Raw genomic sequence first — 55700 nt, forward strand, 5'->3', positions numbered from 1 at the left:
TGGGTGGGACATCAAATCACCTGCGACGCAGCGTGCTTGATGATATTGGCGCTTGGGATCCGTTCAACGTCACGGAGGACGCTGACCTCGGGGTACGAATCGCTGAAAGCGGCTACCGCACTGCCGTCCTCAACTCGACAACACTCGAAGAGGCGAACAGCGACACCATAAACTGGATCCGCCAGCGATCCCGCTGGTACAAGGGCTACTTGCAGACTTGGCTGGTTCACATGCGCCAGCCGGTGAAGCTGTGGCGCGGGATCGGGACCGTCGGGTTCTTGCGATTTACCATCCTGATGGCGGGAACGCCGGTGGTTGCCGCACTGAACACGATCTTCTGGCTTCTGAGCCTGGGCTGGATTCTCGGTCAACCCGCGATAATCCAACAGATTTTCCCCAGCTACGTGTACTTCCCGGCCCTCGCGTCGCTCGTCTTTGGAAACGCCGCTGTGATGTACATGAATCTTGTTGCGTGTCGCGAGACGCGGAATGCCGCCCTGTTGATTGCGTGCCTGACAGCGCCACTGTATTGGGTACTGATGAGCATCGCCGCGATCAAGGGCACCTACCAATTGATTATGAACCCGTCATACTGGGAGAAGACGTTTCATGGTCTGAGCAACTGATTCTTCCGACCGCACGCACACAAACAACTCCGCCCGGGACGATGTCCCGGGCGGAGTTGTTTATCTCAGTAGGTAAGTTGCGGGTCTGGTTGGCGAAGACGCTCCTCCAGCCAGATTCGCAATTCCGGGCCGTATTCTTCGCGCCCCAGTGCATGGTCAAGTGAGGCTCGTAGGAATCCGCCCGGGTTTCCGAGATCGTGACGCGATCCCCGGTGCACCACGACGTGGACGGGATGCCCCTCACTGATCATCAAGGCAATCGCGTCGGTCAACTGCAACTCACCGCCCTTACCCGGTTTGATGGAGCGCAGGGCGTCAAAGATCCTGCGATCCAATAGATACCGGCCAACAGCAGCTAAAGTTGAGGGCGCACTGTGCGTATCCGGCTTCTCCACCATGCCAACGACCTTGAGAACGTCAGGGTTGTCGGAGTCTGGCTCCACGTCAAAAATTCCGTATGCACTGACTTCATGTCGCGGCACGTCGAATGCGCAGAGAACAGATCCTCCGCGCTCATCCCTGACCCTCGACATGGCCTCGAGCACCCCACCGGGATGCACTAGATCGTCCGGAAGCAGAACCGCGATGGCGTCCTCGTCGGCGCCGAGAACCGATTCCGCCAGGCCGACGGCGTGCCCCAAACCGAGAGGAGACTCCTGAACAACAGGTTCCACCGAGATCAACCCCGGCGCCTTTCGGACCCGCTCCAGGAGATGATATTTTCCCGCATCCTGCAATCTGTTTTCGAGCACAACATCTTCCAGGAAATGCGCCATGACACCCGCTTTTCCGGGCGCCGTGACGATAACCAAACGTTCCACTCCCGCAGCAGCAGCCTCACTGGCGACCAATTCAATCCCCGGTGTATCTACCACCGGCAGAAGCTCTTTGGGAACCGTTTTGGTGGCCGGCAAGAAACGAGTGCCAAGCCCAGCTGCCGGCACCACCGCAGTCTTGATCGAGGATGATCGCGCTGTAGTCATCATTTACCTTTCCTGATGCAGACTCATTCATCTACACGCCGCCGATGTTTCATCTACACGCCACTGATGCCGCGCGGATCTCTTCGATGAGTGTCTATCGGATTCTGAGCTGCACGCTGCGAACTACTGCGAAACATACGTCAGTTTTGCAATACATTACACCGACTCCACATCACGAAGGAAGCTACGCAATTCCCCAAAAAACCGCCGAAAGAACTAGTGCCCCTGGGACCTTGGTCCCAGGGGCACTAATAGAATTCAGGACCTATCAGCCCCATTCGCCTTCAGCTGCGACAACTCCATATAGCGGATCGTCGTAGCCGATATCCATGGTGCATTCAGTCGGACGAGGATCCGGCACAAAGGCCCACAACAACGCACCGGCGGTGCCGGCTGATTTCTGACCCGCGATCTTGTCACCGATATGCGTCGCCCGGGTTGCGAGAGGTTCACAACTGCCGGCCAGTTCACCGATTTCGGCTACCAGCAGCGGTTTTCCGGCCGCAGTGGCCTGGGTTATGCGACGCGCCAATCCATTCCACTGATCACCGGGAAGAGCAACACCATCCGCGCCGTAATCGTGGTATTGAACAACGTCGACATAGGGCGACTCGCTGACGTACTGGTAATCGTCACCGCCCGTACCACATTGGCCACCGCCAAGTAACCCAGCCGTGATCAAAGTCTTGGGATCGAGCGCCCGTACTTCTGCACCGGCCGCGTCGTAGAACGAGCGCAGAATCTGCGCTGTGTCGGACGGGCACGTCCTGGTCCACCAATTACATGCGGTGTCGGTGCATAAGCTCGGTTCGGGTTCTCCCACCAATTCCCACGCCGCCAGCGACGGAGAGTCTTTCCACCTGGCAACTGCTATATGCATCCAGTCTTGAAAGCTGATCAGCGACTTCGCTGCGTTGGCGTCGAAGTCTTTCCAACCATCGACGTACCAGCTACGTTCCTTGAAATTCTCGTCTTCGCACGCTCCGTCCTGCGGCGAGAGGACGGGCAGGATCATCTGGTTGTGATCCTCGGCTGCGGCGAACACCGCGTCCATGGGTCCAAAATCCAACTCACCCGTGAATTTGTTGATCGCCAAGGCCTGAAACAGATTGAAACGCGTCAAAGACTTGGCCGGCAGCGATCCAAAATAGTCGTCGAGATCGACCATCGCACCGCAACCCCAGTTCACCCCCCAATCTGTGGCGAGCTGATAGGCATTGAATCCTGTTGGCCACCAATCTTGTCCGTCGAGTTTCAATCCATCGACGGAAGCGGTGACGCGGGCTCCCGGTTGCGGGGCCGCATCCACCGTGCGCGCCGCCACGCCACTCACGGTGAGAACAGTAGCGGCACTGACAAGAACTGCGGCCACTCGACGCCAAACAGACGTTGGAGGTTTCATTTTTTCACTCTCGGAGACATATTTACCCATCGCTCGAACGCAGCATCCCCCCGCGTCCAAAGTGTCCCATAAATCCGGAGTTTTAGCCTCCCTCTTGCTTATTGCCCGTCAGCCGATACAGCCTCCAGTTTGGCGGTACCGTGCCCCCGTCGTTCTCCACTTCGATGACCAACGCACCAATTCCACCGGAGCCTGTTTCGTACATGGTCGGATACCGTCGATTAATCGCGTCAGCCACTCCGCGCTCCTCGTTGGGAACGGTCAATATGTACTCAACTCCGGACTCCGACGGGTTGTTCAATATCTTCACAAAATCGGTGTCGGAGGTAATCACAAACTGTTTCGGATTATCAGACGCAGTGATGACACCGAAGGCCAAGACCGTATCGGTCAGCACCGATCCATCAGGCAGATCGAGGTCATCGAGATAGTCGGCTATCCTGCGTTCTGCTCCGAAGGTCCGCAGAATCGCTTGTTCGGCGGCATCCTGGCGGCCTGGAATGACCACACTCGCAAACGAGTGTTCCAACGACGCCAGTCGCGCACTTCCCATTGCAACAAAGGTGACCGCAGTTGAACCGAGCAGTAGTACCAGCGCAACAACGAGCATGATCGACGGACCGGAGTACCTCGGCTGATCCCGGACCAACTCGGAACTGGCCGCGCGCCCAGGCCTACGCGACACAACGGGCCGCTCGCGCGGTGAGATCAACACTGCCAACACAAAACACAGCGGGACGACAGCAAGATAGAAGCGCAGAAACGGAAACGTCGAGCCCATCATGTAAAGCAAGGTCTGTGCGCCGAGCACTGAGCCGAACAGCACAATCGGAACGATTACTTCGGGATCGCGCCGCCGCCACGCCAAGACAATTGCCGCGGCGGCTAGCACCGGGAACGCCGGCCCGAGTACCGCTATCTCCGTCAGCGAGAACATCATCCGGGTCAGCGGTGTATCGGCAGCCCCACCGGCCTGCTCGATAATCGCACTGTTGCCGTACACCGACGAAAACTGTTGAAACGCTTGCCCTGTGATCAACCAGCTGGAGGCAGACCAGGCAAGAAATGCGATGAGCCCCGGAAGCAACACAACGGTCGCGTCAATCGCGGCTGCCCACGACCGATGAAACTTGTCGTCGGTGTCAGTCTTCGGAAATCTCAACCAACTGACCACGAACACGAGCACCACCGCAACGAACATAGGTGCAAGGGCGTCGTACCGGGTCAGATAGGCCAGTGCGAGCGCCAAACCGGCTGCGATCAGCTCATGTGCATCGTCGTTGCGCATCCATCTGATGAGGCGGCGAACAGCCCAGATGACGAAGAAGAGATACAGCGCCTCACTCATGCCGTTGGCCGCGTACATGAGAATCATGGGATTGAGAGCAAACAACACAGTGACGATGATCGTCACCCATCGAGCGCACCCACGATCACGTGCAATACCTCGAATCTGCATGACCGCTCCGGCCATGAAAAGCGCCGACGTCACAGATGCAGTGATGTTCCAGCGCAACAACTCCGGAAACCAGTTCCCCAACAGACCCAGCGGAATCTGTGCAACTGCGGTTAATGGAGTGAAGACGAAACCGATTGCCGCAAAGTGCGGATCGCGACTCCACAACATTGCAGATACTGCAGCAACCCGACTCATTGCATCGGTGAAGATGAATTTGATCTCCGCGTTCAGCCACACGCCAAGGGCGATATACCCCACGGCCACCGCGGTGTAGACCCCCCAGGGCAGTCGTTGACGTTCTTCCTCAATGGGACCAGCTGAGTCCAACGTTCGTGATTCCGCTGGTGCGGCGACAATCATTGTGAACGGCGCCTGAAGAACAGCACGCCACCCACAGAAATAACTACCAGTGCTGCGGTGCCTGCTGCGATCAAAGCGATTGTGGTGGAGCTGATGCCGCTATCGTCGTCACTGGTTTTCGCCCCACTTGCCGGTGCAAGTTTGACGCTGATATCGAATGGATCGACATCGCGAGGAGCAACAAGAACGTCGCCTGCCAGCCTTCCGAACCGTGCCGGATCACCTTCCAGCCAGTTCAGCATGTTGTCGACATCGGCTGCGTCACCGTTAGAGGTAACAACAACGATTTCGTGGTTGGGAACCACAGCAACCTGCATGCTGCCGTATGGCGCATTGAACTGAAGACCGCGCAACCGCAGCAAGCCTTGATCGGCGGTTTCCATCGGCAGGTCAAGATCCACGCCGTCCGGGAGCTTTCCGTCTGCAGCGACCAGCACCGCCGGCAACGGACTGGAAGCCGCATCGACAAACGACTGAACTCGCGGCTGCAACGGCAAGTAGCTCAGCCGCTGCATCTGAACCAGAACACGTTGAGCCCGAACAGTATCGGCAAAATCTCCGCGCGTGGTCCCCACTTCTACGATCGGCAGCATCGACTGCGGCAATGACTGGAAGCCCCCGGGATTTGCCGGTTCAGCGACGTTTGAGCTGATCGTGCTTTCCGGATCAATCGTCAGCGTCGATCCGTTGCTGCTCCCACATTGAAAATCGCCGGAAACATCCAGCGCAGCCGTCACGTTCATCTCCCGCGTCACCAACTCGTCGGGGATCGTGAATTCGATGTCGAAGCGACCACTGTTATCCACTGCCCGACTGTCGAGACGCTGATCCCCCACGCTGAACGACAACTGAGCGCTTCGTGTGCTCGGCATCGGAACATAGGTTCCAATCATGCGCACGGTCACGTTCTTCATTGCTCGGCCCAATTGGGACTGGGTGAACGGCACCTCAACCTGGACGTGCTCGAGCCCTGACGACGTCAAAGATCCGAGCCGTAAGTCGCCGACAGGAACAACGTCGCGAGAGATTTCCGCGACGGCCTTCGCCGATTCCGTCAGCGCTTGGCTTGCGGCCCAGAAACCATTGAAGTTTGCCGCGAGCAGATTAACCTGCGGGACAAGTGATCTGTCGTCACCGGCCAAACGCAGGACAGGATATCCACTGGGTCCGGCGACGAGGTCGATTCCGCCTTCCCCCTCGGCACCAACCAGAATGTTCCGCTCGAATAGACCGGGCACGGAGTCTGGGAGCGACTGCCCGGACGGCAACTCGGCCAGAACCACAGCGTCAGGTTGACTGCCATATCGATTCACTATCGATGTGCTGAGCAGCAGCGCAGCACTCTGCTGTGAGAGCGACGTACTGTCCGCAAGGTAGATCGTTGCCTTACGCAAAATTGGAGGGAAGAAGTTCGACACCGTCGACGGCTGCGCCTCGGTGCCGTCGTACACGATCGAAGTGTTTCGCAGCGCGAGTGGTTGGTAGTTGCTTCTGTCATAGCAACGATCATCAACGGGGACGAGGTGCCCGATCATCGAAACGGCGATGCTCCGGTCGATAACAGTCAGACCGGCAAGCGGTATCGAAATCGGTAGTCCTTGGCCAACTTGAGCAGCATCAAATTCCACCCGCGAGACCGGGCGGCCATCAGCACTCACTTCGATCCATCCTCGACTGAAATCGATAGGTGCCGTGACTGTCCCGATCAGAGCCGTCGCAGTGAGTCCGTCCGGCACCGGTAGTGAAACAGTCAGCGGCTCATCATTCGCCGAGAACACCACATCAGTTCCCCGGCCAAGTTCCTTAAGAGAGATCGCGCCAACGTTGGCACCAGCGACATTGGTCTCAGTAGCCTTATCGACCACCTGCGCCACGGCAATTGTGTTGAACGCAAAGACCATGCAAAACACAACTGCCAGCGTCATCATCAAATTGCGACGCAGCCCGATAAAACTGGGGACCATCTACAAACTCTCCTCGGGATCGATCTCACGAAACATGAACGATGCTTCAAGGGCAGAAGAGTTACGGCCGTCCCACCCCCACGATCACATGATCGGATTGATTTCAACAAACAGACCATAACCGCCAGTTAGTACGGTGGCTAATTATCCCGAGCAATGAGATTTTGAATCTCCGCATTGATAGGAGTTAGGTCCCGAGAAGTTGCGCTGAACGTCACACCATCTGGACGTATGTATAATTCACAGTGAGTTCGCTGGTGCCGCAAAGGAACTGCACTATTGCTATCTTTTCGCAATCCGCGACCCCGATCCCGCCGGTACCAGGTGCCACAATCGTTACCTTGGCCCGAGCACACCTCCGCCCCGAATTCACGACCGCGATTAGCCGGCCAGAGTTACCATCAAGCAGTTTGCCGATACCTCGTTTGTGCGTCGGTTCCGATTCGAGCGCACGACGCATCGCACCAGTCTCGCAATCGAAATGCCGTCGTCGCGCGACCCCGCCGACGGAACCTAGGAAACCACTAAAATGTTCGCGTACAGCACTATTCGCGATCCATAAACAAACGAAGTGGCAGCGCCCCGGAGTCACAATGCCCTCTTCACATTCGAGGCGTCACCCGCCGCGACGTCAGTTGACAATTCCGCCCTAAACCTTGCCGAGTTTGCGAATTCGACAATCTTGAACACAATCACTCGTACAAGTGTCCAAGTAGCGAGAGCTACGCACACGCGAAAGGCTTGTGGCTCAATCAGTTCCATATGGCCGATAACCGTTGCATTGCCTTGAAGCGCGCGAATCTGCCGCCTTCGCGTTTGGTCTCATCCTCAGTTACCCTGCAGCCAGAGCGGATTCACTACTTTCCATCCCGTACCGACTGCGGCAAGATTAATCATGTTCGCGATTCACGTGACGCAATCGACCTTCGCCCGCCTACCTAAACCCTAACCACCACACGATGCGTAGTGTGGGACTACTCGCCGTTCAATGCGCTCGGCCAGGTTGCGCGGCCCATCGGCGGTCCAACTAGTGCGCCTAACTACGCTGATCAGACTCACTCAGCGCGAGGCCGGTGTGGTCTGCCAACTCTGCGTGATTGATGGCACGACCTAGCCAAACTGCTAAGAACGCGCCAACTGTGATCCATCCGACCACAACTTCGGTAATCCACCACATGCTCGCAAGCATGACATGGGTAGGACAGAAGCAACGGTATTTGATCACATGACATCAGAGAGGAAAGTCCCCGATGATCACGTGAACATCTGTCCGAGGTGCACACATTCTCGATTCAGTGTCACACTTGCTCGATTAGAGGTGCGGCTCAGAACGTCTACTACTGTCGCGGTGGCTGCTCCAAGAGGTTGAAGATCGTTGCATCTGGCCCACTTCTGATCGGGTATGTCGATAAAGCGGAAGTTGCTCGCGTCACCAATGCGGCTTCAACCTGTCAGCTACGGGCGCCGGATTTATGTCGGCGACCGGGGGCGTCAACCATCGCTGGGGCAACTTCGCTAATGCCGCCTGATTTCCCTTGGTGCTTCTCGGTCAATCCCAGGCCGAGAAGCACCATTGCGAAGTAGGTGATCGGAAGCATGTCGATTGACGAGATGGTGAGCCCCATTCCGATGACAACCATTACGGACACAACGCCTAGGCGGGCTTGGTCCGATGTGCGGTCGATGCGACGAACAGCGGCAGCAACGAGTCCAGCAATGAGAAGTAGTCCGATGAGGCCACCCTCGACAGCGAACTTGAGGAGCATGTTGTGCGGGGTCACGTGGACGCCCGTGCGGAATGCTTCGCCCATCGTGTCGCCGGCAGATCCCGCACCCCACCCGTAGAAGATTGAGTCATTGAAGAGCATGAATGCTTCTTCCCATTGCGGGATGCGGTCGAGGAATCGGTTATCTGTGGAGAAGTCGCTGATGGAACCCACCGTGCCGAGTACTGCATCGTCGCCGCTCCATACGAGTGTGACGTACCCGACGAGTGCGATCATGCCGGCCCAGGCGAATCGCCTTGTGACTACCTTCAAGTGCGGTGCCATGAGCAGAGCAACGAGGATCATCAGTCCCAGCGTGACGTAAGCACTGCGGACGTAGGTGAAGTACATGCAAACTATGCCGAGAGTGCCCACGATGATCGCGGTTCGGCGGTGCAGGTTCCAACGAACAATCGCCCAACCGACTAACAGTAGACCGGCGGCCGCTGCGTGGAACGGTCCCGCGTAGATCCCCTGCAGTCGGTCCTGGCCCTCATAGACAGCGGTGTAGCGTCCAGCAGCTCGGAGGATCGAAGACGAGAGTGCAGGGAAGAAGAAGTTTGATGCGATGGAGACCGCGACGGCGGCAGCCGTAAAACGGATGATGAGAATTTCCAGCTTCGGAATCCACTTAGGGCGCATCGCACAGCCGAGTGCGAGACCAGCGAAAGCCAGCACAGTCTTACGGAAACCCAGCAGCGCAGTGTTGAAGTCGGGGACGTTCGGATGGAACATCAACAGCGCCCAGAATCCGATCACTGCGGCTGCCCAACCAACGACGGCACCGCCACGGCGCAACGCTTTGGGAGTGGCGATCCATTCAGCGAATGCGCCGACGAGCGCGAGGATCTGGATGATCAAGCCGAAGTTTGTGCCGATAAGCGAGCCGAAGGTGAACGCCCCGACGAAGAGAACGATGCGACGAGGGAGTTCGTCCGCTTTGCGTGGCAGGGTGAACCACACAAGTAGTGCAGCGGCGGCGATCATCAATATCGCGCCGCGTGTACTGCTCAGCAGCTCAAGTGTTTCCTTACCCATGAGGGCTCCTATTTCTGGCAGTCAGAGCCAACTACATGATTGAGTGTTCTTTGTCCGTGACCGCACGCTCCACCGAGCAGAAGCACATGCCGTCTTCGCGGTACCCCTGATTCGGCGGGAACATGATGAGGCAGCCCTCTGCTGGCTGGTCATACTTACACTGATACTCACCATCGACGGGGATTCCGTACACCGCATTGGCCGAGTCGCCCACCAGGCGTTCGAATGCAGCGCCTGTCCGTTTCCACATTCTCAGAATCATCTCATGCGGTCCGGTTTGTTCGCGCAGTACGCAGCCGAGACTAAGGTCTCCGGTCTCAGTGACCATCCGCCCAGAATTGCACAGCATGCCCCGGGTATTGAGGATCGGGCTTCCACTCAACCAGGAATTTACTTGCGCCGACACCTACCACTCCGACGAAGCCCGAGCCGCCACCTACCAAGATGGGGCCCGTAAATACAATCACCACCGACACCACACAGGCATCGACGGAAATCACCCATCTAACGCGTCACTGTGAACGCCTCCCTTGGAGAACAGCCAGTTCAGCACGGTGATAGTTCCACGCCTGCCATTGTTCCGCTGCGATTCGGTGTTACGGTTCATACAAACGAACGCGGGTATCCAGGCGAAATGACATCTGATTGCACGTTTTGAAACTGGCCGGATACGCGATCGGCACGGAAAAGTCGAGACAAGTCCAGATCGATACTGCGCGACGAATCTAGACGAATCTATCGGAGCCGCGGTTTGCCGGCTGAGAACTCCTCACCAACTATGGGTCCGTACGTGAGTCATGTGATCTCAACCGGCAGCGAAATAGTGCCCAAACCAATAGGCCCGGCCATGCGACCTTGATCGTAGACAACTCCCCAGATGGCGACAAACACGCTGAAGATGCACAGGGCGATGTCCAGCCGCGTCTTCAGCCGATCTACAGGATTACACGTCTAACGCCGCGCTTACCCCTGTGTCTCTGATGTTTTACATTGACAGATCGTTTCATACGCCACTTCTTTGATCCGCGAGGCATAGGCCTTTGATCCCGACTAAGGCCATTCTGCCCGTTCGAGCTCGGCCCCAACGACTTTGGTCGTAGAGAAGTCCGCAAGCAACCGCCCCTGCGGCAAGCATGCACAATCCGCTCACAAGCAGCGATCCCAACCGGTCAGTGGGATCGGTGCACAAGAACATTCGTCTAGATCGAGTGCTTTTCGTCACCCAGGAATCGTGTCACTCCGACGGACTCACGGGGTGACGCAAAGGGCTTGAAACCCCACGACCAACCGCTCCAAAACTACTCACTTTGTACCGCGCACTGCTCCACAAACGCGCGACGCGTTCTGACTCCATGATCGTCAAAATCGAACCGGACGGGGCAGCCTGGCAACTGCAGCTTTCCCCGATACAGCACCATTCATGCCGCGAGGCATGAGCCCCGCCGCAATGTCTCCGGGCTCGCATTTTGTAACTATCCGAATGCGCAGTTGGCATGGAAAAGTTGCCGAACGGTCGCGCAACCGACAATGTCACACAAGCAATCGCAGCAGCCACTGGTGCACGAACCCACACTCAGGCAATATGTCCGTTATGAGCGGTTTCTCTCGATGGGTCGAGCGTCAACTAGAACTTCGCCCAGACCAAGACATCTCCGATGCTGCGCGTGCGCTACAGATCCGACCGTCCGAGTTGAAACGCTGGCTCGGGTCGAAGCGTCCGCCCACTCAGGAGACGATGCGTTTGGCTAGTCGTGTCTTCAATGCCCCCATCCGGGAGATCCTGATCGCTGCGGAGTACTTGACAGTCGAGGAGGCCTCACCCGACGGACTTCCGACATCGGAGCTCAGCACACAGGAACTGTTGGCAGCGCTCTCCCGACGCGAAGACTCCACACTAAAAATACTTAGCCGAACGGCCGACACTGCAAGTAATGACTGGTGAGATAACTCGAAACGGGTGTCGATCCTGCGAACACTTGCGCCGGTCCACCATCTATCGCCATCCTCGTGACCGAATCACCCGCCCGCAACCACACGGGCTTACCAACTGAGATTCCATTTGGTGATCGCCCGCCTGGACCTCCACCCTTCTCCACACTCGCGCACTACGTCCACCAGACACACGGACCAAAGTCCTACCCACCACGCTGAAAATTCCTACGCCGCAAGGATATCGATCAACAAAATCCTGCGATCAACAAAATTCGAGATCCTCGACTACATGCTCGGCATACCGCGCAACGGTCATCCCCCGGGCTTGTGCCCGGACAGCCAAAGTCTTCATGGCAGAGCCGATGTCGACCTGATCGAGTTCGGCAATCACTCCAGCGGCCTGCTCTACCACGGTACTGGAGGCCAAAATATGTTGTGCTGCAAGGGTTGCCGCTTCAGACCGTCCGTCGACGTCGGACGCCGACAGTGCAATTGCAGCCAGATCAGCCGGCGATTGGGCGGATGCGTTATCCCCGGGGGCGAGAATTCCACGGATCGGTCGTGAACACAGCAAGTGCACCGAGAGGCCGCTCGGCAAGCCTCAGCGGAAATACGCGGCAGGCACCGACCCTGCCAACGCGCTCAGCACCACCGGGTTACGGTGCACTAGATCACGGTGCGGTTCAAAGCTCTCCTCGACGGATTCACCCACGATCTCGACACGGATCGAATCCGTGGCCCGCAACTCTTGAAACCCCCAAGCGGATTCCTCAATCGCTGCCGCCTCCCCGTCCGAGAGTCGGAGTCGGCGATGAACGACGCCACCTGCCACCTCCCAAATCGACTGCAGTAACACTTGCCGAACAATCACCCGTCGGTTCGCTCAGTCCTTACTCCAGATCTTCGAAAGCTCGGTACGTGACCGCGACCTGGCGATAGTGCCGGCCGCCTATCTGAGCAATGCTCTCGAAGTTGCAGCTCATGATGACAAGCGCGGCCGAGCCGCTAGAGCTCTGCGCGACGCAATCGGGGCGCGAGTCGACATCGAACGTGCGGTGGCGTCGTTATGAACCAAAACGATTGTGACGCTTCGGTTGCATTTCGTGAATTAGAAACCCGATCCGCCACAAATTCGGACAATATACTGATGTAGTCCGTCAGACACTCGCGTCCATCGATGACGGGCCGGCCTGAGTAACCAGTTGAGCGGGGTAGGCATGAAGGAGCGCTCTGAAGACAGCGTCCTCGACAGAGCACTGGGCGAGGACATTGATCCAGGCGAGCTCATCGAGAAACTCGACGCGCTCGTCACCGCATTGTCCGATGTCGCCGCACGCGTAGGTCCAGGCAACGCAACCGACGCCCTTTTGAAGCAGGTATGCGTACGCACTGTGGAGACTATTTCCGGAGCCGACATGGCCGGGGTGACTCTTCTCTCCGAATCCGGGGTCCCCAGGACCGCAGCGAGCACTAACAAAGCCGTCCTGGATGTCGACTTCGAACAGTACGTATCCGGGGAAGGCCCATGTCTCGAGGCCGCGCGGACGCGATCGGTCGTGCGCGCTACCGTCGCGGATTCCGAACTGCGATGGCCGACCTTCACAGCAAATCTTCGCGGAGCGGGAGTACAGAGTTTCCTGTCCGCCCCCATCTGGATCTACGACCGGCACGCTGGAGCACTCAACATCTACAGCCGTGGCGCCCACGGATTCAGCGAAGTAGACGCGTTGATCCTGCGTGTGTACACAACCTCGATCGAGGGTTTACTACGCGTGTCGAGGGAAATCGAGTTCGCGAAACACGAAATCGCGGGTCTCAACACAGCGATGAAGTCCCGGGCAACCATAGAACAGGCCAAAGGAATCCTGATGGCAATACACGGGTTCGGTTCCGAAGCGGCGTTCGACGTCCTGGTCAAGGAGTCGCAACGAAAGCAGCAGAAGCTGCATGTCATTGCCGAAGAGATAGTGAAGCGCGCCAAAGCGTCAGAGTAATTTTGGGCAAAACAAACCAAGGGTACGACGTACGTCACTTTTCGCAACCATCGGTTTATAACGAATTACACCGGGGTATGTCTCTGTCTGTGGAGCGAAGTAACTATAACCTCGCTTACCCGATTTCAGACCCTACGACACGACCCAGGAGCATAGCCAGTGACAACCTTGCCGACTGATCTGCACGCGGGATCGACAATCCCTACACTCGCCTGTATTCGAGTGCGCGCCGCAGCCGACCAACTCAGCACCCTACGTGGAATGACCTGCAACATCGCCTACAACCACGGTTTCGACGTCGACGGCGTCGCCGACCTCGAACTGGCCATCGACGAAACAGCGAGCATGCTGATTGCGCTGGCAGCACCAGGTACCGACATCACCTGCACTTTCACAGCCCCGGAGAACGCACTCCGCATCGCCGTGTCGGCAACCTCGACCGCGGGGCAGCCCGCCGGCAAAAGCTCGTTCAGCTGGTTTGTGCTCGAGTCGCTTACAGACAGCGTCGAACTCGACGTTGTGCGCCAAGGCGCAATTGCGTACATAGGGACCGACGACGCTTCCCGGCGTGATGCAAATAACGCCGCTACCGTGACGGTAACCCTGCAAAAGAACCTTCTTCGCCGCCCCGAGTAACACGTATCGGATGGATTCTCCACCCGGCTGCCGGCCTTCGATGACACGCCGAGCGTAAAAAAATTCGCAACAACTCCCATGACGCGCAAGCCCCTCAGACACAACTCCACAGCAGGTCAGAGTCACTATTAGGTGAATCGCACTCGTGAGTCGATGTCCTGATTGTCGATACTCGTCAAGGTTTTGTGGAAGTTATCGAAGACAGAAAAAGAAGTGCATGGCAGGATCAAGGGTGAGACCGAACTCTCGATGGGAGGGCTCGGCTCGATGGATCCAGGAGAATTTGGTTATGGCTCAGGGCAGTGTCAAGTGGTTCAACGGTGAAAAGGGCTTCGGATTCATCGAGCAGGAAGGTGGCGGACCGGATGTGTTCGTTCACTACTCGGAGATCCAGGGCAGCGGCTACAAGTCCCTCGACGAGGGCCAGAAGGTCGAGTTCGAGATCGGACAGGGCCAGAAGGGCCCCCAGGCTCAGAACGTTCGCGCCATCTGAGTTCGATCCCCGTCTGACTTCAGACTGAAAAGGCTGGACGCCCGCACAAGCTGCAGGCATCCAGCCTTTTCTCATGTGTTCTCCCCCTGCTCTTGTTGTTGCTGCTCATTTTGTTGCGCGAATGATCACCAGTTGCTCAGTATCCTGATCGGCCGTGATCAGCCCGCGCGATTCCAGCATCATCCGGCGCCCAGTCATCACCGGGCCGAACGGAACCGACGCACGCGCCGACACTTCGACCTGCATCCCGAATTCCTCCAGGATCGCCTCAGTTTTGCCGACTCCACAGAGCGCGGACTGGAGCAACAGCAGCGTCCCGCCCGGAACCAGATGATCGGGTGCACTCGCCGCGATCCGGTCGAGCACGCCGCGTCCGTCTTTCCCCGCGTCCCAGGCACGCGCAATGCCCGCCGTCGGCAACGCGTCGTCCAGTGCAGGGACGTACGGCGGATTCGAGATGATCAGATCGAACAACTCGCTGCCCACCGCATCCGTCAGGTCACCGCGGCGTGCGTCGACGCGTTTTCTGTTGACCACGGCATTGAGCCAGGTGTTGACCTGTGCACGACGAGAGATATCAACCGCTACTACGTGCCCCGCACCGGCGCGCCTCGCTGCAATGGACAGAGCGCCGGTTCCGCAGCACAGATCCAGCACTCTGCTGCCGGCCGTCAACGGCTCGAACAGCAGAGCGTCGCTCAGCAGGGATGTGTCGTGCTGCGGTGGGTACACGCCTGGCAAGCGCACGATCATGATCGACTCCTCAGTGGCATGGTCAGCGCGGTATCTTTCAATCCCTCGCTGAAGTCGGCTACCCGACGAGGCACATGTTCACACCATCCACGCCGCGCCAGGCGCGATGGTTTACCCACTTCCTCGTCTCTTCAAACTCGATCGAGACATGTTTCACACAAACATCTTTCGCCTCGTGCGCGGACCGTGGGAAGGGCCGGTAAATCTGCGGCCATATGGTTTCCTTGAAAGTCCGCGCCGGAAGAAACACGGCGTGACACATGGGTGAGGAAAGGATCGTCGCTATGACCATCGACCAGGTTCTTGTAGTCGTCCCCGCCCACAATGAAGCCGTCGACCTACCGCACTGCATCGACGCACTGCTCGAAGCCACGCGTCGGATCGATGTTCCCGTTCGGATCGTCGCGGTCTTGGACAGCTGCTCCGACGGATCGAGCGAAGTGATCCCGAGCGGCATCGACGTCATTCGAGCACAGCACCACAATGTCGGGAAATCTCGTGCCACCGGATTCTCGACGTTCGGCACCGACAGTCTCAGTGCGTCCGCGTCGACGTGGTTTGCCACTACGGACGCGGATTCTGTTGTCGGCCCGACATGGCTTGCGCGGCAACTCGAGTACGCGCGCGGCGCGGACGTTGTTGCCGGAACTGTTCGCATCGCCGACTGGGATGATCAGCCGTCGTCCGTCCAGCAGCTCTACGAGCAGAGGTACCACGCGCATCCCGCCGGTCGACACGGGCACATCCACGGCGCAAACCTCGGCATCCGAGCCGACAGGTATTGGAGCGTGGGGGGATTTTCCCATCTCGAAGAAGGTGAGGACGTCGATCTGGTTCGTCGTCTCAGCGAAGACGGTGCCAGGATCGCGTGGGCACAGGACATTGCAGTCACAACCTCGGCTCGCACGGACGGACGCACACCCGGTGGTTTTGCCGGACACCTACGAGAACTCGGCAGCGAGACAGTGGATGTGGCGCGATGACACGACTACAAACCCTTCTGAAAGAAACCGACCTCTACCTGCCCCTGCCGGGCAGCGGCGCAACGGCAGCGCGATGGAATGCCCTCGCCGAACTCGCTCGCGACAATGTCGTGCTCGGCCGCCTGGCAGAGGCGCACACCGACGCGGTTGCGATACTGGCGGAGCTGGACGGACCGGAACCCGAACCTGGGCAACTGTGGGGCGTGTGGGCTGCTGAACCACCGCAGCCGGTGGTGAATGCCTCGGAGCACGTGGGCATCTGGACGCTGACCGGGCGTAAGTTGTGGTGCTCGGGAGCAAGTATCTGCACGCACGCTCTGGTCACCGCACTGATCGACGGCACACCCTCGCTGTTTGCCGTCGAACTCGGGTTACCCGGCGTGCATCCGGTCCCCGGCTCGTGGAAGGCCGTCGGCATGGCCGAAAGCGATTCCAGTGCAGTCGACTTCGATGCCGTCCCCGCGATTCCCGTCGGCAACATCGGCGACTACCTGACCCGGCCGGGATTCTGGCACGGGGCAATCGGGGTGGCCGCATGTTGGTACGGCGCCGCGTGTGGTGTCGCTGACGCGTTGAGGAACAAGGCAGCGCATTCCGAAGACCCTTACATCCTGGCGCATTTCGGGGCAGTTGATGCCGCGTTGACAGCTGCTCGCTACGCCCTCGACGCCGCCGCAGCCGAAATCGACGACGATCCGCTCGACAAGAACGGAAAGGCACAACAGCGAGCGCTGGCAGCTCGATCGATCGTGGAACGGGCAGCTACCGAGACCCTCGATCGAGTCGGGCGAGCTCTGGGAGCAGCACCCCTCTGTCTTGACGGCGACCATGCGGCGCGCGTTGCCGATCTCACCGTCTACCTTCGGCAAAGCCACGCCGAGAAGGATCTGGCTCAGCTCGGTCGCCTGGCGGCACAAGGATCGTCGACGTGGTGAACTCGAAACTGTTCGCGCAGAAACCCGTCGACGACGGCGGCACACCGGAATCCGTCTGGCAGCAGTGGCAGCGCCCCTTCCCCGAGCTCGATCTTTCAGCGTGTACACGTTTGGTCGTCGTGGCACCACATCCGGATGACGAGATTCTGGGCCTCGGCGGAACAGCGCTGATGGCGACGCGTTCGGGCATCGACGTTCAGATCGTCTCCGTCACGGACGGCGGCGCTTCACACCCCGGTTCTCCCACCCTCACGAGAACCGAGCTCGAAGAGCGTCGACGGGTCGAGTCCGTCCGAGCGGCACAGGAACTCGGTATCCCCGCCCCGATCCGGTTGATGCTGCCTGACGGAGACATCCGCACGCACAGCAGTGAGCTTGCCGAGAGACTCGGCGAGATTCTCGCCGAAGCCCCGGACGGAACCTGGTGCGCTTCGACATGGCGCGGCGACGGTCATCCCGACCACGAGGCAACCGGAGCCGCGGCAGCGCAGGCGTGTGCCGACACCGGTGCTCGCCTGATCGAATACCCCGTCTGGACGTGGCACTGGGCAACCCCGGAACACCCGAGCGTTCCGTGGGATCGCCTGCACACCATCACGTTGCCCGCCGATGTGCGTCAAGCAAAAACCTCTGCGGTGCAACAGTTCACCACCCAGATTTTGCCGCTCTCCGATCATCCCGCCGATCAACCGATACTCCCGCCCCACGCCCTGGCCCGGCTGCTGCGCACCTATGAGACCGTGTTCGTATGAGTGATCCGCGACTTCCTCCCGACTATTTCGACAAGATGTACGCAGCTCAGTCGGATCCGTGGGACTTCGAAACACGCTGGTACGAAAAGAGAAAATACGCTCTCACCACCGCAATGCTGCCCAAGCCCCGATACCGCTCGGCCTTCGAACCCGGATGTTCCATCGGGGTCCTCACCCAAATGTTGGCGGAGCGTTGCGATGCGGTGATCGCCACCGACATCGTGCCGTCAGCGCTCGAGACGGCTCGTCGACGACTCGCCGGGTACAACGTCGAGTTCAGGGAATGGGCCCTGGGCGACGACGCCTGGCCGGACGCCACCTTCGACCTCATTGTGCTCAGCGAGATCGGCTACTACCTCAGCGTCGAGAAGCTCACCGAAGCGATGGGTCGTACCGTCGAACACCTCGGACCCGGTGGCACGCTTGTGTGTGCCCATTGGCGTCACATCGTGCCCGAATACCCGCAGGCCGGCGACGGCGTTCACGCGGTAGTGCGGCAGACTCCCGGCCTGGCCCAGCTGGCGGCCTATCAGGACGAAGACGTCGTGATCGACGTACTGGTCAAGGACTCGCGGCAACCGCCGTCTGTGGCCAGGGCCGAGGGCCTCGTCTGACGCCGGAGCTTTCAGCCAACTTTCTGCGGCACCGAAACCTCGCTGCCGGCCGCATTGCGGGCCAGGGCAATGGTGGCCGCGATCATGGCAACAACGGCCAGAACAAGAACCGCGGCCACCGTGCGGTCCGCGTCGAGGTACTCACCGAGAACCACAAACCCGAGCAGCGACGCGATCACCGGCTCCATGATCGTTGTCGCCGGCAACGACGCTTGCAGATCACCCGCTTGAAAAGCCGACTGCTGCACCGAGGTTGCCACCGCTGCAACCGCGACAAGGGCATAGAACTCGAAGGATGTCAGGACGGCTGACGGTCCGAGCGTCAGCAAGTGCACAACACCTTTGGTGAGCACTGCAGCAACTCCGAACAGTGAGCCGCCCGCAATTCCGAGGAGCAATGCCCTCGCCGATCCCGTGCGCCGATGTGCTCCGAAAAGACACAGCGCGACGAACGGCAGCCCGATCAGCGTGATCATGACCCAATGCTGCGTTTCCGCTCGCGGTTGCCCCGGCCGCGGGTCACCGACGATGATCAGCACCGCCACCGACGTGGTAAGCGCTGCCGCCCACAACCACTCCCGTGCGCTGATCGTGCGCCCACTGAATCTCGCCCCGAGTGGGAGCGCAAACAGCAGGGACAACACCAGAAGCGGCTGTACCAGCAGCAGCGATCCCACTCCGAGCGCGGCAGCTTGAAGTGCGTAGCCCACCATCCCGACGATCGTGCCCAGCCACCAGATCGGGCTGTGCACGAGCGTCGTGATCGGCCCGAGTGCGCCGATGGAATCATCCGGGACCACTGCTGCCGTGCGTTGTCGAACTACCGTGCCGATCGCGATACAGACCGCTGCACCGATGGCAAACAACACTGCGAGAAAGGTGTGTGACACCTCGTCAGCCTCGCACAGGATCAGTACTTCTTGCTCGGCGCCAGATCGGATTCGAGCGCAAGATCGGTATCGGCCTGCAGTTCACCGACCTCGGACTTGAGAATCCGCATCGACCGCCCCAGCCCGCGGGCCGCGTCCGGCAGCTTCTTGGAACCGAACAACACGAGCAGTACTACCGCGACGATGGCCCAGTGGGTCGGGCTGAGCGCGCCCATCAGGCGGGTTCCTTACCCTCGGGGTACACCGCGTCGACCTCGACCTCGACCAGCCAGCCGGCAACCGGCAGTCCGGCAACTTCGAGCGCGAAGCGAGTGGGGCGAGCGCTGTTTCGTTCGATCGGCGCGATGGGTGCCGCAGTTCCCATCGGAACCAACTCCGTCTCACCGGAGTCGAGGTTCGTGTTGGCAAAGAACTGACGGTAGGCGCGGTTCCAGCCGGTGTAGTCGGCCTTGTCCGATCCGGGAGCGTTGTCGAGGAAGACGCGCATCGTGACCACGTCTTCGAGTGTCAGTCCCTGGGCTTCGAGATTGTCGCGAATCTTCTTGAGCACGTTGATGCCCTGTGCTTCGGTGACTGTCACACCGGCCGGCAGTACGCCACCGGAGAACTGTGAGTCGATGTACGACTCCGGCGATCCTTCGGGCGCGGCTTTGTTTCCGGCCGACGGTCCGATGCCACTGGTCTTGTAGACCGCTGTGTCGGCGCCGATGGCCACACCCTGCGCGATCATCGGATTGGCCTGTCCGGCTTCGAGAACCGACCTCGAGATGAAGGAGCTTGGGGCGGTTTCCGCCTCGGCGGTATCAGACGAGCACGCGGTGGCAGTGCCGAGAAGCACGGACGCGGCAAACGCTGCGGCAACAACTTTGGTGGTGCGAGATTTCATGGTGACTCCTCGAAAGTGGTGGTAAGTACTTGTTTGTTATGCGCCCTGCGCGACGCGCTGGTGCAGGTGAGTGACAACGTCCTGCGCCGACGTGAAAGCGCCGTGCTGCCAAGCAATTGCGTTGGAGAGGTGATCACCGGCGAAGTAGATGCGGTCGACGGGCTCGAGCAGTTTTGTGTATTCGGGAGTTGCCATGCCGCCGTGCGAATCTCCCGCTCCGGCCCACGATGCCCAGGCCGACTCCGAGTACTTGGTACGACGCCAGCTGCCCGAGAAGGACGAGGAGATATCGCGGGTGTACTTCTCGCCGTGGATCTCCGAGCCTTCGGCGATGGCCTTGGCGAGACGCTGCTTGTGCGTCAGGGATTCGAAAGCCTGCTGACGCTTACCCGAACTGTAGTACGCGACAACAATTCCGCGGTCGGAGTTGTAGTGGTCGTAGGGGAACATGATCTGCGAGATGTCGCGGTCTGTGTTGGATGCGCCGCCGTAGATGCGGTCTTCGGTCTCCCACCAACGACGCGAGTACTCGATGCCGAGCTTGCCGGACGACGACGGCTTTGCTGCGTCCAGAGCGAGGAGGATGTCGGAGGGCAGGTTGTTGTTCAGGCGCTTGATCAGGTGCGGCGGAATGGTGCAGATGGCGTAGTCGGCGGTGATCGACTTGGCCTTGCCGTCCACGACGTAGTCGACGGTGACTCCCTCGGGAACGTTCTTCATTCCGCTGACTTCGGCACCGAACTCGATGTTCTCCATACCGATCTTGTCCTGGAACTTGTAGTAGATCCGGTCCATACCGCCGACGGGGGTCATCATGGTCATGGCCTGGTCGTAGCCGAACTCGAAGGAGAACGCGCGTCCGATACCGCCCTGGATGACATCGCTCATCCCGAAGGGTTCGATCTCGGTGCCGAAGTTCAAACCGGCACCCGGTTCGACGGAGTGTCCGCGGCGCGACGATCCCACGTAGCGTCCGTCGCTGCCCAGATCGCCGAAGTCCTTGAGGAATGACGACAGCGCTTCCTTGTCTTCCTTCGTGAGAACCTCGTCGAGAGCGCCTTGGTTGGTGGCCTTCTGCAGCAGCTCGGACATGTAACCGTAGGTGTCAGCCTTGGCGGCGCGGTACGTGATCGACTGATTGGCAAGGGGCTTGCTGCCGGTGTAGTTCACGAGCGTGTTGGCATTCTGATTGCCGAACATCTGAAGCTCGACGCCCAACTCGCGGCAGTAGTCGATGGTGTTGTGATTCTGTGGGATTCGAGTGGCGCCCAGGTTGTAGAAGTGGCCCTCGGAGAATGTGCAGGTCTGGGTCTCGCCGTTGAGGTCCGTCTCCTCCGTCCCGTTACGAATCGACCACACTCGTCCACCCGGTCGAGTGCGGGCTTCGAGGACGGTGACCTTGTATCCCGCCTTCTGCAGCTCGTACGCCGAGCACAGACCGGCCGGGCCACCGCCCAGGATGACAACTGAATGACTGCCCTTGACCTGTCCGATCAGGTCACCCGCTGCCGGCGCCTGAAAACGTCGCGGTGACGCCGATGCTGCCGGTGCCAAACCGATGGACCCCATCGCTCCCAGTGCCAGGCCCGCGCCGCCGGTGATACCCAGACTGCGCATGAAAGATCTACGTGTGTACGACATTCAAGCTCCCAAGTGTGCGCCCGGCGACCCGGGTTGTTGGTGTGGAAACAACAATGGCGCGGCGATGGGTCGAGAACTTGTCGCGCAGGAAACAGTCCGTGGGAATCGAGTGAGAATCTGCCGCCGCACCGACACGCGCTCTCTCAGCCGGATGCGATCAGGGGACTCACGTAGGAAACTTCTCCGTTACAGAAGTGCATTAGCGTCCCGCGCATGTCCGCACTCACCGAGGCCATCGCGCGATCGTTCACCACGCGCGAGAAGCAACCACCCGCGCGCTCACCGCTGCGCGCACTCGGGCGCCGACAACTCTCGGGCGCCGAAGTACTGGCGCAATCGGTGGCAACCACAGCACCGGCTGTCTCGATGGTTGTGCTGCCGGTCACCATGCTGACACACGGTCACCTTCTGAGCGGGATGATCACGATCATCATCGCGACCGTGCTGGTCACCTCGATCGCGTTCTGCATCTCCCAATTCACCAGACGGATGGCAGCATCGGGCGGACTCCATAGTTTTGCCTTTCGCGGACTCGGCACCCGGGCCGCCATCACCACCGGCATAGCCATACTCGTCAAATATGTCGGCAGCGCGGTGATGACCCTCTATCACGGTGGGCTGGCGGTCATTACGCTGCTCGGATTTGCCGGCATACGCGTGCACGGCACATTTCAGCTGATCGCCCTGTACACCGTGCTCGCCGCACTGATCCTTGCGTGTCTGCTCCGGAGCGTCAGATTTGCAGCACTCGCAATTCTCGTGGCCGAAAGCTGTTCCCTGCTCTTCATAGTCGCGCTCATGCTCATCGGCGGAGATCAACATGCACAGATCATTCCATCCACTTCGGGCCACGGACTACTGATCACGGCACTCGCCGCACTCTTTGCGCTCGCCGGCTTCGAGAGCGCCGCCTTCTTCGGCCCCGAAGCCCGCCGCCCACTGGTAACCGTGACGCGCACAGTCCTTTTCACTCCGATCATCTGCGGCGGCCTCTTCATCTTTGCCGGCTGGGCAGCCTGGACCGGACGCAGCGACACCCTCGTCAACGCCTATCTGCACGGAACTTCGACCGGTGTCAGCCCAGCCGTGGTAATCGCGCTCAACATCGGAATGGGCTGCTCGTGGCTGGCGTCGTCGATGGCGTCGTCGAATGCCGCGTCGCGGCTGCTCTACTCATTTGGTGTGGAGCGCCTCCTCCCCCGCGCTTTTGCGCACGTGCACAGCGCCTTCCGCACCCCTAGCGTCACGTTGAGCGTTGTTGTTGCCGCCGTACTGTTCGGCGGTGGCACCTTCGCCGTGATCGGACGAGGTGTGTTCTTCGAAGATCTGCGCCTCACGGTGCGGGCAGCTGTAATTGTTGCCTACGCATTGGTCGCGATCAGTTCCGTCGTATTCCTCACGCGCATCGGCGAAGACACACCCCGCGTACTCGCCGCAGCGTCCTGTGGCAGCGGTGCGGGCGCAGTTGTCCTCGGATACCTGGTGTACGCGAACATCGTTGATCACACGTACATCGCACCGATTGCCGTGCTGGTGATACTCAGTTCGGGCACACTGTGGCAGTTCTATCTGCGTCGTCGCAGCCCTCAAAGCCTCCTGCACATCGGTGCCTTCGACCAGCCTGAAACCGAGGACGTACTCCCCGGCGCCGGAGTTTTCGGCCCCGATGCCGCCGGCAATATCGTGCTGGTAGGCGAATCCGCTGCCGGTCCGCGCTGATGGTCGGTCGACCCCGAGATCTCGGTGGACATGAACCGCGAGCAGTCCAGCGTGCATTGGCGCTGCTCGAATCCGCGGCGCAACTCGGTTCCGGCGCCACCGCCAAAGACATTGCGGCGCTGGCCGGCATTCCTCCCGCAACCGCCTACCGATTGCTCAACATCCTTGTCGCCGACGGCTACCTGGTCCGGATCGCGGATCTCTCCGGATTTGCACTCGGCCGACGCACCCGCGAATTAGCCGGAGCCGCTGCCGAACCCACACCCGTGGACAACTCCGTACTGCTCGAAGAACTGCGCGAACAAGTGCGCTACGGCGTGTATCTCGCGTCGTACGACAAGGGAAAGGTCCGGCTGATCGACCGCGACCCCGATCACGAACTCAGTGGTGAGCGCACCCTCGTGAGCGCGCTGCATGCCTCCGCCATCGGAAAACTGTTGTTATCTTCGCGGCCTGAACTCACGGCCTCGCCGCTCAAGAAGATCACCGCACACACCATCACCGACGCCGACCACCTCGAACTCGAGCTTTCCCGCATCAGACGCGGTGAGCCGGCGCGGGAGGTCGACGAGATTCGCATCGGCCGCTCAGCGCTCGCCGTGCCGATCAGCGACGGCCAGAACGGTGTTGTCGGCTCGCTGGCCGCTATCGGCCCAACCGGCAGATTGTCTACCGAGGACACCGGACTCGAGGCATTGCTCCGGGACTACGCCGGCCGGATGGTCTCTCCATCGTTGTGCCGAGCTAGCTGACTCTCACAGCCCGAAGATCCGTTTCACGAAACCGAGGTGTTCGTCGGCCCACCCGATGAGTCCGAGCGTCTGATCCAGATTCTGGGGCGGTGTGCGCACCAGCGTGTCCCGTCTGACGAGGCGATCAAAATCGACTGCCGGGGAATCGAACTGCACACCGGCGCCGGCCATGATGTTCATCAACTCTTGGGCCAGAACCCCGTAGGCCACAGTGGTCGGATGCACCCCGTCCAGCGAGAACAAGCCACCCGACGCTCGGCCACCCAAACCGTCCGCGGCGAGGAATCGTGAATCCGGCACCGGAACAAGATCAGTCAAGGCCTTGGGCAGTGGGTAGGGCGTCCACCACGACGGCCTCGCGTTGACGTCGTCGACATACCGTCTGGAAGCGACGCGCTCGAGTAGCCCCGCGACGTCAAAGAGGTGCCAGTCCTTGCCCACCCGGCGCGCACTCGCCACCGCCCGCTCGATTCCCGTGTTGTACAGGTCGATCGCCGTATCAACACTCCAGGCCTGCGCTCCCGTGATGTGCTGATCGCGTCGTGGATCGAAGTCTGCGTCGCGCACCCACGGCCGGGCATAATACGGAAAATACCGTGACCCGGTCTCGACTTTGCCGCCCAGTCCTCGCGCGATCGGGGCGATCGTCACGTGAGGCACCGTGCACAAGATGACATGCTGCGCGTTGATCTTCCGGATAGCGGCAAGCACTTCGGCGTACTCGCGGGCAAAGTGATCCGGCTGCCACACTGTGTAGTCTCGTTTGCCGTCCAGGTCGCGGAACTTGTTGCCACTCCACTGCACTCGCAGGTCGGTCACAGTCCGCAGCGCGTTGTTCGCCCCGAGAAACACAACCAAGGTTTCGATGCAGTCCTTGCCCAGTTCGGCTGCCGCGTCGAACACCGTCATCTTCTTCTCGGCATCGGATCCTCGCGGCAGCACTCGCAATGCCGTCCGCTCGCCGTTGTTCTCGACAATCTGGCTGAGCAGATCATCGTTTGGTTGATGTAGTGCCGCTTCACAACTCGCAGCGGTTTTGGTCAGAGCGTCGCGCAAATCCCACCCGTACACGGACAGGTTGTGATTGATCGCCGAGAACGTCGGTGCGACGCTACCCGGGCCACGCTCCCAGTAGTCCTCGACCTGATCCATGAATCCGCGTGCCGCGAACAATGCCAGCGGAATCTCCCACACGTCAGTCGACGTCCCGAAGCGCTCTTCCAGTGTGCGCAGCAACAATTCGATGTTCAGCGGTAGCCCACCCGGGCCGCCGTAACGAGGGAAGCGGAAGCTGTCGAACCAGCCGAGTTGCCACGCGATGATCGACGGATACGACAGGTCGGTGTTGAAGACAGCCCCACTCTGAAACCCTTGTGAGAGAGAATCTCCGATCACCACCAAGCGGTGGCCGACCGGCCCGGCGGCCGGAACTACAGAAATACCGAGCGTGGAATCAAATTTCGGAACACGCGGACCTGCCGCCGCTGCCTCGACCACGTCGGCCGGAGTATCGGAAGGCAGTTCCATGGCCGATCACTTCTCGATCTCGGGATCGGTTTCCGTTTCGATCGACCTGGCCAGCTCGGCAGACCAATCCTGAACGCGGAATTCGGAATCAGCGCGGTCGCGTCGGGCGATGGCTTTACCCCAAATAATGGCGATAGGTACGGCGCAGGCCACCCAAAGGATCAGTCCGCCGACGACAATCCACCACATAACCTGCAATTATGCCCGAATTGGGGGAGATTCCCCATAGCTGACGTCTATCTGCCTGCTATCGCCGTCCGAAACGATTCCCGCGCCTGCGATTACCCGCCACAAACCATCCCCGTGCCGCAATACCGAACGCCACGAATGAGAACAGATCCGACACAGTGAGGCCGTTCTCCGGAGTCAGTGACCACAACACCTGCCCTTCGAGGGGGCCGTTGAGCAGCAACCACATCAGCGCGGCAAACGCGGTGGCAATCGCGCTGATTCGCGAAGGCTTGACCAAACACACCGTGCTCGTCACAAACAGCAGGTTCATGAAAACCATGCCGTAGAACAACGCGGTCATACGTGCGGTCTTCCGTCAGCCCCGGTTGAAGTTCAGGTACGCCTTCGACGGCGTCGGACCGCGCTGGCCCTGATACTTGGAACCGGCCTCGGAACTTCCGTACGGGAACTCTGCAGCGCTCGACAGCTTGAGCAGGCAGAGCTGACCGATCTTCATTCCCGGCCACAGAGTGATCGGAAGATTCGCGACGTTCGACAGTTCCAACGTGATGTGACCGCTGAATCCCGGATCGATGAAACCAGCAGTCGAGTGCGTCAGCAGACCCAGACGACCCAAGCTCGACTTACCTTCCAAGCGGCCGGCAAGGTCATTGGGCAGCGAGCACACTTCGAGCGTCGAACCGAGGACAAACTCACCGGGGTGCAGCACAAACGGCTCCCCCTCCGCGGGCTCCACCAGGCTCGTCAGCTCGTCCTGGCGCTGTGCCGGATCAATGTGCGTGTATCGCGTGTTGTTGAAAACCCGAAACAAACCGTCCAGGCGCACGTCGACGCTCGACGGTTGGACCATCGAATCATCGAACGGGTCGATGCCCAGGCGTCCAACAGCAATTTCGGCACGGATGTCACGATCGGAGAGCAGCACACGTAGAGGCTACCGGTTCATCACTTCAGCGCAGACCAATCACCAGGCAGATCACGCAATGCTGTGACGAACAGCTCGGGTTCTTGTGTCGCGAGAAATCGAGTGTGAGCACTAGTTGCCTGGCGGGGCTTCCACACATCGGAATTGGCGTCTGATAACCTTCGGAAAGCACGTTGATCGGGGGCGAAAACCCCTCCGACCGGCTGCGACGCCGATGTAGTTCAATGGTAGAACATCAGCTTCCCAAGCTGAATACGCGGGTTCGATTCCCGTCATCGGCTCCATCCACGCATCCATCAATCCATCCAGAACGTTCTGCCGACCATCATCGCAGTCGGCCCCCGACTTCGTGTCCTTCGTAAGCAACGCGAGACCACCCTCGCTGACCTCTCCGTAGCCACGGGGATCTCCGAGAGCACGTTGTCTCGGCTGGAGTCGGGGCAGCGTCGACCGACCCTCGAGCAATTACTCGCTCTGGCGAGGACGTACCGGATGCAGGTCGACGAACTGATCGGCGGCCCGTTGACAGGTGATCCGCGGGTTCATCTGCAGCCTGTGACCCGGTACGGGATGACATGGTTGCCACTCACTCGCCGCGCCGGAGGAGTACAGGCACACAAGCTCATCATTCCGGCGGCACGGTTCGGGGATACGCCGATCCCTTCCTCACACGAAGGGTACGAATGGCTGTACATACTCAACGGACGGGTCCGACTCGTTCTCGGAGACCAAGATCTGGTCCTCACCCCGGGTGAGGCAGCCGAATTCGATACCCATGTCCCGCACTGGTTTTCTACCGCAGATGACGCATCTGCCGAGCTGATCATTCTATTCGGCCGGCAAGGTGAGCGTGCACATCTTCGTGCCCGGTCAGAGTAATGACGACTATGCCAGGCGCCGCTGACCTTACCGGCTGAGCGAGCCTGCCGTGGGTCGGTTTCGCCCATCAACACCGCTCCCCAGGTAACGACGAACTCCGCTTCGGCATCTGTCGCGCACTCAGTGATCGGCAGATCCGTTGCGTTGCCATCAATTTCGTCCTACACGCAATGCGCTTGACGTTTAGTGTCGACGGTGATCGGCGACATGGGCGTAAGTGCTCAGACCCTCGTGCGCGAATTACGGCTCAGCTCACCGTGTTCGAGCCTCCGGATCGATCACCCCGACCCAACCGGAGGGCCACTCATTCCGCGCGTTCGTCCCCGACAGTTCGAATGCGCACGATCCGCCGGCTGAATGTTCACGCATAAGGTCGGCGGACCACCGCACCTGACGGATCAGGCCGGGGCACAAAGCGCGATTCTAGGTGGGCTAATCGCGGTACCGGTCGATCATTCCGGTAAGCCACTCGGCGCCTGCCGAGTTGGCACTGTGAACGTGAATCTCCCGCGGCCAAATTCTGTTTTCGCGCATCCATCGAATAACCGGACGCGTGGTGTCCATACCGCCCAGGCCGTAACCGAGGGAGAGTCGTTCCACCATGCCGAAACAGAGTGCGTCGATAGCCCCCGAGCTCGTCTGTGCCCAGGCCCACCCAAAGGGTGGCGTCCATAAGTTGTCGACCCAGAGGTTCATTCTGTAGTCCTTTCGATTCCTCCACCCGGTTCTCTGTGAGCAACTACGGGTGGCTACAGAATTTCACTGAGGCCTTTCACCTCATCGCCATTCCAAGGGGGCGATTCAAGAGTGGAACACGTTCTACATTTGTCCATGTCTTCCACGATCGCTCAGGACACTGGCGAAATCCAGCACCTGAGTCTGGCGAGTCGCAAGAACCTGTAGTCCCGAAGTCTGCGAGATCTACGTCCTCGAAGCGGAGGATGTTCGTGCTGTTGCGCCAGTGAGCCCGTCCCTCCCCCAACGCACATATGCGGAAAATTCAGATGCCGCTGGGGATGTTCTTACCGGAAAAATGGGTGTACGCCTGGTTCACTGCGACGTCGACAGCCTCCTGGGTCTCGCTCGGAAACTTGACCGACAACCGACCCTTGATCAGGCCGATCTGACGTTTTTCTTCTGCGGGAGTCATCTTCGTAATCCTGCTCCGAATGCTTCCAGTTCGCCACCGCTGCAACGCATTGCGGACAAACCGAAGCGCAAAGCGGATGACCGGAAAGCGGCGAGCATCTTGAAGATGTCGGATCGAAAAAGTGTATCGATGACTACCACATGGGGAATCCAGCCAGTCCGAAGACGATGGGCCGTAGTCCGTTCCGATGATTTCCACAGAATGCTGACAGGAACCTGGGGTGCCTACTCCACGACAAAAGCCGCCTAACCTGAGTAATCCCGGCCGTGTTTCGGATTCGATCCCGTTGGTTGCATAGCTCCAATCTCCGCTCGAGGTTGGAGGTTTCGTGACTACTGGTATGTAAGTGGCGGGTGAGTGTCGGCCGCATTAGGTTCATCGCCGACGTCGTCGACGTCGTCGAGGGTGCCAGGCCCCGCCGGTTGCGACTCCCGTCCCGGCCGGCGGGGCTTGCTTCACTATTATCTTGTCGCTGAGACGGGCACAAGCCCCAGCCTTCTCGTAAGGTTCGAGGTTTTTGCAGATCTGAGACGCATCAGGGCAGGGCATTGGTTATCTACACCCCAAGCTCCCGCAACAATTCATCGGACTTCTTCCCGACGCGATTGCCGCAATGGTCCTGCCTTCGTTTGTTCTCACGAAAAAACCACTGGATTCCACGGAAGGAATGACACGACAAGGGGCGCAGCTCTGAAAGACCATTCCGGAGCTATTCTTTGCGCGTTCCATTTAGCGTGGACCAGTTAGCACCCGGCGCGGCCAGCACGTCGCCATCACGGCCCGCATCTGTACGACCGGACATCCGCCACACCGCGGCCAGGAGTACACCGCTCCACAATTACGGCGCTGCCGACGAGGATGTCACCCGCGTCAACATTCGTATACCAGGCAAGCAATCGAATGGCCTTGGGAACGCTTTACGAGGCGGCGTCTTCCCTCGACGGTCAGCGGAACATTACGGTAGTCGCAAGGCTGGTTCTTCGGTCCGACAACGGTTACGTAGCGCTTCCGTTCTTGCACCGAGGGCCAGCCAACGTACTCCAGACCAGCGGACCACAATTGCGGTACTACGACATGTTGCCACCGATTCACCAGGAAAGAGATATGACACCACCGAGTCCGACAGACGCAACAAGTTCCGATAACGCAAGCGACGACGGCGCGGGTCAACGCGAGCAGACGATCGCGGATTCTGCCGAACGCGCCACTCGCGACCCGTTCGCTGCGATCAACGAGGTGTATACGGATCCCGCGCTTGTCGCCGTCTTCGAAGGGTTGCGTGCCGCTGTCAGAGGCGAGCAGCCGCATGTGTGGTCGGCGCTCAACGACAGCGCTCGGTTGCGTGCTGTCTACGACACCGGACTACTCGAGCCCGGACCACATCCCGAAGTCGATCAGATCGTCGGACTGACCATCGACGCCGTCGGGATCCCGAACGCTGCATTGAACATGATCACCGACGTCGAGCAAGTCAACGCCGCGATCGCCTCCCGCTCCGGCGACATCGGAGACCAACGGACCCATTCCCTCCCCGACTCGCTCTGCGTATACACAGTCGTGAGTGGCTCTCCACTCGTAATCGACGACATCGCCGACCACCCGGTACTCAGGGATCATTCTGCGGCCACGAGCGGCGTAGTGGGCGCTTACATCGGTATACCGATCATCGACAACGCAGGTCACCCCGTAGGGACGCTGTGCGCGTGGGACACCCAACCGCATCATTGGTCGAGTGGTGAGGTCCAGATCATGACCGACCTTGCCGACGTCGTCCAAAACGTAATCTTCGACAAATAAAAGACAGTTGCCGCGCATCTTTCGATTGCTGACTGTGACGCCGAGTCGCATTCAAACCATGCGCGAGTTGCTACGGCAAATATCGTTAGCCCCCCTATAGAATGCGATTAATGGTGGATGTACGAATTGTCTGATTAATTCAGGATTGTCGTGGATGGAGTGGGAATTGCCGCAATTGTTGGAGGCCGAGACTTCGACCGTCCCCGGAGGCACCCCACCTACTTCTTCGAATTCGCATAAAACATTCGGGCAGCTCATTCGGACCGATCCGCTGAGCACCATCGTCAGTGTTTCCATCGATGTGTTGTCGGCGACAATCGCGGTGGCACTCGCATGGTGGTGGGCGCTCACATCAGTTTTGCTTCATCCACCCCTGTGGTGCTTCGCGCTCTTTATTCCCCTGGTGGTAACCGTCATGGGCGCGCGGTCGTTGTATCGCCGCTCGCTCAACCGCCGATTCCTCGACGAGTTCTACGGGGTCCTGTCCTCCGGCTCGATCGCGGCAATGCTGTTGCTGTGCGCGCTGGTCCTGTTCGGGATCACAGATCGCCCCGGTGCAGCCGTGACCAAGCTGTGGGTGTGCGCAAGCATCCTGATTCCGTTGGGCCGTCTGGTTCGCGTGGTGGTCCAACGACGCCTGCAACGGAACTCCCATCTCGTGTCCCCCACGTTGGTCATCGGATCCGGACAGCTCACCCAGCACGTGATTGCTCGGATGATCGGGGCTCCTGAACACGGCATGAACCCGGTCGGAGTGCTGTCGGACGAATCCCCCATACGCACTGACCAGGGGACGGAGGCCGACCAGGTGCCGTACCTGGGCGCTGTCGATCGCCTGGAGTCCGTCATTGTCGAAACCCAGGCCGAACGCCTGGTCATCGCATTCACGAAAGTTCACGGTGAGCTGCTGACCGGAGCGGTCCGCATCGCCCACCGCCACGGACTTCGGGTATGGGTGGTGCCACGCATGTATGAGGTGATCGGCTCGAAGAGCCTCATCGACCACATCGGCGGTATGCCCTTGTTGTCGGTGCCTCACACCAATCCCCGAGGCTGGCAGTTCCGGGTCAAACACATCAGCGACCGAATCGTCGCCGGCTGCATCCTTCTCGCGCTGTCCCCCCTCTTCCTCACTCTCATGCTCTTGGTGCGCTTGAGTTCACCGGGACCGATATTCTTCGCTCAGGAGCGAGTGGGGCGTAACGGCCAGGTCTTCGGCTGCCTCAAATTTCGTTCGATGCGGCTACCCGATCCCGACCACGTGACGTTTGTTCCGAAAGTCGGTAGCGCACCGGGCGGCGTCGAGGGAACCGATCGACGGACCCGGATCGGAAAACTTATGCGGTCGACGTCGATGGACGAACTCCCCCAGCTGCTCAATGTCCTCCGTGGTGACATGAGTCTGGTCGGCCCTCGGCCCGAACGCCCGGAGTTCGTAACCCTGTTCGAGGCGCAGATCCGCCGCTACGGCGAGCGACACCGAGTCAAGGCGGGCGTCACGGGTTGGGCTCAGGTCAACGGCTTACGCGGACAGACGTCCATCGCCGACCGCGCCGAATGGGACAACTACTACATCGAGAACTGGTCTCTGTGGCTGGACATCAAGATCTTGATGCTGACCGTGCTGGCAGTTTTCAAACAGGCCGAATGACGGGCGGCGCAGTCTTCATGCCTTCTCGGACGCGAGTCTGTTCGCTCGCTTCCCGCCGAGGAAGACCGAGTTGTATTCCGGCGCCAACCTCGCGGCTGCCACGTGATAGGGCACGAACATGAGCACCTCGGTGATGACAAACGAAAGAAATACCGCAGTGCTGGAATGGAAAGTGAACAAGAAAGTCAGTCCGAGCACCACGTAGAGCGCGGTGTTCGCGGCCCTGAGCCAGAACACCATTTTTGTGCGGCCCGCCCGTCGTAGCGCGGCAAAGGGGATGGTTGTCACCAGCATGCACAGCTTCCACACACAGGCAACTGCCAGAGCGACATACAGTGAGCTGTTCCAGGCGGGGCCGAAAATCAGGCTCCACACACCCAGATAGGCACTAGCGAAGATCACCACTGTTCCGACCACAATGATCATCGCAACGTTGGCAACCTCGCCTTTGTGTCCATGGGCGAGTTGGCGTACTCGGCCGTAGGCGAGAATCGGTTCGAGAATCCCTGAAATGGTTGACACAACCCGGAATCCGACAGCAGCTGACGGTCCGAGAATGACCAGGATGAAAGAAGCCAATGCCGGCTGGACCATTCCGACTGTCGCAGTTTCACCGGTGACCCACGCAGCCTTGGTCAGGTCAGGCGGGAAACCCAGATCTCGGCGAGCGGGCAGCGGCCAACATCTGATGAGAATGGCCAAGAGAGCACCCGCTGCAAGAACCCTGACACAGTTGGAGTTGTCGTACACGGCAAGGACCAATGCGCTCAAGCAACCTGCCATAAGGATCGAAGCGGCAACCGATTCCAGCTTCCATCTACCGCGCACCACGCCGATCGTCCGGGCCATCAGCAAGCCCGACGACAGGCCCAGAACTCCGATCAGTGTGATGGGCGTTGGCGGAACCGCGGGACTCACGATGAGGAGGGTTCCGGATACCAAACTCATCAATGCTATCCACCAGGGCATCGATACTTTGTGATCCGCTTCCGGGGTGGCAAGGCGCGACTCGACGACGAATGCTGACAGCAGCTGCGCCACGTAGGTTCCGATGGCCAGCGAAACCGCAAGGCGGCCTTGTTGTTCGATGGGTGCGACACGCGCGAATACTGCGATAAAAATTGCTGGGAATGCGTTAAGCGCCAGGCCCGCGACGATTTGCACCAGTGGCTCAACGCGCTTCACGTCTAGCACTGACCGAACACGCGTCACTCCCTGGCCTCGGAAGACGCGGTCCACATCATCGATTCTTCGAAATTGATGGCGATAACTGCTCCGTAACGCGGCAACCGAACGTTAATCACGTTGGCACCCAATTTGATCAAGTTAATTCGAGGTGGCCAGTGCCCATCCGCACTTCTGTCACTTAATGCACACTCCACCTGTAGTAGTGTATGCCACGGATTGGCTGCAGTGCTCGCTGAGATCGAGCCACTTTTATGATGGAGGGAGCTCATCGATGTGTAGTTCGAGATCCTTTCCCCCTCATCGAAGTTTCATTCCTGCGCTGCCGCAGAATGATTGCGCAATGACGCGCCAAGACAAACATGCATTTTGATGTCCTGCCGAAAGCGGCCGGCGAGGATTCGCCACAAAGCATTACAGCGACATGGTGGCTCGCACCGGCCGTCATAATCCTGGTACCCGTCCTGGGATCTTTCACTGCGTGGGCGTCCCTGATCGGTTGGTGTTCGGCCGGCCAGTGTCCGGCCGGCTCACTGCTGAATTTGCGCGGATTCCTCCAACCCGCCCCTTTCACCATTGCCGGCGTGACGTTGCTTGCAGTCTGGTACGCCATGGTTGTGGTGCTCGCAACGATCGGTTGGCGATTGGGACTGGGCACAACGCCGACACCGGAGTTCGTCGAGCGAACCACCAGCGCGAACTTCGAGCGGCGCTACTTCTTCCTCATCCTCGCAGTGTCCACGATCGGCGTGGCGTATGCGTACTACCGAATTACTGCAGCGACATCCATTGTCGACGCTTTGACCACCCAGACCGGGAACGCCTTCACGGAGGCGCTACCCGACTCGGCCGGAATCGCGACGCTTCGATACGCGACCATCCTGGCGGCACCCATCAGCGTTTACCTCTGGCGAAAAAAGGTGCTCCATCCCGGATTCGTACTGTGGGCCGTTCTTCTCCTGGTGGCGAACTCGATGGTCGCGTCCCGCCTCTCGCTACTGATGGCGGTCGTGGTGTACGTCGTCTTACAGACAGCGGTGCCCCGCAAATCCGTGAACGCGGACCGTAAATCTCTGCGGCCTTGGCATATCGTCACTGCTGTCGCGATCATGTTCCTGATGCTCACTGCGCTCAACTACGTGCGGAACGGCAACTATTATCGCGATGCGGGAGTCTCCAACCCGATCGCGATGAACCTTTATCAGTCCGGCGCCTATCTCGCCGTGCCGGCTCAGGTGTCCATGGGTGTGTCAGATGCGATCATGCGCGGCACCTTCGACAAGCCAGGCAGTGTCGTCGCCTCCGTGTCGGCCGCGCTGCCCAGCTTTCTGGTTCCGGCACACGAGGTCAGAGCAAAAGAGTCGCTTGGCGCTGACTCCTATGATTTTTCGGTCTCGTTTGCACCGAATTTCACAACCAACTCTGAATTCGCTGATATCTATACGGATTTCGGAGCGTGGGGGTGGCTTTACACGCTCCTGCTGTTCCCGCTGGCCGGTTACGTTTTCGGTCGGTTCCTGACCTACGGTCCAGTGATCGCCGGATCGGCAGGAGTTATCGCCTACTGTTTTGCCGAGGTATGGCGGATTCAGCTGCTTACGCAAGGAATTACCGTTTTCCTGGTCCTCCTGACGCTCGTCTGCGTGTTCGTGGCGGCACGAGGGCAGTCTCCCGGCAAACTGGAAGACATGGTTTCGAGAGGAAATGTGAAGTCAAGTGACTGACAAGTTTGCAGGGACTACATATCGACCGGGCAATGCGGGCAACGAATGGCTCCGTTCAGCGGTTGGCGCAGTTCGCAATCGATGGATCATCCTGCTTGTTTGCGCACTGTTCGGAGGCTTCCTGGGAGCTATCTTGACGAGTGTGCAGTCGCCAAGCTACGAATCTTCTGCGGTGATCTACCAGACGCCTCACTTCGGCGACACCGATGGTACAAGTCGTCAGCGCACTGAGGCGTACACGAAGTTGCTGAGCTCCGACTTTCTCATCGAAACCGCGCTGGCAAACACCGGATTGGAAATGTCGACCTCTGACGTGCGCGAAATGACTACCGCCAGCGCTAATGTCGGAAGCGCGATCCTGACGGTAACCGTGCGCGCCGAGAGCGCCGATACCTCGGCGGAGCTCGCTAATGCTCTAGCGCAAGCACTTCCCGGTGCAGTTGCTGTTTTGGACGGGAGCACACCGGCACCGGATCAGTCAGAAACCGTGGTCCCGGACCCAGTGCGACTGTCGGTGATCAGCCCAGCGGTGCCTGACGACGCCGAGGCCGGACCGCAGTATGTGCGCAACACCGCACTCGGCGTAATCGCCGGACTGTTGGTGGGGTTGCTCTACGCATATCTGCGTGGTCAGGTAAGTCGAAAAGTTCAGGATGTGGCTGCACTCGGCAAGTTTCTGTCCGGGCCCGTACTGGCCGGCATTCCTCCGGACAAGGCATTGGAAACCGGTGTTGTCGACTTCTCGAAAGAGAGCCCTGCCGCAGAGGCGTTCCGCCGACTCCGCACTGTGATCGCCGACCACGAACCCGGCCGGGGCGAATGCCGAACCATCATTGTTTCGAGTGCAGTGACCGGCGACGGTAAGACAGCGGTCGCCCTGAATCTCGCAATCGCTCTCGCTGAGAGCGGCAATGAGGTCGTATTCGTCGATGCCGCAGGAAGAGACGAAGCGAATGTGCGTTCCGGACGCCATGGTTCCGGCCACGAAACAGCCCCGCCGGCCGGGCTGACCGATTACCTACTCGGTGATGACGACATCGACCGATTCGTCTCTGCGAGTTGGCATCCGAAACTCTCGCTCATCCCGGCGGGACGCACTGCGCCCGGCAAGTCCGAACTACTCGGGAGCAGTCGGATGCGCAACGGACTCGCAGATCTTGCTGCTCGCGCGAAGTACGTCATCGTCGATACCGCACCGATGGCTGACCGATCCGACGCGCTTGTGCTGGGACGCTGGGCCGACGGCATCCTGCTGGTGGCACGATCCGACAATACGAGGTACGCCGAACTGGGTGCTGTCATCGAACGATTGTCGTTGGCCGAAATACCAGTCTGGGGCGTTGTACTCAATGACTCCCCGCGGCCACTGGCACGCAGCGCACGCAAACGCAACGCACGATTGTCAGCGGAAAAGCTGCTCGCACCCGAGTCCCGCCCCGTCAAGTCAAACGTCTGACAGAAACCCGATTTTCATCGGATTCGTCATCGGCAGGCGACAAAGACCGGCTCTCCCTTCGGCGGGTTGGTGGTCACGGTACCCACGCTCACTTCCGGGTTCGTCGGCGTGCCACCGACACAACTGTCGCTGAAGATCAAAACAGGTAGCCACGACGAAGGCGCTTGCTCCCAAACCAAATCCGCAGCAACCACCGTCCCGGATGAACCCTGGAACACGGCGAATGGTCCGCCTGCTTCGGAACCGAGCGGTGGACCCGTCACGGTCACGTTGAGCTGATCGATCGTGAACTGTGCCGAGTTGTCGGCTGAGAATGCCACCGCAGACTTCGCCGTCGTGATGGAGACGGTTCCCAGTGAAACATCTTGGGTCCTCTGCAGCCCGACAGCTCCGGTACCTGGACCTATTTCGGTGTCGATCACCGTGCAATCGCTCAGCGAAATCCCGGTAACAGGCGGGGTTGCAATAGATTCCACGAGGACAGACCAGTAAAGACAGTTATTGACGGCAACGCCCGTTATCTCGAGGTCGAACCTGCTGAAAGTGTCGCCAGTCGACCCGTTCGGTCTTGCGAGTACGTGCAGCCCTGTATGAGAGTCCTCAACGGTGAGCCCATCCAGATGCACGCCGCGCGATGCCACATAGTGCCACCCGGCGCCCGAGTCCGGCGATGCCGAGTCGACCATGACACCCGCACCGTTCGATACCCCATCGACCACTACCGCAGCTACCGTCGCCCGATTGACTCCCGCCAAACGCACTCCGTTTGCCGCGCCGCCCGACACTTCGACATCGGTGACATCGAAGTCGGTGTTCGACCACTCGGTCAACGCCGGGAAGGAAAAAGTCTCGGAAGCGCTGTCGAACTGGGCTTCTGGAGAATAATAAGTCACCAGTGCCAAACCGTCGTCACCAGTGTTCGTTGCTGAAAACCCTTCGACGGTTCCACGTCGGCACGCGTTGAAATGGAGTCCGTCGGCCATGGTGTTCTCGACGTGAAGTCCGTCAACGATGATGTCGGAAACACCCATCATGATCACGCCTGCCTGCGGGCTCGACTCGACTCTGCAGTCGCTCAACGTCACCCAACTAGCGGGCCTTCCCGGGCCGGTCCAACCATTGGGCACTGCCGACGTGTCCGATGCATAACCCACGACCCGGATACCGTCGCCCATCGACCGCAGCGCCGGCTGGCTTGCCCATCGCACTGCCACATTGCGAAGCGATACGCGTTCCAGCGGACCACGCAGCACGATGCCGTGGCTCGTGCCTGCACCGTTGTCGTCCAGATTGTCCATCAGAAGTTCGGCACCGGCGACGAAGTCGATCGAAACGTCAGAGATCCCCACTATCGAGATTGCAGCGCCGCCTGCTGGATGACGCTGAGCAAAGCGGTACTGGCCGGACGGAAAAAGTAAGACGTCCCCAGATTTCAGCTCGGCGACGGCGTTGCCGATAGCAATCGAGTCATCTTGTGTCCCATCACCAACCGCACCGAAATCGCGGACATCGATGACGTCACCGCCGTCCTCGACACGACGAACGACGTTGAAGGATTCAGGCAGAGCGGCAGGCAGTGCCAACGCTGCCGGGAACATCCCGAGGAATTTGCGACGCGACAGCGCCGACGACCAGTTAGCCAATGGGTACCTCACTCAGGAACGAACATATCTTCTCGGCAGTTGCTGTCGACACAATCTCGGATTGGCGCCGCTTGACGTGCAACTGTCCACGATTCCTCAACGATGCCCTGGCGTCTTCGTCGTCGCAGTACTTTTTCACGAGTTCGGCCAACGCACTGGAATCATACGGATCGAAATACTCTGCGCCGTCGCCGCACGTTTCTCTCAAGACCGCAATGTCGGACGCCAGAACAGCGGTACGGGAGGCCATTGCCTCCAGCGGTGGAAGCCCGGCGCCTTCGAAAAGTGAAGGCATCACCAACAAGTCCGCCTGAGCCACCAGAGCACGCAGACTGTCGAACGGGAGTCGGCCCGTCAACTGCACACGGTCACCCAGGCTTGCCACAAGCTGGTTGATCCGGTCGTCGAGCGTCCTGAGTGACTCATCGCCACCAGCTATCACCAGCGTGTGTGGAATGGAATCCGAGATCGTCGCAAATGCGTCCAGAAGTACGGGCAAGTTCTTGTGCCGCTTGATATTGCCGACATACAAAATGTAGGGGCGCTGAATTGGCGACGACGCCGAGTCAGCTTCAGAGAACCACACGTCGTCTACCGGTATCGGCGTCACCAGTACCTCGGATGAGGGTGCGATGGCAGCCATGGAACGGGCTGTTGCCTCGGACGGGGTGAAAATCGTTGCGGCCCGCCGTGCGCTGAGTTTCAGCATCGTCCACGCGTACGCGTTCTTTGCGCGATTCTGGTCGCTCAGCTTTTTGTCTTCGATATGGAGGGTGTCATGCACCGTGGAGAAGTATCGAACGTCCCGATTACGAGGAGACGTTAGTGCAAAAGGAAAGGGGTAGTGCGGAACCCACAGTGCCTGCGGACGGGTTGCCGCCAATGCCTGACGCCACACGCGTTGTTCTCGCATTGAATACATTCGGGCATCCGCAGGATCCGCGAAAATCACACGGGTTTCTTCGCTGGTGTCAGGTGCTGCGTTTCGGTCAGCGAGGATGGCCAGCCTGAATCCACGTTCTTCTAGCACCTGCTCGAGCACAGGAATTTGGGTCCTGATGTAGGTCCCGATACCACTCTGACGAATATGTCGGGCATCGAACAACAGATCAACCGACTCGCCATCGCGGCTCGCCTGACCGGCACGGGGAGTATCCATAAGTGAATTGTTGCAGGTCCGTCAATTTGATGGAGACAATGATGCCCTGTCGGATGTCCGAATTCGCAGATGAAATGGTACCTTCGGCACTAACGAACTGACCTTGCCGGATCATCGGCAGTGTCAGGTGCATTCACGGCAGTAAGGGCGACTTCGGCTGGGTTTCAACAATGCTCGATCAGCCGAATCGTCAGGATAAAAGACCACACACCGAATAACTGTCACACGTCGCGGGAGTTTCGAAGCAAACATGAACGAACCCAAATTAGCGATAGTGCACGAGCGATTCACTGAGATCGCGGGTTCTGAACATGTCGTTGAGCAACTGTCCTTGACCTGGCCGCAAGCCGCTGTCCATGTGCCTCTTGCCCGACCTGCAGGCATACCTGCCGGACTTTCGTCCCCTCCTGTGACGACATGGGTCGATGGCGCATACCGGATGCTGGGAAGGTCTTCTTACGCACCGCTGATGCCGCTGCTGCCCAGCGCTTTTCGCGGCATGAAACTGGGAGAGGTCGATGCGGTGGTGGTGAGCCATCACGCATTCGCCACACAAGCCGCCTTCGCCACCGACGCCCCGGTGATCGCATATGTACACAGCCCGGCGCGCTGGGCCTGGGATCCCGCCTTTCGCGCGCAAGAGTCGGGGGGCGCAGCTGGCGCTGCCGTGCTCGCAGGACTGGCGCGAGTAGCGCGTCGGGGCGAGTTGAAAGCTGTGAACCGGCTCGACCAGGTAGTCGCGAACTCGACCGAAGTTGCCGACAGGATTCAACGCTGGTGGGGCAGAGAAGCAGTGGTGGTGCATCCACCCGTGGACACCCATGGATTCACCCCTGATTTCTCGATAGACCGGGAGGATTTCTTCCTTCTTGCCGGCCGCTTGGTGCCTTACAAACGACCAGACCTTGCGGTTAGAGCCGCACGGCAGGCGGGTAAGAAACTCGTCGTTGTGGGCGATGGCCGATGGATGGACGTCTGCAAGGAATTAGCCGCCGAAGACACGGTCTTTGTCGGGCGAGTCCCCCATGATCAACTACTGGATCTTTACCGGCGGGCCCGAGCCCTGCTGATGCCCGGCGTCGAGGACTTCGGCATCGTCCCGGTCGAGGCAATGGCCACCGGAACCCCCGTGATCGCTTTGGGCGAAGGCGGTGCGCTCGACACAGTTATCCCAGGAAAGTCCGGTGTTCTCGTCTCCCCTGGCGACGACGCGAAGGTGGTTAGCGGTCTCGCAGAAGCAATGGAGACGTTCGATCCAAACGATTTCGATGCAAAGGTAATCCGCGCTTGGGCCGAAGGCTTTTCGCAGAAGGCCTTTGGAGAGAACATGATTAGAGTCGTTGACGGCGTGCTGGGCAACCACTGACTGTCAAGCGGTCGAACATACCCATAGCCGGATATGACTCCGACAGGCGTTCAGAAACAGCGCCACGGCACAAGCACAGCCACTGGCAGGATGTCTCCGTGGTCCCGGCACGATCCAGCGGCACCGATACCGGCGCCAACACCTTCGTCCGGATCGTCGGTGGCACGCGTATTGGGACGCCGGCTTGAAATCGATTGCTTCTGAAAAAGGTCAGGCCACCCGAAGGTGGCCTGACCTATTTTCAATATTCAGTTCGCCAGTTCGTCCTTCTTGGCGCGAACCTGTTCGAGTACTGCCTCGGCGCGCTTACGTGCGCGCTTTCCCTGTACCTCGGTTTGCTCGGATACAGTCTCGGCCCAGTCGTTACTCTTCTCGCGTGCGAGTTCTGCGATTTCAGCACTGTGTTTGCGCGTCAACTCTGCAAGATCGGCCCGACGCTCGCGCGCGGTCTCGGCGAGTTCGTAGCCACGCTCGCGTGCCGTCTCTGCCAGCTCTGAGCCACGCTTCTGTACGACTTCCAAGAGGTCCGGCCCACGCTCCTTTGTAGCTTCACCGAGCTCCGCTGCCCGTTTGCCTGCGATCTCGGCGATCCCCGAACCTCGTTCCTTGGCCAGTTCGATCAAATCCGCACCGTGCGATTTGGCATTGTCGCCGAGTTCGGTGCCGCGCTCCGATGCCACTGCCATTGCATGTTCGATACGAGAACCCGCGTGATGGCCTTGCGCAGTGACCAGGGGCAGAGCCGCGGAAAACGAGGCCCGCGCCTTTTTCGCGGCGCGACGTCCCCGCCACCCGAGAGAGGGCTTTCCTTCGGTATCGACCGAGGCGATTATCAACCCACCGAGCAAGCTGACATTCTTGACGAACTGAGTACGCTGCATGGCGCGCGCCGAGGGATCGGTCTCGTTCCAGAAATCGTGACCGACGAGCGTGGTGGGTACCAGGCTGCCGGCGAGGGCTAGCGACGCAAGCCGGGGCGTTTTGCCGCTGGCCAGCAACACGCCGCCCCCGATCTGGATGACCGAGTTGATCTTGACGAGAGTTTCCGGATCCGTAGCAATCTTCTGCTTGACTGCTTCCGGCAACGTCCCGACAACTTTGTCGATCAATGGCGCCGCTTGAACTGCTCGCTGAGCTGGGTCACGCAGTGCATCAATTCCTCCTGCGATGAAAAACGTGGAGAGCAACGGACGAGCGATTCTGCGTACCAACATATTTCAATCCTCCCGGTATAGGTTCGTGATTCACCATAGCGATCGACGAAAGAAATCTGATCCGACTACATGCTCGCCAGACTCTCGTCGTCGATCGCGAATTCGACAGCTCGACCTTGGGGGTTCAGGCCTGTCCGTCGGGGTTCAAACAGTCGGGGTTCACTCAACTGAGCAGCCGCGTGGCGAGCGCCGAACACTCGGCCTCCAGAGCAAGAATTACGCGCCGCTGGCAGCCCTGTCATGTGCCACCCCCTGATCGTGAGCTGATCTCGCACCCGTCTCGACTCGGATAGTCGCAAAAGTAAATCTAACTGATGCAGCACAGATTTTGTGCACCCGGCTAGTGTAATCGAATCGTCACTAAGCCTTCCAGTCGGCATTATCCGCCGAGTTCAGCGCGCGGACGCCGGGTAGGGTGCACTTTTGCGATCACGGCATTGCCAATTATCTATGCGTGCTGGTATAGATTTCAGAAGGTGCGAGTGCAAGCACAGACAGAAACACGGCGCGTGCGAGTGTCGGGAGCGGAAGGACACGACCGAAAGGAACCGGCAAACACTTCACTCGGAGCGCTACACCTCGGCGCCTTCCTTCAGGAGGCTGAGCGCCGAGCGATTGTCCGCCAAGCTCACATAGAAGGTCCGGGACTACGGTTCACGCATCACGGCTTCGCTAGAGCATGAAAACCTTTGTTTATAACCGAAAGCGAGCCCCACATGTCCGACGAACTTGTCGTCCGGCGCGTCATCGGCGCACCCCCCTCGTCGATATTCGCCGCATTGGCGAACCCCGAAGTTCAGGCAACGATCGATGGCTCCGACATGCTCAGAGGAGCCATCGATCCGAAGCCGTTGAACGGTGTCGGCGACACGTTCACGATGCAGATGTATCAGCCGGCAATCGGTGAGTACGTCATGGAGAACACCGTATTCGTTTACCGACTCAACGAAGAGATCGGTTGGATTCCGAACCGCAAAGGCATGGAGCCACGAGGTACGCGTTGGTCGTGGCGGCTTGACGCCGTATCGGAAGGCAGCACCGGACTCACTCAGGTGTACGACTGGTCCGGCGTTACCGACGCGGAGTTCCGCCAAGCTGCTGGATTCCCGAGGGTCACGGAGGAGCAGATTGTCGCAACGATGAACCGTCTAGCCGACCACCTCGGCGTTCCTGTCGAGGACCAAAGCGAGAGGACTGAAGTAGTTGCTACTTCAGGCATAGCCCCTTGGCAGGCGTGAAATGTACGTGCCTGCGTCGACGTAACTTCACCTCAGGAGCCCCATGACTACGACAGGCATCCCGTCCACGGACAAAAGTGAGCGTAACGCCGAAATGCCAGCCTCAAACGATCGAGCTGATGCTACGAAACGCCCTGAACTGACAAGCCTTGGTGCGCCTGAAGATTGGCATGACACAGTATTCTCTTCGCCGCCTCCCTCGGACGTATTGTTCACTTCTGTGTCCGAGATCAACGGGGTCACTGTCCTCTCGGTCTACGGCGAAATCGATGCAGCGTCCCTAAGTTCTTTAGGCGCTCACCTGCAAGACATCATCGACGAAGGACGTCCGTTCCTCATCGATTGCACCGACTCCCACTTTCGCAGCGATGTCGCACTGTCCATCCTGAGCACACTGGCCGCGCGCGCAAACAGACTTGGCATCATCTGGGCGCTGGCAGCTGCTGACAGCACCATACGGTTACTCGAGCTACTCGAATTCGGCACCAAGATCGCTGTCTTCAACTCGCCATCCGAGGCTGCAGCTTTCGTATCCGCGTCGTCGACGGAAAGACCGTCCACGTAAACAACATTCATGGAAGCAACGACAGCCGTGCCCACTTCGTCGTCGCCAATCGTCTCCCAGTGGATACGGATCGTCCGGCATCAGGCTGTCGGTGGTACCTCGAAGCGCTCCCACACACGGTGCGTCTTCAAGAGTTGGGCGACTGCGGCCAGAGCCGCTTCTGCATCCGCATCAACGGCGACGCCTGGTGCAGCCTCGTCGATACCGGCAGCAGCGAGCACACCCGTACTCTCACCCCAAACGCCAATCGCCTTGCTGTGTCTGTACATTTCGTTGAGAAGCGTGTCAACACGGGGATCCAGGTTGCCTTCGTCGATCCTGGGCATGTCACCGCTCAACAGGATTGCGTCGAACTCGATCGAACGTGCTGTGAGGTACGTCCTCTGCACGGTCACGGCGCTCTTCCCGCCTCCGATCGTCCCTCCGTGCGGTCCGAGGACAAGCGGAACCATACCGGCGTCGACGATCTTCTCGCGCACAGAGGCGACGGTATCCAGATCGGAGTTCTCGTCGATGGCCAGCGCGATAATCCTGCCGTCGACGGGCCATTCCGCGCCCACTTGCGAGAGTGCTGGGCTCGGCTCCGGATCCTCCAGTGGCTCTGTAGGTTCGGGAGCCTCGAGCCCGAGCCCCCTCGCCACCGTCTCGACGAGCACTGGATCGATGTTCGCCAAAATCCCCAGATTCCGAATCTTGATGTTCTCCTCGAAGCACTTCCCCAATTCGAAGGTATATGCCTCTGCGACGTGCTCCTGCTCGATCGGAGACAGACTGCAGTAGAACAGACGCGCCTGGGAGAAGTGATCGTCGAAGGTCGCCGGTGCCTGACGCACCTTACGGCCTGAAACTTCCTCGGGCACTTCGATGTAGGCAGCGCTATCCGCCGAGGCCAGGAACGGGCAACCCCCATCGAGCGAATTGGGATGGTACGGCGCTACCCCGGTGTGGACCCCGTCCTGGTGGAAGCCGTCGCGAAGCATGTCGTTGACGGGTACATGAGGACGATTGATCGGGATCTGATCGAAGTTGGGACCGCCGAGACGCGTGATCTGAGTATCGAGATACGAGAACAAGCGTGCCTGCAGCAGAGAATCGTTGGTGATGTCGATACCTGGCACCAAGTGGCCCGGATGGAATGCAACTTGTTCGGTCTCGGCGAAGAAATTGGTCGGGTTGGCGTCGAGTGTCATCGTCCCGATGATCTGAACCGGCGCAATCTCCTCCGGAACGATCTTCGTGGGGTCCAGCAGATCAATGCCTTCGAACATTTCGTCTTCGGTATCCGGAAACACCTGAACCCCGAGATCCCAGGACGGATACGCGCCGGCTTCGATGGCATCCGCGAGGTCGCGGCGATGGAAGTCCGGGTCTACCCCACCTGCTATCTGAGCTTCCTCCCACACCAGCGAGTGAACGCCTGCCGCCGGCTTCCAATGGAACTTGACCAAATTCGTTGCACCGTCGGGGTTCACGAGTCGGAACGTGTGGATGCCGAAGCCCTCCATCATGCGATACGAGCGGGGGATGCCTCGATCGGACATGTTCCACAACGTGTGAGCGGTCGCCTCGGTGTGAAGGGAAACGAAATCCCAGAACGTATCGTGCGCGCTCTGCGCTTGCGGGATCTCGCGGTCCGGGTGAGGTTTCGCAGCGTGAATGATGTCGGGAAACTTGATTCCGTCTTGAATGAAGAAAACCGGAATATTGTTGCCTACCAGGTCGAAAACACCTTCGTCGGTGTAGAACTTAGTGGCAAAGCCGCGTGTGTCTCGCACGGTGTCCGCCGAACCTCGAGAACCCAGCACCGTCGAGAATCTCACGAATACCGGGGTCCTTGCGCCCGATGCGAACATGGCTGCTTTGCAAATACTCTCGGCTGCCCCATTACCCAGGAACGTTCCGTGTGCAGCGGCACCACGTGCATGCACAACCCTCTCAGGGATTCTCTCGTGATCGAAGTGAGTGATCTTTTCGCGAAGGTGGTGGTCTTGAAGGAGCGTCGGCCCCCGCTCACCTGCAGTGAGTGAGTGGTCGGTCTCGTACAGTCGTGTCCCCGTTGCAGTAGTGAGATATTCACCCCGCTGCCCGCGGCCGTTACCCTTCACCTTCTCCTCTGCGCCCGCAACAGTGCGCACCTCTGGCTGTCTCTGGTCATCTTTGGGAGGCAGCGGTTGGCGCGGCTTGACAGGCTCGCGCAGGTCCGGTGTTTGCGAGGACGGTGCGCCTGGGACGGATTCAGGTGACGGCATTGAACAACTCCTCTTGATTACAGGATGGATCGAGCAACCGAGCACCCTCGACTCAGGCACGCCCCGAGGGTGACGAGTGAACCTCGACGATGGCTCGGGCCGTTGTCGTGCTTCGTCCGCGGCCGCTTCCGTGCGAGCTTTCTCGGCTGCTGCTTCTTACTCGGCGACTTCCTGCTGGCTCTCGGCCTTGACGCGTTCGCGAGGACCGCACTTGTCCTCTGGTATGTGAATCCTCCAGGTCCGATACGGAGACGTGTGTTGCGATTCGTACATTGAAGGCACTACCCGAAGCTCGATCTGACAAACATCGGTGTCCCTGCCGCCGCGCCGGCCAGACACAGACTGCGCCGATTTCGGCATGATCGGCAGCTCCTGTTTCGCTCACGGAGGGCGGGTATCGGAGCTGAGAGGCAGAGCCGTCAATAGTAGTGTCGCCGGCCACCTACGGCGCGACCCGTCGACCCGAGCAACATCAAAATCAGTCCGATCACCAGTACCACGATCCCGATTGTCCACAGGATCGGAATTCCGAATACGAACCCAACGATCAGCAAGATAATTCCGAGAATGATCATGGCGAACTCCTTTGCACGAGCGTCACAAGACCCGGCGTTATCGGCATACCCTCACGTAGACACCGCAAACGGCGATCACGCAGTCGGATCAATTCGGTGACCGGCAGAGGTGCCTTTCTCTGTCGTCTTCCTTCGTGTAGGCGATGGTTCCCTACACGAACACATAACCCTGGAGAGCCGAGAATACGTGGCCAGGCACACTGAGGATTCGGCCGATTGTGTTTGCATTTCAATGGTTTGGGGCAGGCGAACGACGACAACATTTCCGTGAGAAGAGGTCGATCAACGTGCGCGCAGTGACATGGCAAGGTAAGCGGAGGATCAGCGTCGAAACGGTTCCCGATCCCACTATCGCCGAACCAACTGACGCAATCATCAAAGTCACCACGACCAACATCTGTGGATCCGACCTACACTTGTACGAGACCTTGGGCGCGTTCATGAACTCGGGGGACATCCTCGGTCATGAGCCCATCGGGATCGTCGAAGAAATCGGTTCCGCCGTCACTGATCTCGAAGTCGGTGACCGCGTTGTCATCCCCTTCCAAATTTCGTGCGGCAACTGCTTCATGTGCAACTCCAGTTTGTACACACAGTGTGAAACGACGCAGGTTCGTGACCAAGGTACCGGCGCGGCACTGTTCGGATTCTCCGAACTTTACGGCTCGGTACCAGGCGGACAAGCTGAGTATCTCCGCGTCCCACAGGCACACTTCACTCACATCAAAGTGCCTGACGGACCCGATGATTCACGCTTTGTCTACCTGTCCGACGTATTACCCACAGCCTGGCAGGCAGTTGAATACGCCGCCATCCCAGCCGGGGGTTCAGTCACGATCCTCGGACTCGGACCGATCGGAGACATGGCCGCTCGCATCGCACAGCACAAAGGGTTTCGTGTCATCGGCATCGACCGGGTACCTGAACGCCTCGCACGCCTGGAAAAGCGCGGCATCGAAACGCTCAACCTCGACGACTACGGCGACAAGATCGGCGACGCCGTACGCAATCTCTTCGACGGCCGCGGAACGGATTCCGTGATCGACGCTGTCGGCATGGAGGCTCACGGGTCGCCGATCACCAAGCTCGCGCAGCAATTCATCGGACTTCTTCCCGACGCGATTGCCGCACCGACAATGCGCACCGCCGGTCTCGACCGATTAGGCGCGTTGTATTCGGCAATTGACATCGTCCGACGTGGCGGAACGATCTCGGTGATCGGCGTCTACGGCGGAAAGATCGACCCACTTCCTCTGATGACTTTGTTCGACAAGCAAATTCAACTGCGAATGGGCCAAGCCAACGTCAAGAAGTGGGTCAACGACATCATGCCGCTCCTGACTGACGAGGACCCACTCGGAGTCGACACCTTCGCAACCCACCAACTGCCATTGGAACAAGCACCGCACGCGTACGAGATCTTTCAGAAGAAGCAGGAAGGAGCAGTCAAGATTCAACTGAAGCCCCACCTGTAACTATCTGCGAGCATGTGGTTACCCATTGGCCGGATTATTCGTTGGACAGCAGCGGTCCCAGCGGTCCGAGGTCGATGTTGAGGTCTTCGGGTGTGAGACCGAAATGCTCCCGCAGTTCGGCCATTCGATCCTCGAGCAGCATCAAAGTCGTGCCGATGCGCTCGATCTGCTCGTCGCTGAGATCTCCGTGCTCGACGCGGCGCAGGGCCTGGCGCTCCATGAGTTGACGCAGGAGTTCGACGAGCGTGAGAACCAAGGTGACCAAACCACGTTCGACTGATTCGGGGTCGGCGTCGATCCGCTGCGGTAGAACGCGGCGACCGAGATCTGGGTTCGCATCCGAGTCGAAGGTCCCCGGTTCAGTCATCGGTGATGTCCGGTTCTGTTGGATCAGGAACGAGTGCGCTGACCGATGCGATCAGGGTTCGTAGCGAGATCCGCACCATGTCGACGTCGGCCAGCGAGAGAGTGATCTCGCCGGTGACGACAACTCCCCCGCCCAGCACCCGGTCGAGCAGATCTACGAGAGCGATGCGGCGAGTGTCGTCGGCCGGGACCATTTCGCTCATCGAGTCACCATGTCGATCCCGGAAAATGAGTACGGGGGCCACGGTCCGGTCAGTTCCACTGTGATGCCCTCACGTTCGGCGTCGAGCGTGGCAACGAAGGTTGTGAAGTCGTCGACCCGATCGTCGTCCACAAGATAAGTGCCGTTGAAGATCATCCAGGCGCGTTTTCCGGACAGGACAGGATCGGTGACAGGCCGCCGGAGTCCCTCGACGGCGCGTTGGAGTAGCGCAGCATGTAAGTCGTCTGCCTCGGCCGCTGCGCGGCGTTCCACATTCTGTTGCGCAGTCAACTCCGCCCGGCGTCGAAGCAGATAAGCTGTCCCCTTTCCTGTTTGACTCGGTTCGGCTTGTTTCTCGGGTGATGTCTGTGCCAGTGCACGTGCATCGCCATAACCCTTGACTCCCCATTCACTTCGACCGGCCACGGAACGTAATGTGGTGCGGAACTTTTCATGCCCGACCTCGAGCAAACTGCGAACTCGGTCGTCGTCGAGATACAGGGTGGCCAATCGCAGCGGAATCGTGGGACCGCAGCGCAGCACGGCAGAGACGACGCGCTCATGGGCTCGCGCAGTTGCTGCCAGCCAGTCGAGATCCTCGAGGTGGCGTCGCAGTGGGCCCTCACCGAATTCGTCGAGATCAACCGAGCCCACTACCGCCGCCAGGTCGGTCGAATGCACTACCCGGACAGCCTCACCCGCCACGCCGACGACCCCGCTCAGAGACGCGCCGTCGATACTCTCGGACGTGATGGCGTAGAGCCACACGCCTTCATTTCCTGTCATCGTCTTCGTCCCAGCGCCGCGTCTCCACCTCGATCGGCTCGTCCGAGGTAAGTGCAGGGTCCACCGACCTATCGGCCTCGAGTTCGGCGATCCGTTCCCGCAGGCGTGTGTTCTCCAGTTCGACGCTGTTGTTCTTTCCAGTAAGCCAGGGATCGTGCTCCCACCAGTCGATGCCCACTTCCTTCGCCGTTTCCAGCGAAGCGATCACGAGTCGCACCTTGATCGTCAGTAATTCGATATCGAGCAGGTTTACCTGAATGTCCCCGGCGATCACCAGACCTTTATCGAGCACCCGTTCGAGAATGTCTCCAAGGTTGGTCGACTGGTGCCCACCGCCCATGCCGCCACCTGAGACCTGTGGCAGGTTGCTCGAACCACCGCCGGCGACGGTCATGACCGTCCGCCCACACCGTCACCCGCACCGCGGGCATAGCGGCGGGTTCTGCGATAGGACAACAACTCTCCGTCCATATCCAACACCACCTCATACAGTGCGAGCATGTCCGTCGACGACGGGACGCGCCGATCCTCGACCACCTCGACTTCCACAGTCCAGCCTTCGTCGGTCGGCATCACCGACGTCGCACCCAACGGCTTCTTTCCAGTCAACTGCGTGATGTCGCGCAATGCGAGTTCGGCGACGTCATGTGCAGGCAGGGGCGGTGGCTCCTCTTCCACCATGGCGCATCACTCCTCCTCCTGAGTGATTGTCTGTCGTGTTGCAGCCATGTCGTCGAGGATGACCTGCTGCGCTTGTTGTTCCTCTTCCGCGGTGATCTCGCCCGCAGCCCGCGCTTCCTCCAGCTCCTCGAGGGCGCGGCGGGCACTGGCGGGATTGTGCAGTTCGTCCTCGACCTGTTGTTGAATCAACTCGGCCAGCGAGATCACCCCGCGCACCGGGGCAAGTGGCAGTGTGATGATGAAGGAGAGCACACCCATCGGTCAGCCCTCCGGTTTCTGTGTCACCACGAAGTCGTAGGCAGCGAGCGGGCCGAGCAACCGCATCTCGACCCGGCCGTCCCATTGCTGCGCCAACTCATCGACAATGTTCTCGAGTTCTTCTTGTCGTGCGACCTCGACGAGCACCGCCACTTGCGCGGCTTCCTCCTCGTGCGTGGGTTCCCGCACATTGAGGAAGTCGGCCAGCCCTGTGAGCGCATCGACGACCGCGCGAGTGTCTTCCTCTCGCTTGGCCACGATGGCGTTGCTCACGATCTCACCGAGGGCCATCCGCGCGTCACGGGTAACCTCTTCGGGCTGATCACGGATGGTGTCCCGTAGCCTGCTTGCCTGTTCGTTCTCTTCGATAACTTCCCTCAGGATCGCCTTTTCGACGTAGCGCCCCTTCACGATGTACTGCGCGAGTCCTTCGAGTTCTGCCAATGCTGCGGCGAACTCGTCGGCGTGTGCTGTGAGTAATTCGTCCTTCACAGCGTCCGTGTCGGTAAGGACCGCCCCGAATCTCAGGGGAAGAACGGGTGCCACACGAGCAGTTCCGTTCAACAAATTCGCGTGGGCTTGTAGGTCCTCGGGCTTACCCAGCCGTCTGTCTACCGAGATTTCGCTGACGAGCGCGGCAATGTCGCCGTGTGTGACTATGCTGACCGCTTCGTCACATACGCCAACTGCGTCCTCTCCGGCCTCCACATCCGCAGGCACGATGCCGTACACGTAGATCCCACTGGTTCGAGGCTCCTGGCGCGTGTCGGCAGCTTGGTTCGACGTAGACGTATTCGACGTGGACATCATCAGTCACCTCGGCTCGACTTGCGTGAAACTCGTTCGCGCTCAGGCTCTTCCTCGCCACCGCCGAGGATTCCACCGAGCTTCTCGCCAGCTGCTTCGAGCGCGCCCTTGGTTTTCGATTTGGCACCGCTCTCGGTGACATCCCCGACCAAATCCGTCAGTCCCTTGGGTTCGTCGCCGATCTCGAGCCGGTTCACCGCCTCCGCGAACCGCAGGTAGGTATCGACACTGGCGACGACTACGCGTGCATCAATGGTCAGCAGTTCGATACCGACCAGGGAGACACGCACGTAGGCGTCGATGACCAGGCCCTTGTCGAGGATGGTGTCGATGACATCGGCGAGGCTACTCGAACTAGGCCCGCCGCCGACTGCGCCGCCACCACCTCCCGCGGGTTGTATCGACGTCATCGCCGTGCTCCCTGCTTCGCGCCCGGGGACTTTGCTGCCGCGGTCTTGCGTGGGCGGCCTCTACGCGCCGGCGCCTTGTCCTGACTCGCGGCCGCAGTTTTGCGGGGGCGTCCTCGGCGTACCGGCGGAGACGGTGGCTCCTCCTCGGGCTCTTCCTCAGGTTCCTCGTCCTCGTCTGTTTCCTCAGGTTCCTCGTCCTCGGGCTCTTCCTCAGGTTCCTCGTCCTCGTCTGTTTCCTCGGGCTCCTCGTACTCGTCTGTTTCGTCGGTCTCCTCGCCCTCATCCAGTTGTGTTTCGTCCTCCTCGGCCTCCACGACCTGGCCGTCCCGGATTTCTCCGCGCCAGCCCTCGATATCATCGGGATGGAGAATGGCCTGCGTCATGACGTGACGTTGAAAGTGCTTGAGTTCCAACCGTGCTCGCCGTCCAGGTGCGCGCCACAGATTTCCCGTCTTCTCGAAGAAACCCTTCGGTTGATATTCGAGGATCACGAGGATGCGGGTGAGATCGGGCGTTACCTCGTGGAACGTCACCGCACCGTCGACGTAACCTTTGGCACCCTTCGAACGCCACACGATCCGTTCATCGGGAACCTGTTCGAGGATCGTCGATTCCCACGTTCGGTGCGACAGGAAGACCTGGGCCTTCCACTCGAGTTTCTCGTCCGATTCCTGCTCCACTCGTTCAACCTTCTTCATGAACGACGGAAAGTCGGTGAACTGAGTCCATTGGTTGTAAGCCAGTTCAATAGGGACCCCGACATCGATCGATTCGATGATGTTGGTCAACTTGAGCTTCTTGCCCTTGCCCCCGCTCTTTGCGCCGTCCTTGCCTCCACCGTCGCCCCCGCCGGTGACCGCGTCCTTGACGTCGGAAGCCCTGTCCTTGACCATCTGCTTGGCGCCCTCCCAACCACCGCTCACGGCAGACTTGAGGGGTGACTCACCGTCATCCGATTTCTCGGAACCGGTAACAGCGGCGAGCAACCCGCCGCCACCGCCCTCGGCGTAGTCGTTGAGCCTTTCCGAGGTGTTCGACACAGTTTCCGAGACCGACGACAAGGCACGTTCAGCCACCGCACCGAGTAGCTTCTGGAACGAGTCCTGCAACACGCTCGACGCACTGTGTCCGTCACCCGGTATAGCTTCTTGTAGTTTGTTCGCGGCGTTCGTCATCGTCATCATCTCCGTGAGCGTCGGACGGGCGCAGTGTCCGTTGCGGTTTTAGCTCGTGTTCTCTGACTGCTTTCGGTAGCCTCGTCACCTTCCTCGTCCTTGTCGGACTTGGTCTTCCGCGCCGTACTACTGGATCGGGTGCTGCTGGTGCTCGAGGTGCGGCGGCGCGTCGCCGGACGCTTGCGTGGAGTCGACTCCTCTTCGTCAGGTGCCTCGTCTTCTTCATCGTCACGCGTGTCGTCGTGCGAGTGAGCGCTTTTCTTGCGGCCGAGCCTCCGTACCCCGGCGACGTCACCGACAGTGTCGGAAACATCATTGACAGTGCCCGATACAGGGTTGCCGCCGGCCAACAACCGGTTACTCAGAGAATCGATGCGTTGACTGGCCGCCGTGACTGCTGCGGCCTTCGCTGCGCTGACCAATTCTTCCTTGACCACGCCGCCGATCTTGGCGGCCTCCGGCGATTTTGCCAGCATCTTGGTGCCGCGTTCCAGCAAGTCACGCGGTCCGCCGGGGAAGCGGCCAGTCGCGCCCGCGGCCGCGAGCATCAACGCCATCTTCATTCTGCGGGTGCGGCCTAGCATGTACCCCGCACCGACCGCCAATGCCACTTGGCCTTTAGCTTTCATTGTCGAACCCCTTCGCCGAGTAGTCATAACGCACCTCTTGCCAATCGTCGGCAATGTGTCGCAGGACGGTCCTCGGGGTGGGCTGCACAACCGTGTGCGGCAAAGGTGCGCTTTTCGACTACCCTGCCCGTAGGACACTCAATCATCAGCAGAACACTGGATTCGGCCGATTGTTGCTTCCCGTTTCTGCACTAGGCGGCCATCGCCGAAATATGTGGGTCGTGCGTGATCACCTCCGCGATTGTGCCGATGGGTCTGACGGGTGCGTTGTTGTTCAACAGCTTTCGACGGTAGTGGCCTATTTGGCGGCGGCTCGCACCGCTGCGATCACCCCCGCGACAATGAGCGCCAGCAGGAGGACGACGAGCAGCACCGGCCCGAGCAGGAGCGCGAGGACAAACAGGAGGATGACCATGGCTTTCGTCTTTAGGCTCAGTCCCGCCACCATGCCCTTGACCGCGGGCAATACAGGATTCTTGCCCGTCAGAACTGCCTGGACACCTGCGAGCCCCGCTGATACGCCCGGCCCGTGGGGTGTTGCCCCTTCGACAAAGGTCTTCGTCCTCTCCTGGAGCTTGCTCGTCACCGCCCCTACCCGATCCTGCACCGAATCAGCAAGGTGAGTGTGGTTTTTCAACCACTCGAGGGCGGCCTCGACCGACCGCCACACCGGACCACGATCAGTGCCGGTCGAGACGTCTTCGGGGGCAACCGTGGCATCACCTTGCTGTGATTGCCGCGGCTTCGATCGTCGTGCCGGCTCCGCGCGCCGTGGTGAGCCGCGCCGAGATTTGATCGCGGTCGACTCCGCAGTCGCCTGCCGCGCAGCCAGCGCTTGCGAAGATCCCCACCCCAACCTTGTTGAAGCCTTCGACGTTCGCGCCGAACGTGACGTGGCGGACACACCTCGCGTGGCACTGCCGCCGGCTTTCCTGTTGTGTGCCGTGCCTGTACCTCGCGTCTTGGCTGGCGCGGTCCGGCCGCTCGTATTCCGTTGTGCGCTCATACTTCTCGCCTATTCTCGCGTGCACAGGCCCCTCGCAGCGCGATCCTGACGTGCACCAGGACTGATTACTTACTACCCCAGCTAATGACGGCGCGGGACAAGTCAGTTCTTGAAGACGTGCTTGACCTTCTGCCCCGCCTCCTTGAGCTTGTCACCGACTTGTTTAGCCTGTCCCTTGGCCTGGTCTGTGCTTCCCTCGGCCTCCATCCTTTCATTTCCCAGGCCCTTGCCGACAGTCTTCTTGGTAGCGCCCCCGGCAGTTTCGGCCTTGTGTCGGATCTTCTTCATGATGCTCATGGCGTTTCTTTCTCTGCGGCGATCGGCGGCCGAGCGGTTTTGCCCAGCCGTCCTCAGCCGGAACTATCCATGGTGATCGACGTCGTGCCCGCAGACCCCGAAGTTGCCAGCTGTCGGATGTGCATGACTGCAGTTGCTCAACGGGTGCGCGACTGTAGCCGTCGCCGCGCAAAGAAGGACGACCAGTCCGAAGACGATGAGCATGACGGCCTCCCGGCCATGGCGTAATGCCTAGTCAACGCCGCATTCTGCTGCGCGTCAACACCGTAGGTCTCAGTGATGGACCCGCACTGAACCGCTCGCGCCACTGGGGCACTCAATGACATTGGTCAGCAGCGAGATTCCGCGATTCGTTCTGAGCGTGCAACAACACGTAGACCCTCCGTATGGAGCGCTCCTAGTTTGCTACGCGTGAAATTCGTTCAATACATTTTGCGAACGCAGTGAGGATCGTCTCGGAAGCTTTGGTCTACACGAAGGGTTTCGGATTCTCATTCCTGTGTGCGATCCCCACCCGGACGTCCTGAGATCGACC

58 protein-coding genes and 1 tRNA gene (1 of these 59 cut by a window edge) are annotated in these 55700 nt (G+C 59.7%); 22 read left to right on the forward strand and 37 right to left on the reverse strand.

The window, feature by feature from the left end:
* Positions 1–626, forward strand: partial view of a glycosyltransferase gene (locus tag V2B23_RS15860; protein WP_430951232.1) — the final stretch only. It extends 829 nt beyond the left edge of the window; the window shows 626 of its 1455 coding nt (coding positions 830–1455); the start codon falls outside the window, past its left edge; it ends in the stop codon at positions 624–626.
* A gap of 65 nt (positions 627–691) precedes the next feature.
* Here the strand turns inward: V2B23_RS15860 and V2B23_RS15865 are convergent, their stop codons facing one another.
* The 6 genes from V2B23_RS15865 to V2B23_RS15890 form a co-directional block, all read right to left on the reverse strand.
* Positions 692–1609: a UTP--glucose-1-phosphate uridylyltransferase gene (locus V2B23_RS15865; protein WP_430951559.1), complete on the reverse strand. Its 918-nt coding sequence runs from the start codon at positions 1607–1609 to the stop codon at positions 692–694.
* A 268-nt stretch (positions 1610–1877) separates the two neighbouring features.
* On the reverse strand, positions 1878–3011 hold the full coding sequence (locus tag V2B23_RS15870) for a beta-mannosidase (protein ID WP_430951233.1): 1134 nt from the start codon (positions 3009–3011) through the stop codon (positions 1878–1880).
* Between the two features lie 82 nt (positions 3012–3093).
* Positions 3094–4830, reverse strand: a complete 1737-nt coding sequence (locus V2B23_RS15875; protein WP_430951234.1) for a phospholipid carrier-dependent glycosyltransferase — start codon at positions 4828–4830, stop codon at positions 3094–3096.
* Complete coding sequence (locus tag V2B23_RS15880; protein ID WP_430951235.1) at positions 4827–6794, reverse strand: hypothetical protein; 1968 nt, start codon at positions 6792–6794, stop codon at positions 4827–4829. The genes V2B23_RS15875 and V2B23_RS15880 overlap by 4 nt, the downstream gene beginning before the upstream one ends.
* A gap of 1451 nt (positions 6795–8245) precedes the next feature.
* Complete coding sequence (locus tag V2B23_RS15885; protein WP_430951236.1) at positions 8246–9598, reverse strand: O-antigen ligase family protein; 1353 nt, start codon at positions 9596–9598, stop codon at positions 8246–8248.
* Between the two features lie 31 nt (positions 9599–9629).
* On the reverse strand, positions 9630–9926 hold the full coding sequence (locus tag V2B23_RS15890; protein ID WP_430951237.1) for a hypothetical protein: 297 nt from the start codon (positions 9924–9926) through the stop codon (positions 9630–9632).
* A gap of 1263 nt (positions 9927–11189) precedes the next feature.
* Between V2B23_RS15890 and V2B23_RS15895 the strand changes: the two genes are divergently transcribed.
* On the forward strand, positions 11190–11540 hold the full coding sequence (locus V2B23_RS15895) for a helix-turn-helix domain-containing protein (RefSeq protein ID WP_430951238.1): 351 nt from the start codon (positions 11190–11192) through the stop codon (positions 11538–11540).
* Between the two features lie 252 nt (positions 11541–11792).
* Here the strand turns inward: V2B23_RS15895 and V2B23_RS15900 are convergent, their stop codons facing one another.
* Together V2B23_RS15900 and V2B23_RS15905 are read right to left on the reverse strand one after the other, a co-directional pair.
* Positions 11793–12128, reverse strand: coding sequence for a hypothetical protein (locus V2B23_RS15900; RefSeq protein WP_430951239.1), 336 nt, complete (start codon positions 12126–12128; stop codon positions 11793–11795).
* 3 nt (positions 12129–12131) lie between these two features.
* On the reverse strand, positions 12132–12386 hold the full coding sequence (locus tag V2B23_RS15905; RefSeq protein ID WP_430951240.1) for a hypothetical protein: 255 nt from the start codon (positions 12384–12386) through the stop codon (positions 12132–12134).
* A gap of 361 nt (positions 12387–12747) precedes the next feature.
* Between V2B23_RS15905 and V2B23_RS15910 the strand changes: the two genes are divergently transcribed.
* The 3 genes from V2B23_RS15910 to V2B23_RS15920 all read left to right on the forward strand — a co-directional run bounded on the left by V2B23_RS15910 (position 12748) and on the right by V2B23_RS15920 (position 14653).
* Entirely contained in the window at positions 12748–13524 is a 777-nt protein-coding gene (locus tag V2B23_RS15910; protein ID WP_430951241.1) for an ANTAR domain-containing protein, read from the forward strand.
* A 261-nt stretch (positions 13525–13785) separates the two neighbouring features.
* Complete coding sequence (locus tag V2B23_RS15915; protein WP_430951242.1) at positions 13786–14160, forward strand: ATP-binding protein; 375 nt, start codon at positions 13786–13788, stop codon at positions 14158–14160.
* Between the two features lie 289 nt (positions 14161–14449).
* Positions 14450–14653, forward strand: a complete 204-nt coding sequence (locus V2B23_RS15920) for a cold-shock protein (protein ID WP_003943666.1) — start codon at positions 14450–14452, stop codon at positions 14651–14653.
* Positions 14654–14758: 105 nt separating this feature from the next.
* Here the strand turns inward: V2B23_RS15920 and V2B23_RS15925 are convergent, their stop codons facing one another.
* Positions 14759–15406: a HemK2/MTQ2 family protein methyltransferase gene (locus V2B23_RS15925; RefSeq protein ID WP_430951243.1), complete on the reverse strand. Its 648-nt coding sequence runs from the start codon at positions 15404–15406 to the stop codon at positions 14759–14761.
* Between the two features lie 284 nt (positions 15407–15690).
* Here V2B23_RS15925 and V2B23_RS15930 point away from each other — a divergent pair, with 284 nt between their 5' ends.
* From V2B23_RS15930 to V2B23_RS15945, 4 genes are read left to right on the forward strand one after another with little or no spacing between them, the layout of a single operon-like run.
* Positions 15691–16389 carry a glycosyltransferase gene (locus V2B23_RS15930; protein ID WP_430951244.1) on the forward strand — a complete coding sequence of 233 codons (699 nt, stop codon included), beginning with the start codon at positions 15691–15693 and terminating at the stop codon, positions 16387–16389.
* Positions 16386–17324, forward strand: a complete 939-nt coding sequence (locus V2B23_RS15935) for an acyl-CoA dehydrogenase (RefSeq protein ID WP_430951245.1) — start codon at positions 16386–16388, stop codon at positions 17322–17324. The genes V2B23_RS15930 and V2B23_RS15935 overlap by 4 nt, the downstream gene beginning before the upstream one ends.
* The gene (locus V2B23_RS15940; RefSeq protein WP_430951246.1) at positions 17318–18076 is read left to right on the forward strand and encodes a PIG-L deacetylase family protein; all 759 of its coding nucleotides are present in this window, start codon (positions 17318–17320) and stop codon (positions 18074–18076) included. The genes V2B23_RS15935 and V2B23_RS15940 overlap by 7 nt, the downstream gene beginning before the upstream one ends.
* Positions 18073–18690, forward strand: coding sequence for a class I SAM-dependent methyltransferase (locus V2B23_RS15945; RefSeq protein ID WP_430951247.1), 618 nt, complete (start codon positions 18073–18075; stop codon positions 18688–18690). The genes V2B23_RS15940 and V2B23_RS15945 overlap by 4 nt, the downstream gene beginning before the upstream one ends.
* An 11-nt stretch (positions 18691–18701) precedes the next feature.
* Here the strand turns inward: V2B23_RS15945 and V2B23_RS15950 are convergent, their stop codons facing one another.
* From V2B23_RS15950 to V2B23_RS15965, 4 genes are read right to left on the reverse strand one after another with little or no spacing between them, the layout of a single operon-like run.
* A complete protein-coding gene (locus V2B23_RS15950; protein ID WP_430951248.1) occupies positions 18702–19580 on the reverse strand; it encodes a DMT family transporter in 879 nt (292 codons plus the stop codon).
* 20 nt (positions 19581–19600) lie between these two features.
* The gene (tatA, locus tag V2B23_RS15955; protein ID WP_430951249.1) at positions 19601–19795 is read right to left on the reverse strand and encodes a Sec-independent protein translocase subunit TatA; all 195 of its coding nucleotides are present in this window, start codon (positions 19793–19795) and stop codon (positions 19601–19603) included.
* Positions 19795–20466: a Rid family hydrolase gene (locus tag V2B23_RS15960; protein ID WP_430951250.1), complete on the reverse strand. Its 672-nt coding sequence runs from the start codon at positions 20464–20466 to the stop codon at positions 19795–19797. Before V2B23_RS15960 ends, tatA begins: the two co-directional genes overlap by 1 nt.
* Before the next feature lie 36 nt (positions 20467–20502).
* Positions 20503–22083, reverse strand: a complete 1581-nt coding sequence (locus tag V2B23_RS15965) for a flavin monoamine oxidase family protein (RefSeq protein WP_430951560.1) — start codon at positions 22081–22083, stop codon at positions 20503–20505.
* Positions 22084–22320: 237 nt separating this feature from the next.
* Between V2B23_RS15965 and V2B23_RS15970 the strand changes: the two genes are divergently transcribed.
* Together V2B23_RS15970 and V2B23_RS15975 are read left to right on the forward strand one after the other, a co-directional pair.
* Positions 22321–23826, forward strand: coding sequence for an APC family permease (locus V2B23_RS15970; protein ID WP_430951251.1), 1506 nt, complete (start codon positions 22321–22323; stop codon positions 23824–23826).
* The gene (locus tag V2B23_RS15975; protein WP_430951252.1) at positions 23826–24578 is read left to right on the forward strand and encodes an IclR family transcriptional regulator; all 753 of its coding nucleotides are present in this window, start codon (positions 23826–23828) and stop codon (positions 24576–24578) included. The genes V2B23_RS15970 and V2B23_RS15975 overlap by 1 nt, the downstream gene beginning before the upstream one ends.
* Before the next feature lie 3 nt (positions 24579–24581).
* Here V2B23_RS15975 and V2B23_RS15980 read toward each other — a convergent pair whose 3' ends face one another.
* Genes V2B23_RS15980 through dcd form a run of 4 tightly spaced genes read right to left on the reverse strand, consistent with a single transcriptional unit; the run spans position 24582 to position 27222 of the window.
* Positions 24582–26105: a hypothetical protein gene (locus V2B23_RS15980; protein ID WP_430951253.1), complete on the reverse strand. Its 1524-nt coding sequence runs from the start codon at positions 26103–26105 to the stop codon at positions 24582–24584.
* Between the two features lie 6 nt (positions 26106–26111).
* Entirely contained in the window at positions 26112–26294 is a 183-nt protein-coding gene (locus V2B23_RS15985; RefSeq protein ID WP_430951254.1) for a hypothetical protein, read from the reverse strand.
* A gap of 58 nt (positions 26295–26352) precedes the next feature.
* Positions 26353–26637, reverse strand: coding sequence for a hypothetical protein (locus V2B23_RS15990; protein ID WP_095886885.1), 285 nt, complete (start codon positions 26635–26637; stop codon positions 26353–26355).
* A gap of 15 nt (positions 26638–26652) precedes the next feature.
* Positions 26653–27222, reverse strand: a complete 570-nt coding sequence (gene dcd, locus V2B23_RS15995; protein ID WP_033235759.1) for a dCTP deaminase — start codon at positions 27220–27222, stop codon at positions 26653–26655.
* Positions 27223–27432: 210 nt separating this feature from the next.
* On the opposite strand from dcd, the gene V2B23_RS16000 reads away from it, so the two are divergent.
* Positions 27433–27506, forward strand: a tRNA-Gly gene (locus tag V2B23_RS16000).
* Between the two features lie 19 nt (positions 27507–27525).
* Positions 27526–28101: a helix-turn-helix domain-containing protein gene (locus V2B23_RS16005; RefSeq protein WP_430951561.1), complete on the forward strand. Its 576-nt coding sequence runs from the start codon at positions 27526–27528 to the stop codon at positions 28099–28101.
* Positions 28102–28533: 432 nt separating this feature from the next.
* Here the strand turns inward: V2B23_RS16005 and V2B23_RS16010 are convergent, their stop codons facing one another.
* A complete protein-coding gene (locus tag V2B23_RS16010) occupies positions 28534–28797 on the reverse strand; it encodes a cyclic-phosphate processing receiver domain-containing protein (protein ID WP_430951255.1) in 264 nt (87 codons plus the stop codon).
* Positions 28798–29101: 304 nt separating this feature from the next.
* Positions 29102–29251, reverse strand: a complete 150-nt coding sequence (locus V2B23_RS16015) for a hypothetical protein (protein WP_430951256.1) — start codon at positions 29249–29251, stop codon at positions 29102–29104.
* Positions 29252–30355: 1104 nt separating this feature from the next.
* On the opposite strand from V2B23_RS16015, the gene V2B23_RS16020 reads away from it, so the two are divergent.
* Both V2B23_RS16020 and V2B23_RS16025 read left to right on the forward strand, forming a co-directional pair.
* Entirely contained in the window at positions 30356–31048 is a 693-nt protein-coding gene (locus V2B23_RS16020) for a GAF domain-containing protein (RefSeq protein WP_430951257.1), read from the forward strand.
* Positions 31049–31202: 154 nt separating this feature from the next.
* Entirely contained in the window at positions 31203–32699 is a 1497-nt protein-coding gene (locus V2B23_RS16025; protein WP_430951258.1) for a sugar transferase, read from the forward strand.
* A 15-nt stretch (positions 32700–32714) separates the two neighbouring features.
* On the opposite strand, the gene V2B23_RS16030 is transcribed toward V2B23_RS16025, so the two are convergent.
* Positions 32715–33884 carry a hypothetical protein gene (locus V2B23_RS16030; protein WP_430951259.1) on the reverse strand — a complete coding sequence of 390 codons (1170 nt, stop codon included), beginning with the start codon at positions 33882–33884 and terminating at the stop codon, positions 32715–32717.
* A gap of 584 nt (positions 33885–34468) precedes the next feature.
* Here V2B23_RS16030 and V2B23_RS16035 point away from each other — a divergent pair.
* Both V2B23_RS16035 and V2B23_RS16040 read left to right on the forward strand, forming a co-directional pair.
* Positions 34469–35608, forward strand: coding sequence for a hypothetical protein (locus V2B23_RS16035; RefSeq protein ID WP_430951260.1), 1140 nt, complete (start codon positions 34469–34471; stop codon positions 35606–35608).
* Complete coding sequence (locus V2B23_RS16040) at positions 35601–37064, forward strand: Wzz/FepE/Etk N-terminal domain-containing protein (RefSeq protein WP_430951261.1); 1464 nt, start codon at positions 35601–35603, stop codon at positions 37062–37064. The genes V2B23_RS16035 and V2B23_RS16040 overlap by 8 nt, the downstream gene beginning before the upstream one ends.
* A gap of 26 nt (positions 37065–37090) precedes the next feature.
* On the opposite strand, the gene V2B23_RS16045 is transcribed toward V2B23_RS16040, so the two are convergent.
* Positions 37091–38719: a glycosyl hydrolase family 28-related protein gene (locus tag V2B23_RS16045; RefSeq protein ID WP_430951262.1), complete on the reverse strand. Its 1629-nt coding sequence runs from the start codon at positions 38717–38719 to the stop codon at positions 37091–37093.
* Positions 38700–39866: a glycosyltransferase family 4 protein gene (locus V2B23_RS16050; protein WP_430951263.1), complete on the reverse strand. Its 1167-nt coding sequence runs from the start codon at positions 39864–39866 to the stop codon at positions 38700–38702. The genes V2B23_RS16045 and V2B23_RS16050 overlap by 20 nt, the downstream gene beginning before the upstream one ends.
* A gap of 250 nt (positions 39867–40116) precedes the next feature.
* Between V2B23_RS16050 and V2B23_RS16055 the strand changes: the two genes are divergently transcribed.
* Positions 40117–41232 carry a glycosyltransferase gene (locus V2B23_RS16055; RefSeq protein ID WP_430951264.1) on the forward strand — a complete coding sequence of 372 codons (1116 nt, stop codon included), beginning with the start codon at positions 40117–40119 and terminating at the stop codon, positions 41230–41232.
* Between the two features lie 248 nt (positions 41233–41480).
* Here the strand turns inward: V2B23_RS16055 and V2B23_RS16060 are convergent, their stop codons facing one another.
* Positions 41481–42446 (reverse strand): DoxX family membrane protein, encoded by a 966-nt coding sequence (locus V2B23_RS16060; RefSeq protein ID WP_430951265.1) that lies wholly within the window; start codon positions 42444–42446, stop codon positions 41481–41483.
* A gap of 716 nt (positions 42447–43162) precedes the next feature.
* Between V2B23_RS16060 and V2B23_RS16065 the strand changes: the two genes are divergently transcribed.
* Positions 43163–43684: a hypothetical protein gene (locus tag V2B23_RS16065; protein WP_430951266.1), complete on the forward strand. Its 522-nt coding sequence runs from the start codon at positions 43163–43165 to the stop codon at positions 43682–43684.
* A 220-nt stretch (positions 43685–43904) separates the two neighbouring features.
* On the forward strand, positions 43905–44249 hold the full coding sequence (locus tag V2B23_RS16070; RefSeq protein ID WP_430951267.1) for an STAS domain-containing protein: 345 nt from the start codon (positions 43905–43907) through the stop codon (positions 44247–44249).
* Between the two features lie 80 nt (positions 44250–44329).
* Here the strand turns inward: V2B23_RS16070 and V2B23_RS16075 are convergent, their stop codons facing one another.
* On the reverse strand, positions 44330–46498 hold the full coding sequence (locus V2B23_RS16075; protein ID WP_430951268.1) for a catalase: 2169 nt from the start codon (positions 46496–46498) through the stop codon (positions 44330–44332).
* A gap of 419 nt (positions 46499–46917) precedes the next feature.
* Positions 46918–47073, reverse strand: a complete 156-nt coding sequence (locus V2B23_RS16080; RefSeq protein WP_430951269.1) for a DUF6131 family protein — start codon at positions 47071–47073, stop codon at positions 46918–46920.
* Positions 47074–47360: 287 nt separating this feature from the next.
* Here V2B23_RS16080 and V2B23_RS16085 point away from each other — a divergent pair, with 287 nt between their 5' ends.
* A complete protein-coding gene (locus V2B23_RS16085; RefSeq protein WP_430951270.1) occupies positions 47361–48548 on the forward strand; it encodes a zinc-dependent alcohol dehydrogenase in 1188 nt (395 codons plus the stop codon).
* A gap of 34 nt (positions 48549–48582) precedes the next feature.
* Here the strand turns inward: V2B23_RS16085 and V2B23_RS16090 are convergent, their stop codons facing one another.
* From V2B23_RS16090 to V2B23_RS16145, 12 genes are all read right to left on the reverse strand, one after another.
* Positions 48583–48915, reverse strand: coding sequence for a gas vesicle protein K (locus V2B23_RS16090; protein WP_430951271.1), 333 nt, complete (start codon positions 48913–48915; stop codon positions 48583–48585).
* A complete protein-coding gene (gvpJ, locus tag V2B23_RS16095; RefSeq protein ID WP_033231554.1) occupies positions 48908–49117 on the reverse strand; it encodes a gas vesicle protein GvpJ in 210 nt (69 codons plus the stop codon). Before gvpJ (V2B23_RS16095) ends, V2B23_RS16090 begins: the two co-directional genes overlap by 8 nt.
* Positions 49114–49902 (reverse strand): GvpL/GvpF family gas vesicle protein, encoded by a 789-nt coding sequence (locus tag V2B23_RS16100; protein WP_430951272.1) that lies wholly within the window; start codon positions 49900–49902, stop codon positions 49114–49116. The genes gvpJ (V2B23_RS16095) and V2B23_RS16100 overlap by 4 nt, the downstream gene beginning before the upstream one ends.
* Positions 49889–50296, reverse strand: a complete 408-nt coding sequence (gene gvpJ / locus V2B23_RS16105; RefSeq protein ID WP_430951273.1) for a gas vesicle protein GvpJ — start codon at positions 50294–50296, stop codon at positions 49889–49891. Before gvpJ (V2B23_RS16105) ends, V2B23_RS16100 begins: the two co-directional genes overlap by 14 nt.
* Entirely contained in the window at positions 50293–50583 is a 291-nt protein-coding gene (locus V2B23_RS16110) for a gas vesicle protein (RefSeq protein ID WP_430951274.1), read from the reverse strand. The genes gvpJ (V2B23_RS16105) and V2B23_RS16110 overlap by 4 nt, the downstream gene beginning before the upstream one ends.
* 6 nt (positions 50584–50589) lie before the next feature.
* Positions 50590–50841: a gas vesicle protein GvpG gene (locus tag V2B23_RS16115; RefSeq protein ID WP_430951275.1), complete on the reverse strand. Its 252-nt coding sequence runs from the start codon at positions 50839–50841 to the stop codon at positions 50590–50592.
* A gap of 3 nt (positions 50842–50844) precedes the next feature.
* Complete coding sequence (locus V2B23_RS16120; protein WP_430951276.1) at positions 50845–51648, reverse strand: GvpL/GvpF family gas vesicle protein; 804 nt, start codon at positions 51646–51648, stop codon at positions 50845–50847.
* Positions 51649–51650: 2 nt separating this feature from the next.
* Complete coding sequence (gene gvpJ, locus V2B23_RS16125; RefSeq protein WP_045064366.1) at positions 51651–52058, reverse strand: gas vesicle protein GvpJ; 408 nt, start codon at positions 52056–52058, stop codon at positions 51651–51653.
* Complete coding sequence (locus V2B23_RS16130; RefSeq protein ID WP_430951277.1) at positions 52055–53242, reverse strand: SRPBCC family protein; 1188 nt, start codon at positions 53240–53242, stop codon at positions 52055–52057. The genes gvpJ (V2B23_RS16125) and V2B23_RS16130 overlap by 4 nt, the downstream gene beginning before the upstream one ends.
* Positions 53239–53862: a hypothetical protein gene (locus V2B23_RS16135; protein WP_430951278.1), complete on the reverse strand. Its 624-nt coding sequence runs from the start codon at positions 53860–53862 to the stop codon at positions 53239–53241. The genes V2B23_RS16130 and V2B23_RS16135 overlap by 4 nt, the downstream gene beginning before the upstream one ends.
* 298 nt (positions 53863–54160) lie before the next feature.
* Positions 54161–54868, reverse strand: coding sequence for a hypothetical protein (locus V2B23_RS16140; RefSeq protein ID WP_430951279.1), 708 nt, complete (start codon positions 54866–54868; stop codon positions 54161–54163).
* Positions 54869–54970: 102 nt separating this feature from the next.
* A complete protein-coding gene (locus V2B23_RS16145; protein ID WP_430951280.1) occupies positions 54971–55165 on the reverse strand; it encodes a CsbD family protein in 195 nt (64 codons plus the stop codon).
* 69 nt (positions 55166–55234) lie between these two features.
* Between V2B23_RS16145 and V2B23_RS16150 the strand changes: the two genes are divergently transcribed.
* A complete protein-coding gene (locus tag V2B23_RS16150) occupies positions 55235–55393 on the forward strand; it encodes a hypothetical protein (protein ID WP_430951281.1) in 159 nt (52 codons plus the stop codon).
* Positions 55394–55700 lie beyond the last annotated feature (307 nt).

The organism is Rhodococcus sp. 24CO (genome assembly GCF_050586165.1).
GTDB lineage: Bacteria > Actinomycetota > Actinomycetes > Mycobacteriales > Mycobacteriaceae > Rhodococcus_F.

What these genes read in the sequence shown, in the direction of transcription:
- V2B23_RS15865 (WP_430951559.1), bottom strand. Translation starts at nt 1,609, where the DNA reads ATGACTACAGCGCGATCATCCTCGATCAAGACTGCGGTGGTGCCGGCA.
- V2B23_RS15870 (WP_430951233.1), bottom strand. Translation starts at nt 3,011, where the DNA reads ATGAAACCTCCAACGTCTGTTTGGCGTCGAGTGGCCGCAGTTCTTGTC.
- V2B23_RS15875 (WP_430951234.1), bottom strand. Translation starts at nt 4,830, where the DNA reads ATGATTGTCGCCGCACCAGCGGAATCACGAACGTTGGACTCAGCTGGT.
- V2B23_RS15880 (WP_430951235.1), bottom strand. Translation starts at nt 6,794, where the DNA reads ATGGTCCCCAGTTTTATCGGGCTGCGTCGCAATTTGATGATGACGCTG.
- V2B23_RS15885 (WP_430951236.1), bottom strand. Translation starts at nt 9,598, where the DNA reads ATGGGTAAGGAAACACTTGAGCTGCTGAGCAGTACACGCGGCGCGATA.
- V2B23_RS15890 (WP_430951237.1), bottom strand. Translation starts at nt 9,926, where the DNA reads ATGGTCACTGAGACCGGAGACCTTAGTCTCGGCTGCGTACTGCGCGAA.
- V2B23_RS15895 (WP_430951238.1), top strand. Translation starts at nt 11,190, where the DNA reads ATGAGCGGTTTCTCTCGATGGGTCGAGCGTCAACTAGAACTTCGCCCA.
- V2B23_RS15910 (WP_430951241.1), top strand. Translation starts at nt 12,748, where the DNA reads ATGAAGGAGCGCTCTGAAGACAGCGTCCTCGACAGAGCACTGGGCGAG.
- V2B23_RS15915 (WP_430951242.1), top strand. Translation starts at nt 13,786, where the DNA reads ATGACCTGCAACATCGCCTACAACCACGGTTTCGACGTCGACGGCGTC.
- V2B23_RS15920 (WP_003943666.1), top strand. Translation starts at nt 14,450, where the DNA reads ATGGCTCAGGGCAGTGTCAAGTGGTTCAACGGTGAAAAGGGCTTCGGA.
- V2B23_RS15925 (WP_430951243.1), bottom strand. Translation starts at nt 15,406, where the DNA reads ATGATCGTGCGCTTGCCAGGCGTGTACCCACCGCAGCACGACACATCC.
- V2B23_RS15930 (WP_430951244.1), top strand. Translation starts at nt 15,691, where the DNA reads ATGACCATCGACCAGGTTCTTGTAGTCGTCCCCGCCCACAATGAAGCC.
- V2B23_RS15935 (WP_430951245.1), top strand. Translation starts at nt 16,386, where the DNA reads ATGACACGACTACAAACCCTTCTGAAAGAAACCGACCTCTACCTGCCC.
- V2B23_RS15945 (WP_430951247.1), top strand. Translation starts at nt 18,073, where the DNA reads ATGAGTGATCCGCGACTTCCTCCCGACTATTTCGACAAGATGTACGCA.
- tatA (WP_430951249.1), bottom strand. Translation starts at nt 19,795, where the DNA reads ATGGGCGCGCTCAGCCCGACCCACTGGGCCATCGTCGCGGTAGTACTG.
- V2B23_RS15960 (WP_430951250.1), bottom strand. Translation starts at nt 20,466, where the DNA reads ATGAAATCTCGCACCACCAAAGTTGTTGCCGCAGCGTTTGCCGCGTCC.
- V2B23_RS15965 (WP_430951560.1), bottom strand. Translation starts at nt 22,083, where the DNA reads ATGCGCAGTCTGGGTATCACCGGCGGCGCGGGCCTGGCACTGGGAGCG.
- V2B23_RS15970 (WP_430951251.1), top strand. Translation starts at nt 22,321, where the DNA reads ATGTCCGCACTCACCGAGGCCATCGCGCGATCGTTCACCACGCGCGAG.
- V2B23_RS15975 (WP_430951252.1), top strand. Translation starts at nt 23,826, where the DNA reads ATGGTCGGTCGACCCCGAGATCTCGGTGGACATGAACCGCGAGCAGTC.
- V2B23_RS15980 (WP_430951253.1), bottom strand. Translation starts at nt 26,105, where the DNA reads ATGGAACTGCCTTCCGATACTCCGGCCGACGTGGTCGAGGCAGCGGCG.
- V2B23_RS15985 (WP_430951254.1), bottom strand. Translation starts at nt 26,294, where the DNA reads ATGTGGTGGATTGTCGTCGGCGGACTGATCCTTTGGGTGGCCTGCGCC.
- V2B23_RS15990 (WP_095886885.1), bottom strand. Translation starts at nt 26,637, where the DNA reads ATGACCGCGTTGTTCTACGGCATGGTTTTCATGAACCTGCTGTTTGTG.
- V2B23_RS16010 (WP_430951255.1), bottom strand. Translation starts at nt 28,797, where the DNA reads ATGAACCTCTGGGTCGACAACTTATGGACGCCACCCTTTGGGTGGGCC.
- V2B23_RS16015 (WP_430951256.1), bottom strand. Translation starts at nt 29,251, where the DNA reads ATGACTCCCGCAGAAGAAAAACGTCAGATCGGCCTGATCAAGGGTCGG.
- V2B23_RS16020 (WP_430951257.1), top strand. Translation starts at nt 30,356, where the DNA reads ATGACACCACCGAGTCCGACAGACGCAACAAGTTCCGATAACGCAAGC.
- V2B23_RS16025 (WP_430951258.1), top strand. Translation starts at nt 31,203, where the DNA reads ATGGAGTGGGAATTGCCGCAATTGTTGGAGGCCGAGACTTCGACCGTC.
- V2B23_RS16050 (WP_430951263.1), bottom strand. Translation starts at nt 39,866, where the DNA reads ATGGATACTCCCCGTGCCGGTCAGGCGAGCCGCGATGGCGAGTCGGTT.
- V2B23_RS16055 (WP_430951264.1), top strand. Translation starts at nt 40,117, where the DNA reads ATGAACGAACCCAAATTAGCGATAGTGCACGAGCGATTCACTGAGATC.
- V2B23_RS16060 (WP_430951265.1), bottom strand. Translation starts at nt 42,446, where the DNA reads ATGTTGGTACGCAGAATCGCTCGTCCGTTGCTCTCCACGTTTTTCATC.
- V2B23_RS16065 (WP_430951266.1), top strand. Translation starts at nt 43,163, where the DNA reads ATGTCCGACGAACTTGTCGTCCGGCGCGTCATCGGCGCACCCCCCTCG.
- V2B23_RS16075 (WP_430951268.1), bottom strand. Translation starts at nt 46,498, where the DNA reads ATGCCGTCACCTGAATCCGTCCCAGGCGCACCGTCCTCGCAAACACCG.
- V2B23_RS16080 (WP_430951269.1), bottom strand. Translation starts at nt 47,073, where the DNA reads ATGATCATTCTCGGAATTATCTTGCTGATCGTTGGGTTCGTATTCGGA.
- V2B23_RS16090 (WP_430951271.1), bottom strand. Translation starts at nt 48,915, where the DNA reads ATGACTGAACCGGGGACCTTCGACTCGGATGCGAACCCAGATCTCGGT.
- gvpJ (WP_033231554.1), bottom strand. Translation starts at nt 49,117, where the DNA reads ATGAGCGAAATGGTCCCGGCCGACGACACTCGCCGCATCGCTCTCGTA.
- V2B23_RS16100 (WP_430951272.1), bottom strand. Translation starts at nt 49,902, where the DNA reads ATGACAGGAAATGAAGGCGTGTGGCTCTACGCCATCACGTCCGAGAGT.
- gvpJ (WP_430951273.1), bottom strand. Translation starts at nt 50,296, where the DNA reads ATGACCGTCGCCGGCGGTGGTTCGAGCAACCTGCCACAGGTCTCAGGT.
- V2B23_RS16110 (WP_430951274.1), bottom strand. Translation starts at nt 50,583, where the DNA reads ATGGTGGAAGAGGAGCCACCGCCCCTGCCTGCACATGACGTCGCCGAA.
- V2B23_RS16115 (WP_430951275.1), bottom strand. Translation starts at nt 50,841, where the DNA reads ATGGGTGTGCTCTCCTTCATCATCACACTGCCACTTGCCCCGGTGCGC.
- V2B23_RS16120 (WP_430951276.1), bottom strand. Translation starts at nt 51,648, where the DNA reads ATGTCCACGTCGAATACGTCTACGTCGAACCAAGCTGCCGACACGCGC.
- gvpJ (WP_045064366.1), bottom strand. Translation starts at nt 52,058, where the DNA reads ATGACGTCGATACAACCCGCGGGAGGTGGTGGCGGCGCAGTCGGCGGC.
- V2B23_RS16130 (WP_430951277.1), bottom strand. Translation starts at nt 53,242, where the DNA reads ATGATGACGATGACGAACGCCGCGAACAAACTACAAGAAGCTATACCG.
- V2B23_RS16135 (WP_430951278.1), bottom strand. Translation starts at nt 53,862, where the DNA reads ATGAAAGCTAAAGGCCAAGTGGCATTGGCGGTCGGTGCGGGGTACATG.
- V2B23_RS16140 (WP_430951279.1), bottom strand. Translation starts at nt 54,868, where the DNA reads ATGAGCGCACAACGGAATACGAGCGGCCGGACCGCGCCAGCCAAGACG.
- V2B23_RS16145 (WP_430951280.1), bottom strand. Translation starts at nt 55,165, where the DNA reads ATGAGCATCATGAAGAAGATCCGACACAAGGCCGAAACTGCCGGGGGC.
- V2B23_RS16150 (WP_430951281.1), top strand. Translation starts at nt 55,235, where the DNA reads ATGGTGATCGACGTCGTGCCCGCAGACCCCGAAGTTGCCAGCTGTCGG.